Source organism: Paenibacillus apis (assembly GCF_018333295.1).
Lineage (GTDB): Bacteria > Bacillota > Bacilli > Paenibacillales > Paenibacillaceae > Fontibacillus > Fontibacillus antibioticophila.
In genome coordinates this window covers 1-48,757 of sequence record NZ_BORS01000026.1, presented here as the reverse complement: position 1 = coordinate 48,757, position 48,757 = coordinate 1, and the positions used below count along the sequence as shown (strand labels likewise).

Annotated in this window: 48 protein-coding genes and 1 riboswitch; all 48 genes read right to left on the bottom strand. The window is 51.7% G+C overall.

Annotation, left to right across the window (positions count from 1 at the left end; translation table 11 throughout):
- Window positions 1-282: 282 nt before the first annotated feature.
- Entirely contained in the window at window positions 283-1,797 is a 1,515-nt protein-coding gene (gene lysS, locus KI362_RS23985; protein ID WP_044482574.1) for a lysine--tRNA ligase, read from the bottom strand.
- A gap of 107 nt (window positions 1,798-1,904) precedes the next feature.
- Window positions 1,905-2,381: a transcription elongation factor GreA gene (greA, locus tag KI362_RS23980; protein WP_044482628.1), complete on the bottom strand. Its 477-nt coding sequence runs from the start codon at window positions 2,379-2,381 to the stop codon at window positions 1,905-1,907.
- Window positions 2,382-2,599: 218 nt separating this feature from the next.
- Window positions 2,600-3,601: a tRNA dihydrouridine synthase DusB gene (gene dusB, locus KI362_RS23975; RefSeq protein WP_301630809.1), complete on the bottom strand. Its 1,002-nt coding sequence runs from the start codon at window positions 3,599-3,601 to the stop codon at window positions 2,600-2,602.
- 43 nt (window positions 3,602-3,644) lie between these two features.
- The gene (locus KI362_RS23970; protein ID WP_044482576.1) at window positions 3,645-3,854 is read right to left on the bottom strand and encodes a helix-turn-helix domain-containing protein; all 210 of its coding nucleotides are present in this window, start codon (window positions 3,852-3,854) and stop codon (window positions 3,645-3,647) included.
- Window positions 3,806-4,351 carry a 2-amino-4-hydroxy-6-hydroxymethyldihydropteridine diphosphokinase gene (gene folK / locus KI362_RS23965; protein ID WP_301630807.1) on the bottom strand — a complete coding sequence of 182 codons (546 nt, stop codon included), beginning with the start codon at window positions 4,349-4,351 and terminating at the stop codon, window positions 3,806-3,808. The genes KI362_RS23970 and folK overlap by 49 nt, the downstream gene beginning before the upstream one ends.
- A 10-nt stretch (window positions 4,352-4,361) precedes the next feature.
- Window positions 4,362-4,724: a dihydroneopterin aldolase gene (gene folB, locus KI362_RS23960; RefSeq protein ID WP_301630806.1), complete on the bottom strand. Its 363-nt coding sequence runs from the start codon at window positions 4,722-4,724 to the stop codon at window positions 4,362-4,364.
- Between the two features lie 3 nt (window positions 4,725-4,727).
- On the bottom strand, window positions 4,728-5,582 hold the full coding sequence (folP, locus tag KI362_RS23955; RefSeq protein ID WP_301630805.1) for a dihydropteroate synthase: 855 nt from the start codon (window positions 5,580-5,582) through the stop codon (window positions 4,728-4,730).
- Window positions 5,563-6,507 carry an aminotransferase class IV gene (locus KI362_RS23950; RefSeq protein ID WP_301630804.1) on the bottom strand — a complete coding sequence of 315 codons (945 nt, stop codon included), beginning with the start codon at window positions 6,505-6,507 and terminating at the stop codon, window positions 5,563-5,565. The genes folP and KI362_RS23950 overlap by 20 nt, the downstream gene beginning before the upstream one ends.
- Complete coding sequence (gene pabA, locus KI362_RS23945; RefSeq protein ID WP_301630803.1) at window positions 6,504-7,088, bottom strand: aminodeoxychorismate/anthranilate synthase component II; 585 nt, start codon at window positions 7,086-7,088, stop codon at window positions 6,504-6,506. The genes KI362_RS23950 and pabA overlap by 4 nt, the downstream gene beginning before the upstream one ends.
- Window positions 7,085-8,656: an anthranilate synthase component I family protein gene (locus KI362_RS23940; protein ID WP_301630811.1), complete on the bottom strand. Its 1,572-nt coding sequence runs from the start codon at window positions 8,654-8,656 to the stop codon at window positions 7,085-7,087. Before KI362_RS23940 ends, pabA begins: the two co-directional genes overlap by 4 nt.
- 355 nt (window positions 8,657-9,011) lie before the next feature.
- Window positions 9,012-9,950, bottom strand: coding sequence for a cysteine synthase A (cysK, locus tag KI362_RS23935; RefSeq protein WP_301630802.1), 939 nt, complete (start codon window positions 9,948-9,950; stop codon window positions 9,012-9,014).
- Window positions 9,951-10,407: 457 nt separating this feature from the next.
- Window positions 10,408-11,298 (bottom strand): Hsp33 family molecular chaperone HslO, encoded by an 891-nt coding sequence (hslO, locus tag KI362_RS23930; protein WP_044482583.1) that lies wholly within the window; start codon window positions 11,296-11,298, stop codon window positions 10,408-10,410.
- An 87-nt stretch (window positions 11,299-11,385) separates the two neighbouring features.
- Window positions 11,386-12,150 (bottom strand): type III pantothenate kinase, encoded by a 765-nt coding sequence (locus KI362_RS23925; RefSeq protein WP_301630810.1) that lies wholly within the window; start codon window positions 12,148-12,150, stop codon window positions 11,386-11,388.
- A 5-nt stretch (window positions 12,151-12,155) separates the two neighbouring features.
- Window positions 12,156-13,022 (bottom strand): carboxylating nicotinate-nucleotide diphosphorylase, encoded by an 867-nt coding sequence (gene nadC / locus KI362_RS23920; RefSeq protein ID WP_301630801.1) that lies wholly within the window; start codon window positions 13,020-13,022, stop codon window positions 12,156-12,158.
- On the bottom strand, window positions 13,012-14,631 hold the full coding sequence (gene nadB / locus KI362_RS23915) for an L-aspartate oxidase (RefSeq protein ID WP_301630800.1): 1,620 nt from the start codon (window positions 14,629-14,631) through the stop codon (window positions 13,012-13,014). The genes nadC and nadB overlap by 11 nt, the downstream gene beginning before the upstream one ends.
- Before the next feature lie 39 nt (window positions 14,632-14,670).
- Window positions 14,671-15,609, bottom strand: coding sequence for a quinolinate synthase NadA (gene nadA / locus KI362_RS23910; RefSeq protein ID WP_301630799.1), 939 nt, complete (start codon window positions 15,607-15,609; stop codon window positions 14,671-14,673).
- Window positions 15,610-15,948: 339 nt separating this feature from the next.
- Complete coding sequence (ftsH, locus tag KI362_RS23905; protein WP_044482587.1) at window positions 15,949-18,021, bottom strand: ATP-dependent zinc metalloprotease FtsH; 2,073 nt, start codon at window positions 18,019-18,021, stop codon at window positions 15,949-15,951.
- 96 nt (window positions 18,022-18,117) lie between these two features.
- A complete protein-coding gene (hpt, locus tag KI362_RS23900) occupies window positions 18,118-18,660 on the bottom strand; it encodes a hypoxanthine phosphoribosyltransferase (RefSeq protein WP_301630797.1) in 543 nt (180 codons plus the stop codon).
- A gap of 64 nt (window positions 18,661-18,724) precedes the next feature.
- Window positions 18,725-20,164 carry a tRNA lysidine(34) synthetase TilS gene (gene tilS / locus KI362_RS23895; protein WP_301630796.1) on the bottom strand — a complete coding sequence of 480 codons (1,440 nt, stop codon included), beginning with the start codon at window positions 20,162-20,164 and terminating at the stop codon, window positions 18,725-18,727.
- An 86-nt stretch (window positions 20,165-20,250) separates the two neighbouring features.
- On the bottom strand, window positions 20,251-21,189 hold the full coding sequence (locus KI362_RS23890) for a serine/threonine protein kinase (RefSeq protein ID WP_301630795.1): 939 nt from the start codon (window positions 21,187-21,189) through the stop codon (window positions 20,251-20,253).
- The gene (locus KI362_RS23885) at window positions 21,173-21,925 is read right to left on the bottom strand and encodes a vWA domain-containing protein (RefSeq protein WP_374705711.1); all 753 of its coding nucleotides are present in this window, start codon (window positions 21,923-21,925) and stop codon (window positions 21,173-21,175) included. The genes KI362_RS23890 and KI362_RS23885 overlap by 17 nt, the downstream gene beginning before the upstream one ends.
- A 153-nt stretch (window positions 21,926-22,078) precedes the next feature.
- Window positions 22,079-23,959: an SDR family oxidoreductase gene (locus KI362_RS23880; protein ID WP_301630793.1), complete on the bottom strand. Its 1,881-nt coding sequence runs from the start codon at window positions 23,957-23,959 to the stop codon at window positions 22,079-22,081.
- 119 nt (window positions 23,960-24,078) lie between these two features.
- Window positions 24,079-24,172: riboswitch (cyclic di-GMP riboswitch) on the bottom strand.
- Window positions 24,173-24,375: 203 nt separating this feature from the next.
- Window positions 24,376-26,874 carry a stage II sporulation protein E gene (gene spoIIE, locus KI362_RS23875; RefSeq protein WP_301630792.1) on the bottom strand — a complete coding sequence of 833 codons (2,499 nt, stop codon included), beginning with the start codon at window positions 26,872-26,874 and terminating at the stop codon, window positions 24,376-24,378.
- 417 nt (window positions 26,875-27,291) lie between these two features.
- Window positions 27,292-27,774, bottom strand: coding sequence for a S1 domain-containing RNA-binding protein (locus tag KI362_RS23870; protein ID WP_044482593.1), 483 nt, complete (start codon window positions 27,772-27,774; stop codon window positions 27,292-27,294).
- Window positions 27,775-27,890: 116 nt separating this feature from the next.
- Complete coding sequence (locus KI362_RS23865) at window positions 27,891-28,235, bottom strand: FtsB family cell division protein (protein ID WP_044482594.1); 345 nt, start codon at window positions 28,233-28,235, stop codon at window positions 27,891-27,893.
- 18 nt (window positions 28,236-28,253) lie between these two features.
- Window positions 28,254-28,829 carry a spore cortex biosynthesis protein YabQ gene (gene yabQ / locus KI362_RS23860; protein WP_301630791.1) on the bottom strand — a complete coding sequence of 192 codons (576 nt, stop codon included), beginning with the start codon at window positions 28,827-28,829 and terminating at the stop codon, window positions 28,254-28,256.
- Window positions 28,826-29,107, bottom strand: a complete 282-nt coding sequence (gene yabP, locus KI362_RS23855; RefSeq protein ID WP_044482596.1) for a sporulation protein YabP — start codon at window positions 29,105-29,107, stop codon at window positions 28,826-28,828. The genes yabQ and yabP overlap by 4 nt, the downstream gene beginning before the upstream one ends.
- Window positions 29,108-29,246: 139 nt before the next feature.
- Complete coding sequence (locus tag KI362_RS23850; RefSeq protein ID WP_301630790.1) at window positions 29,247-29,528, bottom strand: RNA-binding S4 domain-containing protein; 282 nt, start codon at window positions 29,526-29,528, stop codon at window positions 29,247-29,249.
- Window positions 29,528-29,800 carry an HU family DNA-binding protein gene (locus KI362_RS23845; RefSeq protein WP_044482598.1) on the bottom strand — a complete coding sequence of 91 codons (273 nt, stop codon included), beginning with the start codon at window positions 29,798-29,800 and terminating at the stop codon, window positions 29,528-29,530. Before KI362_RS23845 ends, KI362_RS23850 begins: the two co-directional genes overlap by 1 nt.
- A gap of 162 nt (window positions 29,801-29,962) precedes the next feature.
- The gene (mazG, locus tag KI362_RS23840; protein ID WP_301630789.1) at window positions 29,963-31,480 is read right to left on the bottom strand and encodes a nucleoside triphosphate pyrophosphohydrolase; all 1,518 of its coding nucleotides are present in this window, start codon (window positions 31,478-31,480) and stop codon (window positions 29,963-29,965) included.
- Between the two features lie 96 nt (window positions 31,481-31,576).
- Entirely contained in the window at window positions 31,577-33,223 is a 1,647-nt protein-coding gene (locus tag KI362_RS23835) for a putative polysaccharide biosynthesis protein (RefSeq protein ID WP_301630788.1), read from the bottom strand.
- A gap of 161 nt (window positions 33,224-33,384) precedes the next feature.
- Window positions 33,385-33,927, bottom strand: coding sequence for a stage V sporulation protein T (gene spoVT, locus KI362_RS23830; RefSeq protein ID WP_044482600.1), 543 nt, complete (start codon window positions 33,925-33,927; stop codon window positions 33,385-33,387).
- A gap of 258 nt (window positions 33,928-34,185) precedes the next feature.
- A complete protein-coding gene (locus tag KI362_RS23825) occupies window positions 34,186-35,319 on the bottom strand; it encodes a peptidylprolyl isomerase (RefSeq protein ID WP_301630786.1) in 1,134 nt (377 codons plus the stop codon).
- Window positions 35,306-38,833 (bottom strand): transcription-repair coupling factor, encoded by a 3,528-nt coding sequence (mfd, locus tag KI362_RS23820; protein WP_301630785.1) that lies wholly within the window; start codon window positions 38,831-38,833, stop codon window positions 35,306-35,308. The genes KI362_RS23825 and mfd overlap by 14 nt, the downstream gene beginning before the upstream one ends.
- A 114-nt stretch (window positions 38,834-38,947) precedes the next feature.
- Window positions 38,948-39,178 (bottom strand): anti-sigma-F factor Fin family protein, encoded by a 231-nt coding sequence (locus tag KI362_RS23815; protein WP_044482603.1) that lies wholly within the window; start codon window positions 39,176-39,178, stop codon window positions 38,948-38,950.
- A 68-nt stretch (window positions 39,179-39,246) separates the two neighbouring features.
- Window positions 39,247-39,393 carry a hypothetical protein gene (locus KI362_RS23810; RefSeq protein WP_301630784.1) on the bottom strand — a complete coding sequence of 49 codons (147 nt, stop codon included), beginning with the start codon at window positions 39,391-39,393 and terminating at the stop codon, window positions 39,247-39,249.
- Between the two features lie 30 nt (window positions 39,394-39,423).
- Window positions 39,424-39,699, bottom strand: a complete 276-nt coding sequence (locus KI362_RS23805) for a hypothetical protein (protein WP_301630783.1) — start codon at window positions 39,697-39,699, stop codon at window positions 39,424-39,426.
- Window positions 39,700-39,742: 43 nt separating this feature from the next.
- The gene (gene pth, locus KI362_RS23800; protein WP_301630781.1) at window positions 39,743-40,303 is read right to left on the bottom strand and encodes an aminoacyl-tRNA hydrolase; all 561 of its coding nucleotides are present in this window, start codon (window positions 40,301-40,303) and stop codon (window positions 39,743-39,745) included.
- Between the two features lie 95 nt (window positions 40,304-40,398).
- Window positions 40,399-41,352, bottom strand: a complete 954-nt coding sequence (locus KI362_RS23795; protein WP_044482605.1) for a ribose-phosphate diphosphokinase — start codon at window positions 41,350-41,352, stop codon at window positions 40,399-40,401.
- A 79-nt stretch (window positions 41,353-41,431) separates the two neighbouring features.
- Window positions 41,432-42,838 carry a bifunctional UDP-N-acetylglucosamine diphosphorylase/glucosamine-1-phosphate N-acetyltransferase GlmU gene (gene glmU, locus KI362_RS23790; protein ID WP_301630780.1) on the bottom strand — a complete coding sequence of 469 codons (1,407 nt, stop codon included), beginning with the start codon at window positions 42,836-42,838 and terminating at the stop codon, window positions 41,432-41,434.
- Between the two features lie 124 nt (window positions 42,839-42,962).
- The gene (gene spoVG / locus KI362_RS23785) at window positions 42,963-43,250 is read right to left on the bottom strand and encodes a septation regulator SpoVG (RefSeq protein WP_044482607.1); all 288 of its coding nucleotides are present in this window, start codon (window positions 43,248-43,250) and stop codon (window positions 42,963-42,965) included.
- A 187-nt stretch (window positions 43,251-43,437) separates the two neighbouring features.
- Window positions 43,438-44,262 (bottom strand): pur operon repressor, encoded by an 825-nt coding sequence (gene purR, locus KI362_RS23780; protein WP_044482630.1) that lies wholly within the window; start codon window positions 44,260-44,262, stop codon window positions 43,438-43,440.
- Window positions 44,263-44,352: 90 nt separating this feature from the next.
- On the bottom strand, window positions 44,353-45,207 hold the full coding sequence (gene ispE, locus KI362_RS23775; protein WP_301630779.1) for a 4-(cytidine 5'-diphospho)-2-C-methyl-D-erythritol kinase: 855 nt from the start codon (window positions 45,205-45,207) through the stop codon (window positions 44,353-44,355).
- Between the two features lie 179 nt (window positions 45,208-45,386).
- Complete coding sequence (locus KI362_RS23770; protein ID WP_301630778.1) at window positions 45,387-45,566, bottom strand: protein sspF; 180 nt, start codon at window positions 45,564-45,566, stop codon at window positions 45,387-45,389.
- A 196-nt stretch (window positions 45,567-45,762) separates the two neighbouring features.
- Window positions 45,763-46,038, bottom strand: a complete 276-nt coding sequence (gene veg / locus KI362_RS23765) for a biofilm formation stimulator Veg (RefSeq protein ID WP_044482610.1) — start codon at window positions 46,036-46,038, stop codon at window positions 45,763-45,765.
- A gap of 145 nt (window positions 46,039-46,183) precedes the next feature.
- Window positions 46,184-47,065, bottom strand: coding sequence for a sporulation peptidase YabG (gene yabG, locus KI362_RS23760; protein ID WP_071784259.1), 882 nt, complete (start codon window positions 47,063-47,065; stop codon window positions 46,184-46,186).
- A gap of 66 nt (window positions 47,066-47,131) precedes the next feature.
- Window positions 47,132-48,019 carry a 16S rRNA (adenine(1518)-N(6)/adenine(1519)-N(6))-dimethyltransferase RsmA gene (rsmA, locus tag KI362_RS23755; RefSeq protein WP_044482612.1) on the bottom strand — a complete coding sequence of 296 codons (888 nt, stop codon included), beginning with the start codon at window positions 48,017-48,019 and terminating at the stop codon, window positions 47,132-47,134.
- The gene (gene rnmV, locus KI362_RS23750; RefSeq protein ID WP_301630776.1) at window positions 48,016-48,588 is read right to left on the bottom strand and encodes a ribonuclease M5; all 573 of its coding nucleotides are present in this window, start codon (window positions 48,586-48,588) and stop codon (window positions 48,016-48,018) included. The genes rsmA and rnmV overlap by 4 nt, the downstream gene beginning before the upstream one ends.
- Between the last annotated feature and the right edge of the window lie 169 nt (window positions 48,589-48,757).

The following is a 48,757-nucleotide window of genomic DNA, read 5'->3' as shown; positions in this document are numbered from 1 at the left end:
GAGCCTGAACATCTCAATTCTATCGGTTTGGTCTTAGTGGTCAAACCCTTGATTCCTCCACCCGCATAGCGGGTGGTTTTTTGTTTCGCACGCTTCGCGAGCTCAACTGGCTAAAGCCTAAACAAAAAAGCCGCTGATTCAGCGACTTTACATAAGTGACACGTTAGGCATGAAGCTTTTTCCACTTCATATGAACTCTCCGTTTGTGGTCTGTCTCTCCTGCAGAATGACTGAGGATTGCTGCGATCTCTTTTATATCTCTTCACAAACATCATCTAAGTCTTATTCAATTACCGTATTCCGCATATGCGGGAAGAGCAGTACATCGCGAATGGAAGGCGCGTCGGTCAACAGCATCACCAGGCGGTCGATCCCGATGCCCAGTCCGCCGGTAGGCGGCATGCCGTATTCCAGCGCACGGATGAAATCATCATCCATTTCATGCGCTTCATCATTTCCGTGCTCACGCTCCAGCAGCTGCGCTTCAAACCGCTGACGTTGATCGATCGGATCATTCAACTCGGAGAAGGCATTGGCATGCTCCCGGGCTACAATGAACAGCTCGAAGCGATCGGTGAACCGCGGATCTTCTTCATTTTTCTTGGCCAGCGGGGAAATCTCTACCGGATGACCATATACAAATGTAGGCTGGATCAACGTCTCTTCTACAAACTGTTCAAAGAAAGCATTCAGGATATGACCGAATGTCATATGCGGCTCCACGGGAACCTTATGCTCCTTCGCCAGACGATGCGCTTCTTCGTTCGACATTTGCACGCCGAAGTCCACTCCGGTTACTTCCTTCACTGCATCGACCATGGATACACGACGCCATTGCGGAGTGAGATCAACCTCGTGGCCTTGATAGTGCACGATCTTAGTTCCCAACACCTCTTGGGCAATATGGGCGATCATATTTTCCGTCAGGGCCATGATGTCCTTGTAATCGGCATAAGCTTCATATAATTCAATCATCGTGAACTCCGGATTATGACGGGTTGAAATGCCCTCGTTCCGGTATACCCGGCCAATCTCGTATACCTTCTCCAAACCGCCGACGATCAGACGCTTCAAATGAAGCTCGATTGCGATCCGCATATACAGCTGCATATCCAATGCATTGTGATGCGTAATAAACGGACGTGCGGCAGCTCCCCCGGCAATGCTGTGAAGGGTAGGCGTCTCAACTTCAAGATAGCCAAGCGAGTCCAGATAGCGGCGCATCGATTGGATAATCCGTGAGCGCTTGATGAATGTCTGCTGCACTTCCGGGTTAACGATCAAGTCAACGTAACGCTGGCGATAACGCAGCTCCACATCTTTAAGTCCATGGTACTTGTCCGGCAGCGGGTAGAGCGATTTCGTCAGAACTTCAAGGTCGGTAACCTTAATCGTCGTCTCTCCGGTCTTGGTCTTGAACACCTCGCCGGTAACTCCGATAATATCCCCCAGATCTAACGTATCAAAAGCAGCATATTTCACCTCAGGCACACTATCTTTACGGACATAAATCTGAATCTTGCCCGACAGGTCCTGAATATGGGCAAAGCTGGCCTTCCCCATCACCCGTTTTGCCATCATACGGCCGGCAACGGATACCTTGATCTGCTTCTCTTCAAGCTCGTCATGCGTCAATCCGTCATACTGCTTCAGGATATCTCCTGCCATAGCCGTCCGCTCATACTTTGTCCCGAAAGGGTCTACGCCAAGCTGACGCAGCTCGTCCAATTTCTCGCGACGCACCTTCAGCAGATCGCTGATCTGGACGACTTCCTGGTTGTTCTGTTCTTCGCTCATCTCTTGTCCCACTCCTTGCCACTAATTAGATTCTATTCAATAAAAACAGTGAAAGAAGCCTCCGCCGGGGAAGCTTCTTGGAACTCAAATTCACCGCTCAAATGAACTTATTTCTTGATATCGATGATCTTATATTGGATAACGCCCGCCGGTACATTGACATCGACCGTAGCGCCCTTCTTCTTGCCAAGAATGGCTTTGCCAACAGGGCTCTCATTGGATATCTTGTTCTGCAGCGGATCGGATTCGGCCGTCCCGACAATCGCATATTCCATCGTATCGCCGTACTCCAGATCCTTAACCGTCACAGTCGAGCCAATGCTCACCGTATCCGTGTCAATTTCATCGTTGTTGATAATCCGGGCGTTGCGAAGCATTTTCTCAAGGGTAATGATTCGGCCTTCGATGAACGCTTGCTCATTCTTGGCATCTTCATATTCTGAGTTCTCGCTAATATCGCCATATCCAATTGCTGTTTTAATCCGCTCGGCTACTTCGCGGCGTCTCACCGACTTCAGGTTCTCCAGTTCCTCTTCCAGTCTCTTCAGACCGTCCTGTGTAAGAATGACTTCTTTATCACTCATCTCAACCGATTCTCCTGTCATGGAAATAATATTCGCATCACGCATCATTGAGAATATCATATGCAATCGCATGGAGGTCAGACCATCCATGTTGTGGAAGTTATCTCCTGAGGCGAATTTATACTGAAAAATTATAGGTTAACCGGTCTTAAATGTCAATGACGCGACCCGCAAGGAATGAAAACGCTTCACGCCCTTATGCCCCGCGAACCCAGCAATCAAGCTGTTTCCACGGTTTCCAAATTTTCGTGATTCTGACCGGCTACGAAATCTTCAAGAATTCGAACCATTTCATCACGCCGGGTCTCCTCCATAATAGCATCCTTAATCCGGGCCGCACCCTTCAGCCCCTTCAAGTACCAAGCCAAATGCTTGCGCATTTCCTTGACTGCGACGTGTTCACCCTTTAGGGCAGCGAGACGATCCATATGAAGAATCGCAATGCGGATCTTCTCCTCAGCCTCCGGTTCCGGCAAAAGAACCCCTGTCTTCAGGTACTCCACCGTACGGTACAGCATCCAAGGATTGCCGAGGGCGCCGCGACCGATCATGACACCGTCACAGCCCGTCTCCTCCAGCATCCGCTTCGCGTCTTCCGGCGTGCTCACGTCCCCGTTGCCGATGACAGGAATAGAGACTGATTCCTTCGCTTGCTTGATATAGCTCCAATCGGCATATCCCGTATACTGCTGTTCCCGGGTACGGCCATGCACGCTGATCGCTTTGCCGCCTGCAGCCTCCACGGCCTTGGCATTATCCACGACAAAAATATGCTCGGCATCCCAACCGATACGCATCTTCACCGTTACCGGCTTGCTTACCGCATCGACAACTGCAGATACCATCTCGTGAATTTTGTTCGGGTCGAGCAGCCAGCGGGCTCCTGCATCGCATTTTGTCACCTTGGGAACAGGACAGCCCATATTAATATCGATAATATCGGCATTTGTCTCCTGATCGACCACCTTCGCGGCTTCAACCAATGATTCGCGGTCCCCCCCGAAAATTTGCAGACTTAGCGGCTTCTCCCGCTCATCGACGAACAGCATTTCCCGGGTCCGCTTATTGCCGTGAAGGATCGCTTTATCACTGACCATCTCTGCGCAGACAAGCCCGGTGCCAAACTCCTTGGCGATAAGCCGGAAGGCCGGATTACATACGCCTGCCATAGGAGCAAGCACGACCTGATTTTTCATTTCAATATCGCCGATCTTCAGCATGATGGTTCACTTCCTTCTCTCATGTATCTATGGATTATGGGCTCTAGCGCTCCGGAAGCTTTAATTCCTCCAGATCCAGGCCAAGAACATTCGCAATTTTATTTAAAATTTGATCTTCTATGCGGCGGTTTCCCCGCTCAATAGCTCCGAGCACAGCCAGAGAAATACCGGTCTGCTCAGCAAGCTGCTGCTGGGTAAAGCCTTTTAGTTTGCGGAATGCGCGGATGCGCTGGGCCAGCTGCATGTTTTCCAAAATTGTACGCCGTCCTTTCCGTCCAGGACGTTCAAGGCACTTTCTATTTGCTCCTTCAACTCCGGATCTTCTTCATTAACAATGTCATTCATCGGTACGAGCACGAAAGCCCGCTCCATCATCCGCGGGTGAGGCAGGGTTAAATGGTCCGTATCCATTTGTTTCCCCTTGATCCACAACAGATCGAGATCAACCGTTCGCGGTCCCCAGCGAATGGTTCGTTCCCTCCCTAGCACATGCTCGATTTGGAGCATGACCTGAAGCAAAGCCTCCGGCGCAAGCGTAGTTCGCAATGCCAGCGCCATGTTCACAAAATTAGGCTGGTCAACAGGCCCCACCGGGTCTGTCTCGTACAGCTTGGAGCAGCGGAGCACCGTAATTTCCTGATGATCATGAAGCAGGCTAATGGCCTGCATCAGCGTTGCTTCCCGATCACCCAAATTAGCCCCTAATGCAATATAAGCCTCTGAACCGTCAGAGGGAGATAGTTTGAACATACTACTCTACTCACTTTCTCGACCGCCGAAGCTGCGCCGTCACACCCTCAAAATGAATATCGAACGGCGGATGCGGCTTCGTAACAGCGACCGTCAAAGCATCTACCCTAGTATAAGTGTCCAGAACCGTCGATGCAATACATTCGGCAAGCGCCTCAATTAATTTAAAGCTTTTTTTCTCGACAATTTCTTTTACCGTCATGTGGATCTCGGCATAATTTACCGTTTTGGACAGGTCATCCTGCTTTCCCGCTTCCTCCAGATCCAGCTCCAGCTCCAGATCCACGTAAAATCGCTGTCCCAGCTTGCGCTCCTCATCGAACACACCGTGGTATCCGTAATATTCCATACGGCGAATGATCATTCTATCCATGATTTACAGTACGGCCCCTTTCTTTTTATATAAAATAGTGTCGCACATCCGTACGGTCTGCTTTATCTCCTTCACATCGTGCACCCGCATGATCTGGCAGCCCTGGGCAATTCCCAGTGCGACGGTCGCTGCGGTACCATGCACAACCTCATCCGGTCCCAGCTCGAGCGCGGTACGGATAAATCGCTTGCGGGAGGTCCCCAGCAATAAGGGATAGCCCATCTCGGCAAGCAGGTCCAGCGAACCCATGACCTCAAGATTCTCATGATAGTCCTTGGCAAATCCAATCCCCGGATCCAGAATAATCATTTCATCCGTGACTCCAGCCTGCTTCGCAATCGAGATGCTCTCCCGCAGATCAGCCTCGATATCTTGAATTAGATGGCGGTAATCGCGGTTATCCCGGTTATGCATCAAAATGACAGGGCAACGATATGCCGCGGCAACGCTGGCCATCTCCGGCTCTCGCTTGAATCCCCATACGTCATTTAGAATATGGGCGCCCGCCTTGAGCGACTCTTCGGCTACCCGTGCTTTATACGTATCAATCGAGATCGGGATATGCGGAATCTCGCGGTGAAGCGCCTCAATGACAGGAATGACCCGCTCCAGCTCCTCCTGCTCTCCAACCGGGTCATGTCCAGGACGGGTGGATTCCCCGCCAAGGTCGATAATATCCGCTCCGTCCGCAACCAGTTGACGCGCATGAGCCACGGCCCGATCAGGCGAATTATATTTTCCCCCATCCGAGAACGAATCCGGGGTTACATTCAAAATGCCCATAACCAGCGTGCGTTCCCCCAGTGTCAAGGTGGTCTCTCCACATACATAGCTTCTCTTATAAATCCGAGTCTGCATTTGCTCCTACCTTCTTTCTATATAAATCCAACAGGTCTCGGGTGAATGGCCCAATCTTTCCTGATCCGACCTGCACGCAGGCAGGGTAGGCTGCCTCCTTCTCACCCTCCTCCGAATGTCGGCGAATAAGGCGTGTGACAGGAATCAGCTCCTGAATTGAGTTGGTCACGAACACCTCGTCGGCACGAAGCAGGGTGCCCCAACTGTAGCGGCCTTCCCTCGCGGACAGGCCAAGTCCTGCCGCCAGCTCAAGCACGACGGCCCGTGTGATTCCAGGAAGAATCCCCGTCTCAATCTCAGGCGTATATAAGACTCCTTCGTGGATAAAGAACAGGTTGCTTGTAATGCCTTCCGACAGCACCCCGTCCTCTGTCAGCATCACGCCTTCTGACGGAAGCCTGGAGCCGCCATTATCGGGAAGACGTTCATATTCGGATAATTCTCTTCGGGCTCTTACATTATTCATAAAATGGAGTGATTTCAGCCGGACCTTCGTCTCCGGTGTGTTGCGGCGAGTCTGCAGCAGCCAGAGCTGCTTTCCCTCTGTATAGAGCGTCGGCGCAACTGGAGGCAGCGACTTGACGTACAGAATAACGGTTGGCTGTTCATAATCCTCCGCGGTAAGACCAAGCGGCCCCTCGCCCGCCGATACCGTGAGGCGAAAATACCCGTCGCGAAGGCCATTCAAAGCCAGCAATCCCGCGATTTCCGAGCGCAGGATCGCGATATCCGGCTGATATGAAATCCCCAGCTGCAGGCAGCCTTCTCTAAGCCGTTCAAGATGACGCTCCAGTAAACTGGGATGGCCTTCATAGGTTCGGAACGTCTCAAACAGCCCGATTCCGTACATGAAGCCGTGATCCATAACGGACACCACGGCTTCAGAGGATCGGACCGGAACACCGTTCAGTCCGATATAGTTCATAGACTCGCCTCCGCCTTGCGGCGGCTCAGGAAATTACGCAGCATTTGATGCCCATGATCCGTAATAATCGACTCCGGATGAAATTGCACGCCTTCTACAGTATATTGCTTGTGGCGCAGCCCCATGATTTCACCCTCCGCTGTCTCGGCGGTAATCTCCAGACAGTCGGGCAGCGTCTCCCGCTCTACGATCAAGGAGTGGTATCTCGTCGCGGTGAACGGGGAAGGCAGCCCGGCAAATACCGATTCTCCCTGATGGTGAATCGGCGAGGTCTTCCCATGCATCAGCCGCTCGGCACGGATTACCTTGCCGCCAAAGGCCTGGCCAATGGCCTGATGCCCCAGACAGACACCGAAGATCGGAATCTCGCCCTTGAAGCGTTCGATGACCTCCAGGGTAATTCCGGCTTCGTTCGGTGTGCACGGCCCAGGCGAGATCAAGATATGATCCGGACTCAACGCCGTGATCCCCTCCAGATCGATCTCATCGTTGCGGCGAACGACCACTTCCTCGCCCAGCTCGCCTAAATACTGCACCAGATTGTAGGTAAATGAATCGTAATTATCGATGACCAGAATCATGTGCTCCATCTCCTGTTCTCCGCCTCGAAGGCGTATCGTGCGCTATGCCGGATCGCTATGGCAATCGCTTTGGCTTTATTTTGACTCTCCCGGTATTCCCGATAAGGATCGGAATCTATCACGATTCCCGCCCCGGCCTGGATATAACCGACTCCATCCTGTGTAACCAGCGTTCGTATGATAATATTTAATTCCATATTGCCTTGATAGTCAATCCAACCCATGGCTCCAGTGTATGGACCGCGGGTCACCGGCTCCAGCTCCTCAATAATCTCCATCGTACGCACCTTGGGTGCTCCCGTTATCGTTCCGCCCGGGAAAACGGCTGCAATCGCCTCGAAGGCCGTTAACGGTTCTGCCAGAGCTCCCTCTACCTCGGATACAAGGTGCATAACATGAGAATATCGTTCCACCGTCAGCAGCTCGGAAACTTTAACAGAGCCGTACGTTGCCACTCTGCCAAGATCATTACGCAGCAGATCGACAAGCATAATGTGCTCGGCCCGTTCCTTCTCGCTGCTAAGCAGCTCCGCCTCCATCGCGACATCTTCATCCGCGGTCAGCCCGCGGCGGCGAGTCCCTGCAATCGGACGGGTGCTGAGGCGTCCGGTCTCCAGCTTGACCAGCAGCTCTGGCGAAGCAGAGACCAGCTGGAATTCGGGCAAGCGGATCAATCCCATATACGGCGAGGGATTGATCAGACGCAAGCTTTCATAGATCGTTTCGGGCTTAGCAGCTAGAGGAAAAGCATGTCTCAGAGAGAGATTCACCTGAAATACATCCCCTGCGGCGATATATTCCTGAACCTGCCGAACCGCGCCTTCAAACGCCGATTGGCTCATCGATGTCTTAGACTCGGCAAACAGTTCATCAAGCGACGGTGTCTGCTCCTCCTGGATCGCTGGGAATGGCTCCGCCTGCTGGAATGCCCGCCACGCTTCAAGCATTTCTGCAGCCCTCGCCCGGGCCGTATCGTAAAGGGCGGCTACATCATCAGAAGTTCTGATCTTGTCTTGATCCTCCAATGATTCTTCAACCGAGATATCCTTGTGAATTACCGCATAGACTGTCGATTCGGCTTCATCCCAGATCCATAATTCCTCGAAGCGCATCCACACATAATCGTCCAGCCCAAGCTCATCCTGAGCCAGCGCAGGCAACCGCTCCAACGATCTCGCAATATCATACCCCAGGAAGCCGACGGCACCGCCGCCCAGCTTGGGGAGAGCGGGATGGGACGGCGATTTATAGGGAGCCAGCCAGTCCTTGATCAGCTCCAGCGGCTTGCCGATTAGCTTCCTGCCGGCTCCCGTAGTCAGATCCTTCACTTCTGCATGACTGCCCTTTCCACGAATCACGGATACCGGATTTAAACCCAGGAACGTATATCTGCCCCCTTTACCGCTCTCCAGCACAAAAGAATAGGCATTCGCCTGTTCCCAGGCTGATTTCCATGCCTTCGGAAGACCTTCCGGCGACTTCATGCTGATCACACATGGGAGCAGTCTCCACTTTCCCTCCGACTGCCAAGCCTCCCAGTTCTCCTTTGAGATTAACGTCTCCACCATCACCCTGCCTCTGACCTCCAGCTCCGCACTTGGTTGCTTATTGTTTGCTAGTATACTAAACCTTGTCCATTTTGAAAATACAAAGGCCCCCGCAGCCGTATAAGAGACAGCGCGGGGGCAGCTTAGCTTCGTGATCAAGAGATGTCTTTTTGAACAACCTCTTAAAATGCAAGTTCAAAAAGTCAGCTTTTTAGCACCGAGAAGGTTGCGAGAACCCGAAGAAGGAGGAACGGAATGTAGGCAGACCCTACATGAGTACCGGACTTCAAGGGTGAACGCAAGATTCGATGTCGAATCAACCTCCTGTAACACTTCGTGATCAAAAGATGTCTTTTTGAACAACCTCTATAGTGAATTAAGCTTCAAAGTTGTAAAGCGGGGTGCTCAGGTAACGTTCGCCGTTACTTGGAACAATAGCAACGACACGCTTGCCCTTGCCAAGCTCCTTCGCAACCTTCAATGCGGCGAATACGGCTGCACCGGAGGAGATGCCGGACAGAATTCCTTCTTCCTTCGCAAGCTGACGAGCTTGTTCAAAGGCCGCTTCATTCTCAACATGAATAATTTCATTATATACGTCTTGATTCAGAATCTCAGGAATGAAGTTCGCGCCGATCCCTTGGATCTTATGCGGGCCTGGCTTACCGCCTGCCAGAATTGGCGAGCCTGCAGGTTCAACCGCATACACCTTAACGTTCGGGAAACGGTTCTTGAGCACTTCGCCTGCACCGGTGATTGTGCCGCCTGTACCGATCCCTGCCACAAAGGCATCAAGCTCTCCGCCCAAGGATTCGATGGCTTCTACGATTTCAGGTCCAGTTGTCTCACGGTGAATCTTCACGTTAGCCTGGTTTCTGAATTGATCAGCGAGGAAATAATCCGGATTCGCAGCCAGAATCTCTTCCGCCTTCTTCACCGCGCCGTTCATCCCTTCCGCCCCTGGTGTCAGCACCAATTCGGCACCGTAAGCGCGAAGCAGATTACGACGCTCCAAGCTCATAGTCTCAGGCATAATAATGACAGCCTTATATCCCTTTGCCGCAGCTACCATGGCAAGTCCAATCCCTGTATTACCGCTCGTTGCTTCTACAATCGTACCGCCCGGCTTCAATCTCCCGGCCTTCTCCGCTTCCTCAACGATGCTGAATGCGATCCGGTCCTTGACGCTGGAGCCCGGGTTCTGATATTCGAGCTTCACGTAGATCTCAGCGCTATCCTCAGGAACAATCCGATTCAGCTTGACGAGCGGGGTGTCCCCGATCAGTTCAGTTACATTGTTAACGACCTTTGCCATGGTAATGCCCTCCTTATAATAATAAACAATATCATTAGAATCCGCAGTTCTGGATGCTTGCATACGCAGTTGTTTTATATCCGAGTATTTAAGTAGGTTTTACTATTTATATATTAACAACCCCGATCGGAGTTGTCAATAATAGCCGAAAAAAATACTTTGCCCGCACTCCTTTCGGCAAGCAAAGTAAGAATGACTTTTTGAACTATATAAATTGAACTACTGAATTTTACGTTCTGAGGGCAACATGTGAAGTGTTCTTACGATCGCTGTTGTTCGCGGATTTCTCTAATTGAACTAAGATATTATACGGTAGAAATCCTCTCACAAAGGCGAACGCTTACGAGCATATGCTCCCGAAGCAGCTTTCTTGCAGAAAGCTTTCACTTCAGCACACTTCACACTTATGCCCTTTCTACGTAACTTTTATAGTTCAACTTATATAACTGTAAAACTTTTATTTGGAGGTCTGCTCGATCAACGCATCCAGATCCGCTCGATTAAATGCGTATGCCTCGTTGCAGAAATCGCATATAACTTCGGTCTGCTCATCCTCATCCCGAAGCTGAATCAGTTCATCCCGGCCAAGGCTGATCAAGGTACGTTCTACCCGGTCCCGAGAGCAATGGCAGGAGAAGACGATATCCAGCTCATCCAGCACCCGCACATCGGGAAGCAGCCACTTCAGCATTTCCTCCGGCTCCAATCCTTGATCCAGCAGTACCGTTACGGGCGGCATTTGTCCCACGGCCCGTTCGATCATATCAATGTCGGCATCGCTAAGGCCCGGCAAAAGCTGAATGATGAAGCCTCCGGCCACAATAACGGAATTGTCCGTATCTACAAGCACTCCAAGTCCCACTGCCGACGGCGTCTGCTCGGACGCAGCAAAGTAATAGGTGAAGTCCTCGCCCAGTTCACCGGAAATAATCGGTACATTGCCATGATAAGGCTCCTTCAGGCCCAAATCCTTGGTCACATTGATGAAGCCATCCGTTCCTACTGCACCAGCGACATCCAGCTTGCCCTGACTGTTCGCGGGCAAATGGACATGCGGATTGCTCACGTATCCGCGCACTTCTCCCTTAGCATTGGCGTCCGCTACGATCTGGCCGACCGGACCGCCGCCCTTGACCTGCACCGACAGTCTCTCTTCTCCCTTGAGCATAGCGCCCATCATGGCTGCAGCCGTCACCGTACGCCCTAAAGCAGCGGTAGTAGTCGGATACGTGTCATGACGTCTGCGAAGCTCTTCCACCAGCTGTGTCGTCCGCACCGCAAAGGCGCGCACTTTTCCGTCCAGTGCGGTTCCGCGTACCAGACGGTCCTTTCCATTCTGTGTCTCCAACCGAATAAAGCCTCCCTTTTAAGCGCGTGTTCTTCCTCTTTAAATGATCTGATCCAGGCTAGCGTCGTTTCAAACCATTACATCCGCTTATTGATTACGTTCATAGATTAACCGAAGGCCCTCCAGCGTAAGCCAGGGATCGACCTCCTGAATGCTTTTGGACTCACTTGCGATCAGTTCGGCCAGCCCTCCGGTAGCAATCACCTTAGGCTGGGTATTCATCTCGCGGGCAATCCGTTCGACAATGCCATCCACCTGTCCTGCATAGCCAAAAATAATCCCCGATTGCATCGCATGAACGGTGTTGCGTCCAATAACCTTCTTCGGCTTCTCCAGCTCAATCCTGGGAAGCTTCGACGCCCGCTGGTACAGCGCCTCCGTCGAGATCCCGATGCCGGGCACGATAGCGCCTCCCAGATAATTACCCGCATCATCCACACAGTCAAACGTCGTCGCCGTTCCGAAATCAACCACGACCAAGGGCCCGCCATATTTCTCAATGGCAGCCACCGCATTCACAATCCGGTCTGCGCCTACCTCACGGGGATTCTCATAACGCAGGTTCAAGCCGGTGCGAATGCCCGGTCCGACGACCAGCGGCTTCTGATGTAAATATTTTTCACATAGCTCTTCCAAGACATGCATCAAAGGAGGAACCACCGAGGATAGGATGACCCCCTCTATCTGCTCGGGATCGATCTTCGACATCGCGAACAGATTATGAATCAATACCCCATACTCATCCACCGTCGCCTGACGGTTCGTGCCGATCCGGAAATGATGCAGCAGCTCGCGCTGACGATAGATCCCCAGCACAATATTGGTATTGCCAACATCAACTACAAGAAACATCGTACTCATCCTTCTTTCTTCTCACCCAGATCCAGACTGATATCCAGGCTGTCAAAGGAATATGTGAGCCGTCCCACCGAGATCACATCCACTCCGCTCTCCGCGATCTCTCTGACGGTAGCCAGCGATACATTGCCGGAAGCCTCCGTCTTCACGTGAGGGGCCTTCGTCTTGATCAGGCGGACCGCCTCCTTCATCAGTTCAGGCGGCATGTTATCCAGCATAATAATATCTGCTCCTGCTGACAATGCCTCCTCCACCTGCTCCAGGCTCTCCGTCTCTACTTCAATCGTCATCGTATGCGGAATATGGGCTCTAGCCCGGCTTACAGCCTGACGAATTCCCCCCGCACCTTTAATATGATTATCCTTGATCATCACGGCATCATAAAGCCCGAAGCGATGATTCGCACCCCCGCCGGTACGAACAGCATATTTCTCCAGCATGCGGTGTCCGGGCGTCGTCTTGCGGGTATCGACCAGACGGACCGGAATTCCTTCCAGGGCATCTACAAAGGTCCGGGTTCTTGTCGCGATGCCGGACAAACGTTGAAGCAGGTTTAGCGCCAGCCGCTCCCCCGTCAGAATGCTATGGGTGCTGCCTTCCACCTCAGCCAGGATGCTTCCCTTCTCTACACGTTCGCCATCCGTGACCTTCGGTGCAAAGACCAGAAGGGGGTCGACAATTTCGAAGACGAGCTGGGCAACAGGCATTCCGGCAATAATGCCGGACTCCTTGGCATGGATAATTCCCTTGGAGCTGTGTCCGTGGGGAATCGTAACACCCGTTGTGACATCGCCTGATCCCACATCCTCCCGCAGCCATCCCCGAATTGATTCTACGAGTTCTTCATTATATCCATTAAACATCATCACTGGTTTCCTCCAAGATTCCTTTTTCCCGGTGACGGATCATGTGCTTGCGCCACCTTGCATCATCACGGTCCGGGAAGTCCTCCCGGTAATGGCCGCCCCTGCTCTCCTCGCGGGTCAACGCAGATTCAGCCAGTAGCAGTGCGCTGGTCAGCATATTCGCAAATTCCAACTGCTCGCGGCTAGTCAGTGTGGACTCAAAAAGCAGCAACTGCCGCTTCAGCTCTTCAATTCCCTTGAGCAACCCTTCTCCTGTGCGCCGGAGTCCCACCTGTCGTACCATGACCTTTTGCAGTTTAAGCCGCCGTTCTACAATCGGCTGCAGGGTCGCAGCCGGACGCGGGTCCCGGCAAGCAATCCCTTGGCCAGTCTTGGCTGACGAAGACAGCCTGGAGATCTGCTCCACAATCCGCCCGCCAAATACAATGGCTTCAGATAGCGAATTGCTGGCCAGACGATTCGCTCCATGCACCCCGGTGGAAGATACTTCTCCGCAAGCGAACAGACGATGAATATTCGTCTCGCCATAAGGCCCCGTACGCACGCCTCCCATCATATAATGCGCAGCCGGAGCGACAGGAATCCAATCGGTCGTCAAATCCAGGCCATATGTAAGGCATGTCTCATAAATCGTCGGAAAACGATGCTTAATCATTTCCGGAGCTTCATGCGAAATATCCAGGTACACTACGCTCGACTTGGTCAATTCCATCTCCGCTACGATCGCCCGGGCGACAATATCGCGAGGCGCCAGCTCCAGCAGCTCGTGATAGCGCTCCATAAAGCGCTCGCCATGAATATTGCGGAGCACCGCTCCTTCGCCGCGCACCGCCTCCGAGATCAGGAAGCGCGGAGCGCCGGGATAGCATAGCGAGGTCGGATGGAATTGTATAAATTCCATATCCCGGATTTCGGCCCCTGCCCGATAAGCCATTGCGATGCCGTCCGCCGTAGCGACCTCCGGATTCGTCGTGTAGCGATAGAGCTGTCCGGCGCCTCCGCTGCAGAGAATAGTTGCCTTTTTCCCCCGCAAAAAAACGCGCTGTCCGTCCGGCTGCTGTACTAAAGCACCCAGACATTCCTCACCCTCTGTAATCAGATCGATCACATAATGATCTTCCCACAGCTCCACATTTGGAGAATGGATCACCTGCTCCGATAATGCCCGCACGATCTCATAGCCGGTCGCATCCCCATTGGCATGAAGTATTCTGCGGTGGCTATGGGCGCCTTCCTTCGTCAGAGCGATCTCCCCATTCTCCAGATCAAAGGCCGTTCCCAGCTTCATCAATTCCCTGACCCGGTCCGGGCCCTCCTGAACAAGAATATCCACGGCCTGTGAAGAGCATAGTCCTGCTCCCGCCAGCAGAGTATCCTCACGGTGGGATTGAGGCGAATCCTCTTCAGAGAATACTGCCGCAATCCCTCCCTGCGCATATCTCGTATTACTCTCCAGCAGGGATCGCTTCGTGATCATTGTGACCTGATGCTCTTCGGCCGCACGTATTGCAGTATAAAGACCGGCAATTCCAGAGCCGATGACAATCACATCCGTATCCAGAACCGGTAGCTCGTTCAAATCAAAATTCACTAAATATCGCGGTATCATGACTTTTGTCGCCTGCCCTTGAACAGAGAGTAGCGCATGCTACTTAACTTGTAACATGCGCTCTAGTGAGAGTCTCGCCTTGTCGGCAACGGCGGTCGGCACGTAAATTTCCGGCTGCATCGTCTCCAGGCATTTAACCAGTTTTTTCAGATTATTGACCTTCATATTGGGGCAAACCAGAAATTTGGTGGCAAAATGGAAGGCTTTATCCGGGCTGTCCTTACGCAGCTGATACCCTGTTCCATCCTCGGTTCCTACGATGAACTCCTTCGCAGGCGAATTCTTGCAGTAATCGAGAATAGCTGTCGTACTGCCCACGTAATCCCCCATCGCTACAACCTCTGGGCGGCATTCCGGATGCACGACAAATTCGGCGCTCGGATATTTGGCCTTCATCTCCACAACATCCTTCACCGTCAGCATATCATGAGTGTTGCAGTATCCTTCCCAGATAATCAGCTTCTTATCGGTATGCTGCTGAACATAGTGTCCCAGGTTTTTATCCGGAACCCAAATAATCTCCTCAGCATCAACTGAATTGATCACCTTGACCGCATTGGATGAAGTACAGCAAATATCCGTCTCGGCTTTGATCTCGGCCGATGAGTTAATATAAGTAACAACCTTGGCATTCGGATACTGAGCCTTCAGCTTCCGAAGACCATCCACATTGACCATGTCGGCCATCGGGCAGCCTGCACGCTCATCAGGGATTAATACCGTCTTATTAGGAGCTAGAATTTTGGCACTCTCTCCCATAAAGTGAACCCCGCAGAAGACGATCGTCTCTGCATCCGTAGAGGCTGCCTTCTGGGCAAGCAAAAAAGAGTCGCCGCGAAAATCGGCTACCTCCTGAATCTCATCACGTTGATAATAGTGAGCAAGTATAATAGCATTCCGTTCCTTCTTAAGTTGAACCAGCTTCTCCTTCAGCTCACGGTTCATCTCCGCTTTCCGTTCAAGTGCAAGAGCTTCCACCTGATACCCTCCCCTATGTGCGCCCGCGATTGATCGCGATTCTCTCTCTTGTCCGCAGTCCATAATATTGTGCAAAAAAGCGCATGCCCGAATGAACGTCATCCAGGACACATTGTGTTAACAACTAATTTACACAAGGGATCAAGCGCTGTCAATCAATCTGAGCCCATAAATATATGCAATTTGAACTAAATAAGTTGAACTCATGATTGTACGTATGGGGGCAACGTAATTTCTTTTTGTTCAACTGATTATAGTTGTGCTTAGAATTTTAGGCGCAAAATAACCCGGGTGCAGTTCGCACCCGGGTCTAATTACTAAGCTTGCCTCTAACTCAGATTAACGATCCTTCGGATCCTCTTCATCCGGCGGCAATTGTGGAGCATGAGCATCCGGATCCTGTGTGGTATCGTTCGCCGAGCTTCCAGGCACTTCATTCGGAATATCTCCGCCAGGAATGGCAGGAGCTGCATCCTCTGATTTGCCTTGAATGCGGACACGCACATCGCCGATGTTATCTACGATTGGCTGTCCTGACTCAGACGAACCTCCGCTGCCTTGGCCTGAATCCGCATCCGACAGCTTGCCTGTTTCGATCAGTTGCTTGATTTGGTCCAGCTCCAGCGTCTCAACCTCGAGCAGGGTCTCAGCAATCAGGCGAACCTCATCCGCATGCTCCGTAAGGAGCTGCTTACAACGCTCATACGACTCGCTGATGAAGCGCTGCATTTCTTGATCAATCTCATAAGCGATTTGATCGCTGTAATTCTGCTCGTGTCCAATATCACGGCCCAGGAATACCTGTCCTTGCGTTGTGCCGAACTGCATCGGTCCGAGCTTCTCACTCATCCCGTATTCGACAATCATGCTGCGGACAATACTGGTTGCTTGCTGGAAGTCGCTGTAAGCGCCCGTACCGATTTCGCCGATGAATAATTCTTCGGCGACCCGGCCGCCGAGCAAGCCTGTCACTTTATCCAGCAGTTCCTGCTTGGTTACCAGCATGCGGTCTTCCTTCGGAAGCATAATGACATATCCGCCTGCCCGCCCGCGCGGGATAATGGTCACCTTGTGAACCATATCGGCATGCTCCAGGAAGTAGCCGACAATCGTATGACCTGCTTCGTGGAAAGCAACAATCCGTTTCTCACGATCGCTGATCACCCGGCTGCGCTTCTCGGTACCGACGATGACACGGTCAATCGCCTCATCGACCTCGCGCATGGAGATATCCTTCCGGTTGCGCCGTGCTGCGAGGAGCGCTGCTTCATTCAGCAGGTTCTCAAGATCAGCGCCGGTGAAGCCGGTCGTGCGTTTCGCAATGACATCCAGGCGCACATCCTTGGTCAGCGGCTTATTGCGCGCGTGAACCTTAAGGACGGCCTCCCGACCCTTCACATCCGGACGGTCAACCGTAATCTGACGGTCAAAGCGTCCCGGACGAAGCAAGGCCGGATCCAGAATATCGGCACGGTTCGTCGCCGCAACGATAATGATTCCTTCGTTACCCCCGAATCCATCCATCTCAACAAGCAATTGGTTCAAGGTTTGCTCGCGTTCATCATGCCCGCCGCCGAGTCCGGCGCCACGCTGACGGCCTACGGCATCAATTTCATCAATAAAGATAATACATGGCGCGTTCTTCTTCGCATTTTCGAACAAGTCACGTACCCGTGACGCACCGACACCGACGAACATTTCCACGAAGTCGGAACCGGAAATACTGAAGAACGGAACACCCGCTTCCCCGGCTACCGCACGGGCGAGCAAGGTCTTACCTGTCCCCGGAGGACCTACCAACAGAACCCCTTTTGGAATGCGTGCGCCGACGGCGGAGAATTTGCGAGGGTCTTTGAGGAATTCAACGACCTCTACAAGCTCTTGCTTCTCTTCATCAGCACCGGCGACATCCTCGAAGGTCACCTTTTTCTTCTCTTCATTATAGAGACGTGCACGGCTCTTGCCAAAGTTCATTACCTTGCCGCCGCCGCCCTGAGCCTGATTGAACAGGAAGAAGAACAGAATGAACATAATGGCGAGCGGAATAATGGAAGTCAGGAAGGTCAGCCAGATGCTTTCGCCCTGCATTTTCTTCCAAGTCAACTCAAACCCATTCTGCTCACTAAGGTCTGTAATCTCCTTCAGCACATTGTCATCGGCAGGAATGTAGGCGGAGAAGTTGGTTGTCTTGTCATCCCCAACCTTCTCTTTATAATTACCGGTCACCAGATAAGCGTAACCGTCAAATTTGCCGGTCATTTCCTTAATATTGTCCGCCTTGAGCTGCTGTCTCAGTTCGCTATAACTAGGGGTGACGGTTGTCTCATTTCCACTGTTGAGGAATTGGACGATGCCCACCACGACTAAGAATAGTATCAAATAAAAACCAGAATTCCGGATGAACCGACTCATCCCCTACCTCCTCTCAAAAACCTTAAGTAATTTTAACACAGCCGCTCATGCCATTTCAAAAAACTTAGGCAGCCTAGCTTCGCACACCCGAATTTCTTACTGGTGAGTGTATACTTCGGGCTTCAGAACCCCGACAAACGGGAGGTTGCGGTACTTCTCAGCATAATCGAGACCATACCCGACAATAAAGGCATCCGGCATGATAAATCCGGCCAGATCGGCCTCCAGATCAACGGTACGGCCGCTCGGTTTATCGAACAAGGTGACGATCTTGACCGAGTTGACCTTCCGGCGTTCCAGAACATCAACCAGGTAGCTCAGGGTCAGTCCGCTATCAATAATGTCTTCCACAATTAGAATGTCTCTTCCCTCTACGGAATTATCCAGGTCCTTGATAATCTTGACCTCGCCCGAAGAACGGGTAGATGCTCCATAGCTTGATACGGCCATAAAATCAATTTCGATCGGAACCGTGATCTCCTTGATCAGATCAGCCATGAAAATAAACGCGCCCTTCAGGATACAAATCACCAGCGGGTTTCGGTCTGCATATTCTTCACTCAGCTGGCGCCCAAGCTCTACGACCTTATCCTGAATCTGTTCGCGGGTAATCAGTACTTCCATAATGTCGTTCTGCAAAGTAAATAAACCTCCTACGTTATACTATGAATGCAAATCCTGGGGTAATCTCCAGGCGAATGAATTAATCCCGTTCCATTCTCATTCGGAGAAGGGAGGACGTACGCTCGTTCACCACTGCAACCGATGAGCGGCGAACCCCGGGAATCCATACAATCCGTCCTGCAGCATCTGCAATCATTGGAATTCGGGAACGAAGAGAGGGAGGAACTTTCTCATCGATAAAGATATCCTTCACTTTCTTGCTTCCATTCATCCCGAATACCTTCATGCTGTCTCCTGCAAGCCGGGAGCGAACCGTCAGCGGGTACTCCAGGCCATCCGCATCGAATACTGCCTCATCTTTGCCTTCCGGCAGCATCTCCGACAGACTGGCTCCAGCCTCATGCCGGGTAAAATGTACGATATGCCCCGTGTCCATGACAGACACTTCCGCCGGAAAACATTCCACAACATATGTATAATGAGGAATTGCACTTTCCGCTCGGGCAGATACAAAACGGATGAGATCATATTCGCGAATGCAGCGGACACCGCCGCCCAAATCCAGAGTCCAGGTTGTGGGCTGACTTTGAACGGTCCCTTTCCGAATCGCTTCAATTCTGGCAAAATCGCCGTCATCCGTGCCCAAAGGCAGATAATTTAATATTAGTTTAATCAACCTCCGTTGTAAAGCAAGATGTAGGCCTGCCACATCCTGTGCCCGAACCATCGTTTCTTCCTTTCCGCAGCTCACGATTTGCCGGTAAATCCGCTCAGCCTCCGATTGAAGATAATCATCTTCCTCTGCCATAATCTCGGACAAACGATTTAAGGAATGGGATAACTGCTCATTATATTGCCCTAAAAAAGGGAGTACATCCATCCGAATTTCGTTCCTCATATACTTGGGCAGCAGGTTCGAGCTGTCGATCACATACGGAATTTTGGCCTGGTCGCAGGCTTGCACCAGGGTGTTTTTGTTCATACGAAGCAGAGGCCGGATCAGTTCCACTTTTTTTTCTTTCCGCTTCATTCTCATTCCGCTGATCCCTGAGGGACCACTGCCCCGCAGCAGACGCATTATAACGGTCTCGGCCTGGTCATCCCCGTGATGGGCCAGAGCAATGGCCTGCGCGCGGTACTTATCGGCAACCTGATGTAGGAACGCATACCGCTTCTCCCGGGCAGCCTCCTGGCCGCCCTTGCCTGATTCCTTCATGTAGGCAGGAACGTCAAAAACGCCGAGCTCGAACGGAATGTTCAGCTCCTCAGCCAATCTCCGTACAAACTCGGCCTCTTCATCAGATTCCTGACCCCGAAAGCCATGATTCACATGAGCACACACCAAAGATAACTTCATATCCGGATCATGCGAAATTTCATTTAATATATGCAGCAGGATTGTGGAATCCGGTCCACCGGATACGGCGGTGATAATCACATCGCCCGGAGACCATAGCTTATGCTCAAGCCCGATTTGGCGAACCTCGCGGACCAGCCGATATAGCGCTGGGTGAGTCAAGCTGTTCGCCCCCTTTTTTTAATACTTCGTGATCAAAAGATGACTTTTTGAACAACCTTTAATAGTATCTGTTCTTTATATGCCGTCTAAAATCTAAGGCTTAGGTAAATCGCACAGCCAAGCAAGGTGAGGGACAGCGCAAACGCTCCGATCATCCAGCCCGGCGTCTTGGCGCTTACTCTTCGTGCGATGTATGGACCGGTTACGAGCTTCTTCCATGCCTGGCAGGCATGCAGCGTATCGCGGAAATCACCGCGCAGGGCAAGCTCAAGCCAGGAGCGGAAGGGGCTGAGCGCCTCATCCGATTGGACGATCAGCAGCAGATCGTTTCTGCTCCGCGTCTGAGGCAGCTGCTGAGCCGCACGCTTCAGTGGTCCCTCCGCCAGCAGATGAATGCATACGACGGCAAATGAAAACCAGTCATAAGATGGTTCCGCCGTACGGCTCCCCGCATTCCAGAACCCACGGTCATACCATTCCGTATATTGTTTAATGCTTTTTCCGACCGCACTGACGCCCCCATAGTCGATCAACTCCACCTCACCGGATGGAGATACCATCACATTCTCCGGCTTCAGATCCCCGAAGGCCCAGCCCGCCTCATGAAGTGTGCGAAGCTGCTGCAGGAGATGAAGCCCGGCAACATGAAGCCACTGTCCGCCTTTGTGCGCAAGGAACGTACGCAGAGCCTCGCCCTTGACATAACGCATCACATAGAAGGGGATCTCCCTCCCATGGTGAGTGTAGTCATCCACTTCTACTAAATATGGAGCGTTCCGATTCTCCCCGAGCCCGCGGAGGCGCGTGCGTTGAACCGCCTTCAATACATTGATCTCCGACTGCAGATCCAGTGTATCAAAGCCCAGCTTCATCGCATAGAGGCGTGCGCTTCCCGTGTGTTTGACCAAATAGACGATCCCATTTGCGCCTTGGCCCAACAGCCGTTGAACCACATATTTGCCGCCCTTCCAGCGCCCGGTAACCACTGTCCCTTGCGCCAGATTCCATTTAGACGACGTAGTCACCGAGCATCCCTTCTCCTCTGTCTGGCTCCTTCAGCCAGTTACTGGAACCATGTCCTTCCAGTGTACCATACCGAAAGAATTCCATCACCTTGAGAATGGCAGGCCCTGTCGGAGTTGCTCCCCGCATCGTTAGCTTCTGGAAGATCGAGCGCGCTCCTGTGAGCTCCGTGGTCCAGTCCATATCCATAACCGCTTCTTCCCCGCTGTGCGCCCCAGGAAAATGAAACACCGCAATCCGGCTCGTTCCCTGCCTCGCCCCGAGGCTAAGCATCATATCCCGGATCGCCTCCTCGACGGCTGCGAGCTTTGGTCTCATGCTTGCACTGGCATCAATAAGCAGCACCACCTCAAGCGCACTGGTCTCACTAAGCTCGTCAATGACCTCCACCACCTGGGAACGAGTGTCCGGAGGCAGGTCCTCAACGGCTGTGTCCGTCTGTCCCAGAATCTGTCTTAGCTCCTTATTAACCGCATGCTGAATGGTCTGAACCACCGTCTTCCGCGTCATCATCTGCATGGTCTGAGCCAGCTGCCGAGTGCCGGACATTCGGCTCATTCCGCCTCCGGCTCGAGCGATCTCCTCAATCTCCACACTTCCAAGCTCACCGATCGTTCCATAATCGACAATGCCTACTACGTTCACCGTAATCCCCTCTTGCCTGGCCAGCGCAGCCGCCATCACCGGGCTCTCTCCGACATTGGAACAACCATCCGTAATCAGCATAATTTGCTTCATTGCAATCCCCGCCTTCATTTGAAATGACTCTATAATTCTCTTTTCTATCATTTCCATTTCGTAGACATTTCAAACGGGTCGAAGCAAACAGTAGGACAATTAAAACGATCCATGAACTGTAAGAAGACGTTGCCTCAGCGTAAGCTGATAAAGTTAACTTTTGTACAATTTGCTTACAGGGAAGTACCCTGCATCCACGCCATACTTGATCATGAGTCTTAGGTAATTCGCATTTGGCACAGGGCATTCTACCTTGCTCTCTTCCAGAAACTCCTGCGTATGTATACAGCTGTACCGGAAAGGCTCACGGCGAAGCTCCTCCCATTCAAAGTGCAGTAAATCTCCGCCCCATTGATGAGAGCTGTCTACCTGACTGCACTCTAGCAGCCAGCTCTCGTAATCGGAATCAGACAGCACCTCAATAGGATATCCGCAGCTTCTCAAGCTTTCTACGAGTTCTATCATCGATATCTGAACCGGATTACACAGGTGAAACAGATGGCCCGCCGTGTCCCGCCGCATAGCCAAAGCAGTAATGGCCCGAGCCGCATAGCTTACCGGAGTCAGATCCAACAGATGATCAAGCTCCGGGGCCTTGCCCTGTACAATAATCATTCGCAGCATTCTGTACAGGAGGCTGTTATTCACGTTTTGCGGAAATGCGCCCGTCTCGGCATCCCCCGATAAGTGGCCGAGCCGATAAATCGTAACAGCGATTTCCTCCTGCTCGCAAGCTTCAATTAACATGCGCTCTGCCCGAAGCTGGCTGTCATAATAAGGATGGTCCAGCTTTGTGCTCTTGGTCTGGCCCGCTTCATGCATACCTGTAGTCAATTCTCGTTCCGCCAACCCTTCGGGCACACCCATCGAGGACAGGTAGTGAACCCGGACATTTCTTCCGCGAGCCCAGGATAGCAGATGCTCTGTGCTAGTAACATTCACCCGGTTGTAATACTCGGGATCATCCGCATAGCACTCCTGAATGCCGCAAATGATCATGGAATCGATCCGCATCGACACACGCTCCGTCAGACAGCTGTTCAAGCCCAGCTGCGGCCGTTCCAAATCTCCCTTGACGGCAATCACTCTCCCGAGCAGCTCCGATATGATATCTGCGCCGAAAAACTGCATCATAACCCTTGCAATTCTTGCATACGGATCATCGTCTTCTTCAGATCGGACAAGGCAATAAATCTTGGCCTGGGTAGTTCTGAGCAACTCACGCAATACCGAAGCGCCCAGATAACCCGTTGCCCCGGTCAGCAGGATATATTTCTGTTTGCAGCTTGCCGCTCTTTTGCGCATCACCGGACTGCCGAATTCAGCGGGGTTCTCTGTCAGCCCGATCATTTGAGCTTCCGAGTTTCTGACCCGCTGAACCTGCCCCTTACATTCCATCTCTTCTTCGATGACTAACGGGATCGCTCCAATAGTTACCCTGGAATCATACATTGCGGCCTTGACAATACATCCGAAAAAGGAAGCAAATCTGTGGATGGTGCTCGGCTTGAAGAGCTGCTTCCGATAAGAAACCTGCAGCGTCCACTCTCCTCCATTCAGGGGCTCCACATCCCAGTTCAGACAACTGGACTGGCAGGTGTGGTCCCTGCCGAAGATCGTATGGACCAATCCGGTGCAGCCAACCGCTTCTTCAATTTCCTCCAGTGGAAGGGCCGCAAAATCTAGCGCCTCTTGCTTATTAAGCAGCGACTGGTACAATTCCATGAAGCTCATCGAGGCATCGCACCGGATTCGCAGAGGAAGGACATAACCCTTCTCATGCTTTACACCGACAATCCGCCATGCTTTGCCGCTCATTCGGTACAAAAATATATAGTAACAAGCGAGCATCCAGAGTCTGCTGTCAAACGTCTTTAATTCTCTGGAAAGATATGTTTGATCGAGTTCAAGCGGATATTGGATTTGCTGCATATCCCTTCTGGAATCATCTCGAGGGTAATCCGTGTACAAATCCAGCCCGGACATCGGGGGTTGCAAATCATACAGCCAATAATCCCGAATGATCCGATCCATCAATAAGATACCCACTTCAACTTCACTCCTGTTTCTTTGTAGAATTGATCTGTGAATAGACAAAAAAAAGCAACCTATTAAAATGCACAGACTGCTGCACTATAGGTTACCAAAGAAATATGGGCAACTGGCTGACATTTCCTCTACAGATTGGAGGAAGTAGTCCCTATAGCTTTGCGTCACTACCTTTCGATAGTTTTGCCGAATAGAGGTTGTTCAAAAAGGTGCTGAAAAGCCGGTTTTTTTGAACTCGCACTAATAAATATGCAATTATATGAGTAATTTTACTTTCCTTCAAATTAACAAAATTAATTTTAACATGTTTATGTCATGAAATCTATGAAATTTTCCCTATTTTAGCTACATATTTCCTGTGCCATTCGACCTATCACCTTGCAATACCCTCAACCATGTACCTAACTTACAGTTCTTGGACGCTCCAGACGGGTAACACCCGGAATATGCAACGTGGACCATTGCGGTAAATAATGATCAATTCGAGCTACCGCTACCGTCATATCATCCTGAATCACATTACTCTGATAACGGATCACAGCCTCCAACAAGCAATCGGCAATCTCTTGGGGATCCTCCGATTGAATCTCCTGAATGAGGCGCTTGATCCACAGCTCTTTATTCACGGCGTATCCGGGAGCATCATAGATGCCGTCCGTCATCATCACCAGCGTATCGCCGGGATACAGCTGTACGGTTACCAAGTCAATCTCGATTTCCTGTACAATCCCTATCGGCAGATTGCTGGCCATGACCGGAATGACCTCCTGCCCTCGTTTAATAAAGCTGGGAGACGAGCCTATTTTCAGAAAAGTAGTCCGGGCCGAGTATTCGTCAATCAGCGCCATATCGACCGTAGCATAGATTTCATCCGGGGAACGAAGCATCAGAACCGAATTAACGGACTTGATCGCGAGTGTCTCGTCCATTCCAGACTGGAGCAACTGCTCAAGAATGCTCAAGGCCGTGCTGCTCTCCTGTCTGGCCCGCTCGCCATTTCCCATCCCGTCACTGAGCGCTACCGCGTAAGTTCCGTTGCCCAGTTCAACCGTACTGACGCTATCGCCGGACAGCAGATCTCCACCCTTCGCCGTACCCGCTACACCGGTCGTGATCTCATAGGATTTGGCTGATCCAAACGTTACGGTGGCTAGACCCTCCCTGCCTCCATGCATCGTCTCGCCTATGACAGCAATGTGCTCCTCCAAAATATCCGAAAGCAAGGGGGCGATCATTTTGCGGCATTCATCGAATCCCCGGGTATAGGCATGGACAATCTCGATTTCAACATTTCCGTGATCCAGATTCACGATATCGATGCTATGAATGGAAAGCCCCATCTTCTCCAGCGCCTCCCGAATCTGCTCCTCTTGCTTGTACATCGCTTGCCCTTCGCGTTGAATCTCCTTGGCCAGATCCTCCATGACCTGCGATACTCCTGATAATTGCTCCGCGACAAGCAAACGGCTATCGTATATTTGCCGTTTCCAGTGCATATCATGTTCATACAAGCTGTATTCACGCTTCATGACACCGAGCACCTGCTCGCTCTTGGTGCACAATCGGTTCCATCTGGCAGGCAGCTGCTCTTTGGTAATGCCGGGGTTTTCCTCCACCGCCGACATCATCTCCGTCATAAGCTTATAAGTTTGATAGAAATTCCCGTCCCAGCAGGTTTTTCTACGGAAGCAGGTGGAACAAGCACCCTCGGTAACCGCCGTCATAAAATGGTCGACCTCTTCGCTGCGCTTGGCGATCTCACCCGAGCTGGCCATCTGGCCGAAGCTGCGCGACAGCTGCTTGAAGACCTCTGAAAATTGAGTAACCCGGCCGGCCGTAACCTCCCGCATCCGCTTGGCATACTCATGCTGGCTTTTCGTATGATCCTGGGTTCCGGGAATGTACTTGGCGATAGAACTGATCACACTCTTCGGTGTCACCATAAAGAACAGCACCGCGACACAGGTCTCCCAGGTCGAGGCCATCACTTCATCAGGCCCGTTCAGATAGATCGACAGAATCGAGGAGCCTAACAGCATCCCCAGACCGACAGCCCACTTCCTGCCCTCGCGCAGCATTCCCGCAAGCATTCCGGAGAAAGCCAAAAGACTCATTTGATAGAGTGCTGCGGTATCAGCCAGACTTAAAATCAAGCCGGTAATAACCCCTACTGAAGCCCCCAGCGTTGCTCCGCCCACCATGGCGAACAACAGAATCAAATAACGAGTCAGCATATGCTCAAGGGAGAGTCCGGATATTTCCCACCCGACCGATCCGGTCATCACTGACGCCAACAAGATCACGAGGCAAATGATCTCCTCCGTTCGCAGCTGGTGATTGCGCTTTCGATACGTAAAGACCGGAATGGCCTGAATGAAGACCAAGGCGAGTACAAAGCTGAGTACCGAATCCATCACTGTAATCATCAGGGCATACCATGATAACGAAGGGCCGATTACCGCCTCAAACAGAAGCACAAGAAAGGCGCTTGTAAATACCATCATCGGAGCATAAGATACCTCGGCCCTTTCAAAGGACTCCATGCCGCGATGAATTAAGTAAAATACAAGCAGCTCCGCCGCAATCACGGTAGCGTGATGACCGGAGACAGCCATAGCGCCGACCGTCATAACTGCTCCCGTCATTACAGCGATATCGCGCCGCATAAACATCATGACTGCAAAAAAAGCAATAGCAAAGGGAGACAGCTCGTCCAGGATCGTCGCCTTGCCGAGCAGGAAGCTCATCAAGAGGAACAAGCCGTTCCATTTGTTTGCAGCAAACAGCCGGCTGAGCTTGTTTATAACCGGGATCTGCCTCCACTTGTTCCAGTAAAACGCTCCTGCCTGCTCTTTCGCCTTCTTCAACCCGGGGAACGGGATGACATTCCATTTGTCCATCTCCTGGCACCGCCTTTTACGTTTTTAAAGGTTGTTCAAAAAATCATCTTTGAACATGCACTTTTAGTAAGGTATGTCCCATTATAGGAGCGGTCAGGCGGAAAGTTTGTCATTTGCCGGAGTACAAGCCTTAGAAATTTCCGACAAATTGAGAGCGGGCTACGAAACATCGCGAACCCATGCCTCTCATACAGCTGCACGATACGAAGCGTGCTTATGTTCGTAATAACACTTGGATAGGAAAGCCCGTTTGCTTGTCATATTCCTTGTGGATTACCATGGATTGCGTTGGAACCTGTCGGCTCCGGCAAGAAGACGACAAAATAAGTTTTTATGTGAAAATTATAGCTTGTTGATGTCGCGAAGCACGCAAAAAACCGCAGGCATAACTGCCTGCGGTAGTTCTTTATCATGAATTTACATGCGTTTGGCTCCGCGTCCTCCGCGTTTGCCTTCCGTGTTCTTCTTCAACGACGAGATACGTTCCTCGCTGTCCTTAAGGAAACGGGAAACTTTATCTTCAAAAGAAGCTTTGTTCGCTTGCGGCTTGAAAGGACGTCCTCCGCGATCCCGGTTAAATCCTCCACCCGGACGGTCACCATCACGGCCACCACCACTTGGACGGTCGCTGCGCGGCGCACGAGGCGGTCTAGCCTCTACCGGCTTATCAACGGCTTGCTTAATGGAAAGTCCGATCTTGCCGTCCTTGTCGACATTGATTACCTTCACCGTAACCATATCGCCAATCTTCAGATGATCATTGACATCCTTTACGTAATTGTCAGCGATCTCTGAAATATGAACGAGACCCGTGACACCTCCTGACAGATCCACAAATGCTCCGAAATGCGTGATGCCTGTCACTTTTCCCTCTAACTTGGTGCCCACTTCTATTGACATAAAATAAAATGATCCTCCCTTAAAAATATACAGCAAGGCCACGAAATCATGACTGCGGTGATTTGATTATACATAATGACTGAAACAAGGTCAACAGCCGTATATCCCGCTTGGAGTCAATCATTTCCCCCATTTTGTCCGGAGATTCGCACCGGAATTTCACCAGGTTTATAAAGTCCATATTTCTTCATTGCTATCTGGCCGATATATTCGGGGTCCTTGAGCCGGTTAAGCTCATATTTTAATTGAACAAGCACTTGTTCATTTTCTGATTTTACCGTCATCCGTTCCGCTAATTGACTGGCTTTGACGCCAATCTCGCCGGATTGATCCATATAAGTATAGCCTGCCCAACCGATAAAGAGCGCCATAAAGGTCATCCACAAACGGATACGTCGACGAGCGCCGGCTGACTTAACGGGAGCTTGTTTCTTGGAATTGACTGTCGTGTTCTCCCTCACCGGGCCCACCTCCTTTATTCACTCTTGATCCTTGCCACGCCATTGTCTCCATAATTTTACCACATATTCCCTTGACATGCGAAGCCTGTCCGGTATATGCAGCGCATTTAAGATAGGACGGAAAGCCCAGGCAAGCAGTTTCCAAATTGGGAACAGCGTAACTCTTCCCAGAAAAATGATTAGAATCCAGAGAAATCCGAGCAAGAGTCTAAAACCCTTCCAAAGCCACTTGATCGGAACAACGAGGATCAAATAAATCAGTCTGACACTAAATCTATATATCCTCTGGACTATACGAATTAAATTTACCACAAAACGCTCGGTCAAAACACTCAGAAACAAAAAATGAATCCATACTCCTAGAAATAGTCCTAAAAACACATAAAAACGGAGCTCTCCGTGATTCACATGGTACAGCATCCGGAACACAAACAGCGCGGAGGCCATCCAATAAAACAAATCGAGCAGATGTACACTCCAGCGAGGAAAGCGAAGCTGACCCGATACTACGCGGTAGCTGTCAAAGGCAATCCCCATGAGCGTTCCGGAAGCCAGCATCCATACCAGGGTCAACCATTGTGTCTGCAGGTTCATCGGAAGAGCTTGCCAAGGAAGCCCTTGCCTGACGGATTAGCGCCCGGCTCCAGATAGGACAAGGAGTTAACCTGACCTTCGATGCTGACAAGGCCTTGCTCCAGATTCAGATTCTTGATATGTAAATTATGACCGCGAATCGTTAAATGCCCCAGCTCCGTTTGAAGCAAAAATTCCTCGCTGTCAAAGCTCTCCACGTTCAGGACTCCCGAGATTTCCAGCAGCTTCCTGTTCAGTAAATGCAGCTCCTGACGTTTTCCCTTTCCCTGTTCGACCATGGCATGTACCCCTCCTTCTTAACACTAGCTTATGGGAGGGACTTCTTCTTTAGAACCGCCGCTGAACCTGTTCTGCCGGATTCCGGATAAAAAAAAGAGCATGTCCCAAATCATTGGAACATGCTCTCATGCCGCCCGCCTAATTCCAGTCGAAGCCGGAATCCTTGGAGATCGGCTCTTCCTTGACCAAGGTATACATGGTTGCAGCCTCGTCCTTGCGAGTGGTCTCTGCCAGACGCTCGACGCGTACCGTAACCAGCTTTTGGCCGAATTGAACGGTAATCTCATCGCCAACCTTAACAGCAGAACTCGGTTTGGATTCACGCCCGTTGACGAGGACTCTTCCTTGCTCGGAGACATCCTTCGCTACGGTACGCCGCTTAATTAACCGGGACACCTTCAGGAATTTATCAAGACGCATTATTTTACAGCTTCTTTAAGCTTGTTGCCCGCTTTGAAAGCAGGTACGTTCGAAGCAGGAATCTCGATTGTTTTACCTGTTTGCGGGTTGCGGCCTGTACGACCGGAACGTTTGCGAGTTTCGAAAGTTCCGAAACCGATCAGTTGAACCTTGTCGCCACCTGCAAGTGCATCGGTGATTTCGCCGAGAACACCGTTCAATACGGTCTCAACGTCTTTTTTAGTCAAACCGCTTTTGCTGGAAATGTTGTTGATCAGATCTGTTTTGTTCATTAATAATGCCTCCCAATAATTAAAGAAATAGATGGATACTTACGGCCTAGCCCCTGTGGCTCATAGCCGTATGGATATCTTTGTATGATTATTCTGTCTTGAAACAGAAAATCCTGCCCGAAGGGCAACTTTTTTTTGAAATTTCCAAAAAAAAGCCGTTTTTTAGCGATTTTTGTATTCCTTGGCGGCTCTTTCAAGCTCCTTCGCCTGGTCCCACAAGATGTCCATTTCCTTCAACGTAGCGTCTTCCGGGCGCTTGCCTGCCCCCCGAAGCTGTTCTTCCACATAGCTGAAGCGTCTGACAAATTTCGCATTCGTCATGGACAAGGCTTCCTCCGGATCAGCTCCAATCCGGCGGGCTGCATTGACTACGGAGAATAGAAGGTCGCCCAGCTCCAGCGTCTGTTCCTGGGCATCCAATCCGGTTTCAACGGCGGCCCTGAATTCGGAGATTTCCTCCTCGATCTTGGCCCAGATCCCGTCCATCGAATCCCAATCGAAGCCCACCTTGGCTGCCTTCTTCTGAAGCTTGTACGCCTTCATCAACGCAGGAAGGTCGCGCGGCACTCCGCTTAGCACAGATAATTGCTCCGGATCAATCCCCTTCCGGCGCTTCTCTTCCGCCTTCATGGCCTCCCAGTTGCCCAATGCGGCTTCAGCATCCTTGGCACTCTTATCCCCGAATACATGAGGATGACGGTACAGCAGCTTCTCATTCAAGGTCTGGATCACGTCATAAGCGGTGAACATCCCGCTTTCTTCCTCCATCTGCGCATGAAGCATGACTTGAAGCAGCAAGTCACCGAGTTCCTCCCGCATATGATCGGGATCATCCTCGTCAATGGTCTCCAGAACCTCATAAGCCTCTTCGATAAGATTCTTGCGAAGGGATTGATGCGTCTGCTCCCGGTCCCAAGGACAGCCGCCCGGACTGCGGAGAATCGCCACGATCTCGTGCAGACGCTCGAAGCTGCGAATGCGCAGCTGGTCGTCGCTGCTGGCAGGCACATAGACGAGTGAGAGATTGCCATAGCCTTCGACCCGGTCCAGCTCATATAACGGAACATGCAGCACCTGTTCGGCTCCCTGGACGCCAAGAGCATGCCCCACAATAATCGGGTAGTCATCCGGATAGCTCTCCATCAGACTCAGCTTGACATCAGAAGCGGTAAATACGTCATAGACCTGACCGATCAACGTATGCCTCCGGGAATCCACATCTGCTCCTGTGAGAGAGGAGGCATCCAGCAATTGAAAGCCTTCAATCGGATCGAAGCCGAGTGCTGTGAAGGCCGCATCCAGGAAGCTTTCCCCGCCGATGATCTCAAGAGGAATTCCGGCCTCCGGGCAGCGCTCCTTTAGCAATTTGACCGTCGCCTCGGCTACCATCGGATGTCCCGGCACAGCGTATAGAATCTCCCGGCCGTCCGGTGCTGATCCAGCGAGCGATATCAAGCGCCGGGTTATCTCCTCATAGACCGAAGGGAAGTCATCACTGGCTTCGTAGACATCGTCGAAGGATGTGAAGGCCACACCCGTCTCCTCCAGCCACTGGACGACAGGATGATCCTTCGTGCGTACATATCTCTCCTCCGCGTCCTGCAGCCTCTTCAGGCTTCCCAGCGTCAGCTTGTCCGGATCACCTGAGCCCAGTCCGACAACGGTAATTACAGCTCCCACTATCTCATCACACTCCATCATTGTGCAGCTTGTTATGCTGTCCATTATTTACTATACCATCAGAAGGGCTTCAGAATAAAATTTACAGCCCCGGCGCTAGCGAAGCAGCCGCAGCTTCCGAAGCGTCTGGACCAGCTTCGGGCCATACCGCGGCAGGGCGCCCAGCTCTGCCGCAGTGATCAGGCGCGCCCGCACCGCGGCGGCCGCAAACACGGCTGCGCCGAGCAGCACGCCGAGCAGGCTCTCCGCCAGGGCCGCCAGACGGCCCGGCGGGAGCGAGGCTGCGGCGGCAAGGCGCAGCAGCAGCACGGCGGCCATCATCGCCAGGATGGCCGCCGCAGGGCGCACCAGCACGTCCGCCAGACGCGGACGAAGCCCGGTGCGCCGGAGCAGCAGCGCGAGGTTCAGCGCTGCTGCACAGCCGTAGGCGGCGATGCCTGCGATCGCCGCCCCGGTCATGCCGTGCTGCGGGACGAGCAGCACGTTCAGCGCCGCCTTGAGCACCGCGGCGGCGAGCAGGTGAACGGCCGGTGCGCGCACCTGGCCGAGGCCCTGGAGGAGCGCGGCCGTAATGGCGGCCAGCGCGCCGGGAGCGGCGCTCCAGGCGACCCAGGCGAAGGTCGCGCTTCCGATGCTGTCCTTGTACAGCATCATATTGATCGGCTCGGCCAGCACGGCAAGGCCGGCTGACGCAGCTAAGCCGATCAGCCAGAACCAGCGGAGCGCCAGACCGGTGTGCCGGGTGATCCCTTCCTGGTCACCCTTGGCATTCAGCTCCGCCATCACTGGAATGTACAGCATCGACAACGAGGTGGCCAGCATGGTCACCAGCTGCACCAGCGGAATGCCCCGATTATAAACCCCAACGGCGGTCATTACTTTAAGCTCATCCCCATGAAAGGCCAGCAGACGAGGCAGCGTGAACGTATCGACCAGACTGATTAACGGGACCGCCAATGCAGCTAGACAAATGGGAATGCCATAGCGCAGCATCTCCCTTAGCAGGCTCCTGTCGGTGCCACTGCGGGCAGGACTCACGTCCTCTCGTCTACGACCAGCCTTGCGGTAATCCCGCCAATACAGCAGCATGATAAATAACCCCGCAGCCCCGCCAAAGGCCGAGCCGGCCAGTGCACTGCCGGCCACCACGGACTCGGCAGCCCCTTGGGCAGTGAAATAGAGCAGCAGGCCCACCATCACCGCAACGCGGACCACTTGCTCTGTTACCTGTGATACTGCCGTGGGCAACATATTTTTCTGCCCTTGAAAAAAACCTCTCAGCGCAGCGCTTAACGGCACAAAGAGCAGTGCCGGGGCTGCTCCCCGCAATGCGGGAATAAGCTGGCTGCTCCCGATCCATTCCGCCAGCAGCGGAGCCCCCAGATACATCAGCGTCCCCCCTGCGGCTCCGAAGCCGAGCATAGCCCGTGATGCCGTGCTCAGCACCCTCATTTCCCCGGCCTCATCCCCTTCCGCCCGTCGTTCTGCTACGAATTTGGATACGACCGTGGGAATCCCGGCAGCAGCAAGCGTAATCATCAGGGTATAAAAGGGATATACGGTATTATAAATGCCAAAGACACCGTCCCCGCCGATATTTTGCAGCGGAATCTTCTGGAGGGTGCCGATCAGCTTGCTAACGATCACCGCGATGCTTAATGCTGCTGCTCCCTTAAGCAGACTGGCTGAAGAATTTGACTGTTTGCGCTTCATGAACTCGTACCTACTTCTCGGTTTCGACATTACCGTTCAGATCCCATTATATGACGAAACCTTCTTTCTTCGCCATAAAGCCCCCTTGGTCGTCTCCACGCACATAGCAAAAAACACACCCCTGCTCAGGACGCTTGTCCTGAGAATTCAGGGAATGTGTTCCATCTGTCTGTAGACTCCTAGCCTGCGTGCTACTGCTCCATCTGCTTGGCAAGAAACCCAGCCGCCGTCTCCGCCATTTTTGATTCCAAATCCGACATTTTGATTGAATCATCCTTATTCATCAGAACCACTGTACCGATTGGATCCCCGCCTGAGATGATCGGAGCGATAACAAACGAGGAGAGGGTCTCCGAATGATCACGGTTAATCTCATAAGTCCCCGTATTCGTCTCGATAATAATTCTGCGGTGCTCCATACTATTCTCCAGCAGAGAGCTGATCGGCTTGTCCAAATATTCCTTCTTGGAAGCGCCTGCCACGGCGATCAGTGTATCCCGGTCAGAGATCAGTGTCGTATGCCCGGTACTCTCATACAACGATTCCGCATACTCCTTGGCAAAGTCGCCCAGCTCTCCGATCGGCGAATATTTCTTCAAGATTACTTCTCCATCACGATCCACGAAGATTTCCAACGGATCTCCTTCACGAATCCGCAGTGTGCGACGGATCTCCTTCGGAATGACTACCCGGCCTAAATCATCAATACGGCGTACAATTCCAGTAGCTTTCATTTTACATGTTGCCCCGCTTTCTTAAGATGTATTGAACTACTGTTCGGTTTTGGATCACTTATTTTTAAATACGGATATTGGCTGCTCAGGAGAGATTCGGCTGTTGTGATTCTGACCATAGTATTCATCCCTTTCCAACCGCTTATGCATAATAAATTTCCGGATATCCCTCCTTCCTTTCAAGACCCGGCAGACAGAAAGGCAGCGCGAGAATTCTCGCGCTGCCGGGCTTGTCCTGTGCCTAAGCAAGGAAAAGGCTTATTTGCTGTTGTTCGTACCTGTATCCGTTCCTTCTGTGCCCGCATTGCCGCCGTCTGTACCTGTGTTAGTGTCGGTACCTGTATTGGTATCGGTGCCTGCATTGCCGTCAGATTCCGTACCGCTGTCGGTGCCTTCTTCAGTCGTCTCTACTTTTGGCAGATCAATGCTCTTGATGACCTTCTCCTCCAGCTCACCGCTCATAAATTCATCAAGCTTCTGGGAAGCGATCGACATCTTGATCAGGTCCTTGTCATCTTGAGTCAGATCATCCAAGGTCTTCTCCGTACGAGCCTCCACACGCATGATGTGGTAGCCGTAAGTGGTCTCTACCGGCTCACTGATCGTGTTCAAAGGAAGCGTAGCCGCCTTCTCCTTGAATTCAGTTACCCAGTTACTGATTGGCGTATCGGCATACAGGCCGCCATTATTGATATTGGTCTCGCCATCGGAGGAGTACTCCTTCACGAGCGTCGCAAAATCTTCACCCGCATCCAGCTTTCCTTTTACCTCATTCGCAAGCTTAAGTGCATCCTCTTGGCTGCGTTCTTTGCCTTCCTTATCGGTAAATCCGATCAGGATATGGCGTACGGAAGCCGTAATATAGTCTTCCTTGGTAGCTTCGAATTCAGTGGCTACATCCTCATCCGTCACTTTAGCCTGCTCGCTTTGCATAACGGTATAGATCTTGATCATATAGTTCTTGAATTCTTCTTCAGTTAGCTTTTGAGCGTCCAGCATGCTCTTGAACTGGTCAGCTCCCATCGATTCCTTCATGGCTGAGAATTGCTCTTCCGCTTTCTTCTTGCCGGTTTCCTTCGCCGTATCGTCAGCCTTTCCTTCCAAATATTCATAAGTAATTACTTGCTTCACCAAATAATCACGGAAATCATCCAGTTGCAAGAACTGTTCCATTTGCGGCTGAAGCGCAAGTACAATTCGCTGCTCCAGATCGAATTCATTTTCAGTAATTTCGCCGCCTTCATAAGTTGCAATAACCTTGCTGGTATCGCCCTTGCCGCTATTGGCCGTGTTGTCCTCTTTCTTGCCGCAGCCCGCGAGTGCAGACACAGTCAGCACTGCAGCCATAACTATAAGCAGCGTCTTCCAAGAACGCCCTTTACCTTGAAACATTTTGTAGTTCCCCTTTCGCTTTGAACGAGTCCTTCAGGGCACCCAGGAACTGCTCCAGCAGGCCCATCATTTCTTTTTCGTCCATTCCCTTGGTTTGAATGCGGATCACGATATTTGATCCTTGGTTAAATTGTACACGTCTTCCGAATAGATTTCCAACTTCCATGAATTTGGCGGGGATTATGATCTTCTCTCTGCCTTCATAGAACTTCAGTACAACCTCCTCGCCGCGGAGAGTGACGGATTCAATACCGTACCGTTTGCCGTAGAGCTTCACCCGTGCCACAGACATCAGATTCTGAACGGCCTCCGGCAGCTCCCCGAAACGGTCAAGCAGCTCGTCCTCCAGCTCCGCAACCTCCTCGAAGGTAGCCGCTGAGGCTGTCTTTTTATAAATCTCAATCTTCTGAATACTATCATAAATGTAATCGGAAGGTAAATACGCATCAATTCCCAGATCAATAGCGGTATTCCAGGAGACTTCATCCTCCTGCTGCTCGCCGAGCATCGTAATCTTCCGCTTCTGAATCTCTTCCGCCAGCATTTGCGAATACAGATCAAAGCCGACGGAGGCGATGAAACCGTGCTGCTCCGCACCAAGCAGGTTGCCTGCACCGCGAATCGAGAGGTCGCGCATCGCGATCTTGAACCCGGAGCCAAGCTCAGTGAACTCCTTGATCGATTGAAGCCGCTTCTCGGCCACTTCGGTCAAGGATTTATCCCGTTGATACGTAAAGTAAGCATAAGCGATCCGGTTCGAGCGCCCGACACGTCCCCGCAGCTGATACAGCTGGGATAACCCCATCTTATCCGCATCATGAACAATCAGAGTATTTACATTCGGGATATCGACCCCTGTCTCAATAATGCTCGTGCTGACAAGCACATCATATTCCCCGTCCAGGAAATCAAGAATGGTCTTCTCCAGCTCCTGCTCGGACATTTGCCCGTGGCCGATCCCGACTCTTGCATCCGGCACCAGCATCGAAATCTGTGCAGCCATCTCCTGGATGCCTTGCACTCGGTTGTACAAATAGTAAATTTGGCCGCCCCGGGCCATTTCACGCTCAATGGATTCGCGCACCAGTGCCTGACTGTGCTCCACCACATAGGTCTGTACCGGGAAACGGTTCTCCGGCGGGGTCTCAATGACCGACAAATCCCGTACTCCGAGCATCGACATATGCAGGGTCCGCGGAATCGGTGTGGCTGTCAGGGTAAGCACGTCCACATTGGTCTTAAGCTTCTTGAGCTTCTCCTTATGCGTCACTCCAAAACGCTGCTCCTCATCGACAATCAGCAGTCCCAAATCCTTGAACACAAGGTCCTGGGATAAAATACGATGCGTTCCGATGACGATATCAACGGTTCCTTGACGGATGCCCTTGATCGTCTCGTTCTGCTCCTTCCGGCTGCGGAAGCGGCTCAGGGACTGAATATTGATCGGATACTCGCCGAACCGTTCACGGAAGGTCTCATAGTGCTGCTGAGCCAAAATCGTCGTCGGCACGAGTACGGCAACCTGCTTGCCTTCGATCGCTGCCTTGAAGGCCGCGCGAATCGCTACCTCGGTCTTCCCGTAACCTACATCACCACACAGCAGACGATCCATCGGACGGGACTGCTCCATATCCTTCTTGATCTCCTCGATGGCGCGCAATTGGTCCGGAGTTTCTTCATACGGGAACATGCCCTCGAACTCCTGCTGCTCCGGACTATCCTTCTCAAAGGCATAGCCAGGAGAGGCTTGCCGCTCTGCATACAGCTTAATGAGATCATCGGCTATATCCTGAACGGAGGAACGGACCTTATTCTTAACCCGGGTCCATTCATTTCCGCCAAGCTTGTAAATCTTAGGCTCCTTGTCTTCGGAGGCTACATACTTCTGGATCATATCAATCTGCTCGATCGGAACGGAGAGCTTATCTCCGCCGGCGTACATGATATGCATGTAGTCCTTATGAATGCCGCCGACCTCAAGCGTACCGATCCCCAGATACTTCCCGATTCCGTGGTTTTGGTGAACCACATAATCGCCGACCTTCAGCTCGGAATAGCTCTTGATCCGCTGCGCATTGTCCATGCTCTTTCCGGCCTTGCGCACCTTGCGCTGCTTCTGCGAGAACATTTCGCCTTCCGTAATGACAACCAGATGCACGGAAGGAAGCTCAAAGCCGGACTGCAGATTCCCTTGGAGCAGGGTAGGCTCCTCGATCCCGTAATCCTCCAGGACCCGGCGCATCCGATCCATCCGCTCCTCCCCGTTGGCCAGCATAATGACCTGGGACCCGCTCTTCTTCCATCGCTCCATCTCTGCCTTCAATACATTCATCTGACCATGGAAATCTTGCATGGTCCGGCTGACAAAGTTCAGAATGTTCTGTGGCTGGGTATGGGGAACCTGACGCAGGAACAGCGACAGGAACAGGGTCTGGAACGGACGGTGATACAGTACGCGGTCCCCGCTGAGCGCAAGCGGCAGCTCCGGCAGGCTCTTGCCGTTCTGAAGCAGATGCAGATTCCACTCGGATTCATCCCGCTCCAGTTGTCTGGCTGTCTCCAGCAGACGAGCCGGTTCGTCCAGAATCAATAACGTATCCTCTGGCATGTAATCATACAGTATTTTGTTCTCGGGGTAGATCAAGGATATATATTTATAGATTTCAGGGAAATATACATGTTCCCTCATCAGTTCAAGCTCACGGGAAATTTCATCCCGGAGCTTGTTCTTGGCCTGACGGTCCGTCATCTTCTCCAGTTGCATCTCCAGGCGGGCCTCAGCCATCTGCGCAGCCTTCTCCAGCCGCTCCTTGGAGGCGATCAACTCCTTGCAGGGAGGAACGCTTACCTGCTTAACCTGCTCGATGGAGCGTTGGTCAGCCGGGTCAAAGGTACGGATCGAGTCGATCTCATCATCAAACAATTCGACACGATAGGCAAGTGAAGAGGTTAACGGATAGAAGTCGATAATTCCGCCGCGCACGCTCATCTCGCCCCGTGATTCTACACGTTCCACCCGCTCATAGCCAAGCTTGACCATGCGGCTGAGGAAGGAGTCCAGCTCCAGAATGCCCCCCAGCTCGATGGACAGGCCGGCTTCGGCGATCTCCTCCGGAACCGGAATGAAGCGGCGCACACCAGAATAAGGCACCACCACAATGCCCCGGAATGAACGGGAGGAGCATTGCAGCAGAACCTCAATTCGCTGAGCCAGCGTCTCGGGACTCGAGACCGCCGCCTCTGCAGCAACCAGCTCATTGGCCGGGTATAGCAGGACCTGACCGGGTGATAGCGCTTCCTGTAGATCTTCAGCGATTTTCTGTGCGGCAAACATATTATGGGTCACGATGAGCAGGGGCCGATTACTCTCCTGATGCAGGGCTGCCAGCGCCACTTGCCGGGATGAACCCGACAAACCGGAGATTAGCTGTTCCTTCATCCCTGCACCTACTCCCGCCACCATCGATGCAAAGTCCGTGTCGCGGGAAAATGCTTGTATTAGTGCTTGTAACAAATGAGGCACCTCTCTAATAACTATTATTTTCAACGATCCATGTCATTACAGCGAGTACAGCGAACCAAAAAGGAGCCTCAGCAACCGTGCCAAGGCTCTGTATCTGTTATCCATTTACTGCAGAAGATTCGAGAGAAGCGTCAATTCCGGGTTGTTGTCCAGCGCTTCCTTGCAATAATCACATGTAATTCGGACTGTTGTATCGCCGTTCGAATTATACGCTATTATATCTCTGCGCTCATCAGGGGTCAAGAATTGGAACCCCAGCTGGGACTCAGATACCTGGTCTGAATCTATTCTACCAATAAATGTACGGCAATGCCTGCAAACATAGTTTATAGCCATATCTATATGCCTCCCGAAGGTCGATTATACCCTTCAGTATGCCCAGTTAAGCCTGTATCAAGTCTCGTTCAGTAAAAAGTTGAGCTCAATAGTTTAATTATGCCTACTTTCTTGAGCCCCCACGCACTCACAATTTTAATGCCTTTTGTCACTAAAATCGCCACATGAACTCCCATATCCGCAATTTTAATGCCTTTTGTCACTAAAATCGCCACATGGACCCCCACGCCTGCAATTTTAATGCCTTATGTCACTAAAATCGTCGCATGGACTCCCATATCCGCAATTTTAATGCCTTTTGTCACTAAAATCGCCACATAGACCCCCACGCCTGCAATTTTAATGCCTTTTGTCACTAAAATCATCACATGAACTCCCATATCCGCAATTTTAATGCATTTTGTCACTAAAATCGCCACATGGACTCCCATATCTGCAATTTTAATGCCTTTTGTCACTAAAATCGCCACATGGACCCCCACGCCTGCAATTTTAATGCCTTTTGTCACTAAAATCGCCACATGGACTCCGCGCCTGCAATTTTAATGCCTTATGTCACTTGTCCTAACCGTTGAACCTGGCCATCGTCTGTTCAAACGTATGATCCAGACTGTATTCCAGCGCATCGCACGCTGCTTCAATAGACTGGGTTAGCAGCGGCACTTCCTTCTTGCTAAAGCCGGACAAGACGTAGTCCACAACCGCGAACCCCGGCTCTGGACGGGAAATTCCCATACGGATTCGGTTAAAGCTCTGGGTTCCGGTATGCTGGATGATGGACTTGATGCCGTTATGTCCCCCTGCGCTCCCTTGATAGCGAAGGCGGTTGCGCCCTACCTCCGTGTCCAGATCATCATAGACGACGATCATGTCCTCAAGCGGCACTTTATAATAATCCATAAAGGCACGAACGGCTTCACCGGACAGGTTCATATAGGTCATCGGCTTGATCAGCGCTACCTTGCCTCCCGGCAGCATGCCTTCCCCGATCAACGCCTTGCATTTGCTCTGCTTGATGGCGATGCCATGGCGTTTGGCCAATTCATCCAGCGCCATGAAGCCGACATTATGTCTTGTCTTCTCATACTTGGTCCCGGGATTGCCAAGACCTACGATCCACTTCATTGCAGTACCTCCACGTCTCGTATCTTCATACGCCGATAGGGGTTGCGCCTCGTTCGAGGGCGCAACCCCTGATGTAATCTCAATAACTGATGTGCTTATTCGATCTCGAACAGCTTGCTGATGGACAGCTCCTCATGGACGCGAATGATCGCCTCGCCCATAAGCGGAGCAACAGATAAAATCTTCAGCTTGCTGGTCGGATTCGGATGGGTAATCGGAATGGTGTCCGTTACGATAACTTCCTTCAGCGGCGAATTCTCAAGGCGCTCCATCGCCGGTCCCGACAGCACCGGATGGGTACAGCATGCGTATACCTCTTCCACCCCGCCTTCCTTCAAGGCATTGGCGCCGAGAATAATAGTGCCCGCCGTATCGATGATATCATCAATCAGAATCGCCGTCTTGCCCTCGATGTTACCGATAATGTTCATCACTTCGCTGACATTCGGCTCCGGACGGCGCTTATCGATAATAGCCAGAGGTGCATTCAAGAAATCCGCCAGCTTCCGCGCACGAACAACACCGCCATGGTCCGGAGATACGACAACCGGATTCTGGATGTGCTTGGAACGGAAATATTGAGCCAGAATCGGAACGCCGAGCATATGATCGACAGGAATATCGAAGAAGCCCTGAATCTGCATGGCGTGCAGATCCATCGTAATCACACGGTGGGCTCCCGCCTTCTCGATCAAATTCGCTACGAGCTTGGCCGTAATCGGATCGCGCGAACGAGCTTTGCGGTCCTGACGGGCATAACCATAGTACGGAATAACAACGTTGATGCTCTTAGCCGAAGCCCGTTTCAGAGCATCTACCATGACAAGCAGTTCCATCAAATTATCGTTGACCGGTGCACAGGTCGATTGAACGATATACACATGGCAACCGCGGACACTTTCAGACAGCTTGACTTGAATCTCGCCATCGCTGAAGCTTGTCGTCTCCGAATCTCCCATCGGAATGCCGATGTAATCTGCTATTTGATGGGCCAGCTTGGGATTAGAGTTACAAGTGAATATCTTCAGTTTAGAATCACAATAAGTCATAAATTTAATTACCCTCCGTGCTAGTAGATAGTTAGTTATCCCGTCAAAAAATAAAAGTTTGCTATGAATACACCATCCGTTAGTCTTGCTGCTTCTTCGCTTGTGCCTTCGCCTTGGCTCTAGCACGTATCTTATCGGCATAGCCCGGCTTGTTCTCCTGCCGGATCCGGGCAACTGCCAGATCATTATCTCCAACCGAGTGGGTAATTGTCGAGCCTGCCACTACAAAGGCTCCGTCACCGATCTTGACCGGAGCAATCAAATTGACATTGCTGCCAATGAACGCATCGTCTCCGATTTCGGTTACGGATTTATTATACCCATCGTAATTAACCGTTATTGCACCACAGCCGATATTTACGTTCCTGCCAACCTTGGCATCGCCGATATAACTAAGATGGGATACCTTGGCTCCGTCATCCAGCGTGGCGTTCTTGATCTCTACGAAATCTCCTACCTTCACATGCTCGCCAAGCTTGGTGCCCGGACGCAAATAAGCGAATGGTCCTACCGTCGTTTCTTTACCGACTTCCGCCTGCGTAAGGACCGACCGTGTTACCTTCGCGCCATGATGAATCACACTGTCTTCAATTTCCGCAGCGGGACCGATGATGCAATCTTCTCCGATTACAGTCTGTCCCTTCAGGATCGTGCCTGGATAAATGACCGTATCTGCTCCTATGACCACATCCGCTCCAATATAGGTAGAGGATGGATCAATTAGCGTAACTCCGCCGAGCATATGTTTCCGGTTGATCCGTTCACGCATCAGACTCTCCGCTTCAGCCAATGCCAGCCGATCATTGACACCGATCGACTCCGAATGATCCGAGGTTTGATAGCCTTCCACTTTCTCTCCAGCCTGAACCAGGATTCCGATCACATCGGTTAAGTAGTATTCCTGCTGAGCATTGCTGTTTGTTACCTGCTCCAGCGCCGCAAATAACTTCGCATTATCAAAGCAATAAGTACCCGTGTTGATCTCCTGTACCGCATCCTCATCAGGGGTGCAGTCCTTCTGCTCGACAATCCGCAGAACAGAGCCGCCGACTGTGTCACGAATAATCCGTCCATAGCCCTGCGGCCGATCCATTGATGCCGTCAGAATCGTCGCCGCAGCCCCTTGGCGGGTATGCAGCTCGATCATAGCCTGCAGCGTATCCTCTTTCACAAGCGGAGTGTCGCCGCAAATCACAATGGTCGTTCCCTCTTCCTGGCTGAGCAAGGCGCCGGCTTGCTTCACGGCATGTCCGGTTCCCAGCTGCTGCTCTTGCAACACGTATTCGGCACTCGTTCCCAGATAAGACTTGACCGCATCGGCGCCGTGGCCAACAACCACGATTCTGCGCTCACATTCGATTTTCTTCACCGTATCAAGCACATGCCCGACCATCGGTTTGCCGCTTACGGGATGCAGAACTTTGTAGAGCTTCGACTTCATTCGCTTCCCTTGACCTGCGGCAAGAATAATCGCAAATCTTTTCAAGGCCCTGGCCTCCTTCTCTTGAACTCATTACTGAATATATCTCATTTAGGGCAAAAAGAAAAGAGAGCCATGGTCACATGGCTCCCTTTTCTCGAACCCCAATTAGTGAATCAAAACTAATGACTTAAGCTCCCTCTTCAATAGCAACCTCTTCTTGTTCGGCAGCTCGCTCGTACTCAGCCAGGACCGCAGCTTGGATCTTCTCACGTGTTCCTGAAGAGATCGGATGCGCAATGTCCCGGAATTCCCCGTCTGGAGTACGCTTGCTTGGCATAGCCACGAACATCCCATTATTTCCATCAATTACACGAATGTCATGAACAACAAACTCGTTATCGATGGTAATGGATGCGATCGCTTTCATCCTGCCTTCAGAGCTGACTCGGCGGAGTCTTACATCCGTAATTTGCATATGTGTTCACCACCTTTTTCCATCAGAGACTTGGTGTAATATTCCACATAGCAAACGGAAATCCTTTTTTTTTTGCGAACAAAATAGCCTGATTTCAAGGTTTTTTTTGAAAAAAAGAGCTTTTCGACACGTTTCGTCTTAATTTCCAGTCGTTTTACAGAGAATCGACATTGAGCTCCCTATTTTTCTAGGAAAAATAATTCCCCGGCGCTACCGAAATTTCCTTTTCCTTCGCATCTACTGCGGTCAGTGTAGCCAGCGAGATATAATCCTGCAGCAACCGCTGCCCGGATTCTACTTCCCCCGATTCTACCAGAACGCCGACTCCGGCAACAGTAGCGTTGAACTCCGCTAACAGATCTACCATTCCCTGGATCGTGCCCCCTGCCTTCATGAAGTCATCAACGATTAACACCTTTGACTTCTCCTTCAGAGCTCTCCGGGACAAAGTCATCGTATGCAGACTCTTATGAGAACCGGATACATAGTTAATGCTTACGGCCGAGCCTTCCGTCACCTGATGGTCACGGCGCACCAGTACGACGGGCAGGTTCAGCTCCGCTCCTGTAGCATAAGCCAGCGGGATCCCCTTCGTCTCCACGGTCATGACGCAATCAATGTCCTTGCCTGCAAATGCAGTGGCAAACAATTTCCCCGCCTCCTGCATAAAGCCCGGCAAGCCTAGCAAATCAGACATATACAAATAACCGCCAGGCAGAATCCGCTCCGGCTCCGACAACTTCACACACAGACGATTCACAAAATCAAGCGCCTGCTCCTTGCCCATCTTCGGGATATATCTTACGCCTCCCGCAGCCCCGGCCAGCGTCTGCAGCTCGCCGGTGCCTTCCTCTTCGAATACTTCCTTTATGATCCCGAGATCCTCGCTGATTGAAGACTTAGCCGCGCCATAGCGCTGGGCGAAGGTGGTTAGCGGGATGAGTTGATGCGGTCGTGCCAATAAATACTGGGTCATTTCCACCAACCGTGCGCTTCTCTTAAATTTTTTCACGAAGAACCCCTCGCTAAATCCGAATATTATATTGTAAATATAACATTTTTGTACGTTTTTTATCAAGTTTTTTCCTGTCGTTTCCAAGCTTTATGTCAATAAGCGAACCGCGTACACCTCTTTGCAGAAGCCGCGAAGGCCATTATAGATTCTCGGAACCTTCGATTCCTTCGATACCAGCCCGAATACGGTCGGACCGCTTCCGGACATCAGAACGCCATCGGCCCCGAGCCGGATCATCGTGTTCTTTAAATGAGCGACATCCGGATACAGCTCCAATGTCACGTCCTCCAGCACATTTCCAAGCTCTCTGCACACTCCGTCAAAAGAACCCTGCTCAATCGCCGCTCTCATCCGTGCTGCCGAGGGATGCGAGACAAGCTCATCGGCTCTCAGCCGTCCGTACACATCCGCCGTCGATACATTGATCGGCAGCTTCGCCAGGATGACCCAGCATTGCGGGGGCGCGCTCAAGGGGGTCAGCTTCTCTCCTCTGCCGGTAGCAAGGGCAGTTCCTCCGGTTATGCAGAAGGGCACGTCCGAGCCTAGCTCTTCGCCAAGCTTTTTCAGCTCTTCCTGCGAGATCCCGAGGTTCCATAACCGGTTCAGTCCGCGAAGAGCTGCGGCGGCATCACTGCTTCCGCCTGCCAAGCCTGCGGCAACAGGGATTTTCTTATCCAGATGAATATGAACGCCGCTTCTGACATCGTAACGATCCTTAAGTAATCTGGCTGCCTGAAAAGCCAAGTTCTTCTCATCCAGTGGGATATAGCCGGCCTGGCTAGAGATAATGATTGTATCTCCGGGGAGAGCACTCATTTCCAAACGATCGGACAAATCTACCATGGACATGATCATCTCAACCTCATGGTAGCCGTCCGGGCGTTTATGTAAAACGTCCAGCATTAAATTGATTTTAGCTGGCGCCTTTTCGTATATTTTCATTCCGCCCGCCCCTTCCTTCACCATGTCAGACTTAGCTTATTATAAAAAAAAGTGCGCGCTAAGTCTATGCACAGAAGACATTCTCTTTCTCTCAACCAAAAATGCCAGCGTGCAGAGGTGGTGAATAGCAGACAAAAAAACGAGGGCAGGCCCCTCATCTGGAAGCCCGCCGGATTGTTCTATTGCTGCTTGGATGCGGCACGCTCCGCCAGCTCTATAGCCCGCTTGACCATATTGCCGGCATCCTTCGCCCGTATCCCGCCCCAGCCTTCCTGCTGGACCGTGTCGTAGAACCCAAGATCCTTCGCCAACTCTACCTTCAGAGCCTCAGACATGATACTGCGTCTTCTGCGCGACATGTACACTCCTCCTTGGTTATAGGAATCAGGGAACACATCTGTAGTGTGCTCCCGCTCTCGGGATTCATGCCAAGTGAAATCTTCCATGCGTCCGGATCAAAATACAATGATGTCCGCGATAAATGAACACCATGAAAATAAAAAACCGGCTCAAGTGAAATTTTCACTGAGCCGGTTTTGTCATCCAACAAGATGTTTAAGGTTTCGAATACGATAGCCTCATCCCATTGTCACTGTCACCGATCATGACTTCAACGGATTCGGTAAGGATATCGGCGTAACTATAGGATACACGCTTGGTTGATTGCTGCTCTTCATCCAGCTTAACGATGAAGACCGAAGGATAGGTCTCCTCCAGCACTCCGGTGCGTTCTACGGTCTTACGGCGACCACCGTTTGCACGCAGCATAATCTTCTGTCCCACGTGAGCGTCAAGACTATGTTTTATTTCTGACAGCGCATTTTTAGCCATTGCCTGTGACCACCTTCCTTCTTTGTCCATTATACAAGAAAGGTGGGGGTTTTGTCAAATCAAAATAAATAATTATATCAGCATGAAAAAACGGTTGTCAACGGTTTTTTTTCTGTATGCAGGGTTAAGCTATAAATTTGTGAAATTACATCGACGGAATGACCTTTAGCCCCGATAAATCCTTCAATTTGGGCAGGCCAATCCGATAGCACCCTCGCGTCTCGATGCCTCCGACTCCTTGCGTTCCGCTGACCGTATGGTTCAAGACATCCGTAATATGAATCGTGTCCCGAATCGAGGTTAAGGACGCCTTGGCAGCGATGTAGACCGGATCCAGCGCGTGGATCAGCACGCGGGAAGGAGAGGACGCGAAATTGGCTCCAGCCTGGAGCAACGCCTCAAAATGCGACTGACAAGCTCCTGCGACGATGGTTAAGGCATCGAAGTTCCGCTCATATTGTCTGGCTGTCTGAATGGCCTCCACAAAGTGCTTGGAATTCTTATAGCTGGATAAGCTATATAAATCTGCTGTTGGTCGATTCTTTAACACTCCATCATGCCCGGTAAGCACCACAATATCCGGCTGGATGCTTGGCAGCAGACGATACAGGGCATTGGCCATGCCGGATTCGTTGATATAATATCCGTGGGCCGGTACATGGAGCTTCTCATACAGGCTCATGCTTTTTTTCAAATAGCGCTCATCACCGTCCAGATGCAGAACCGTACCCGGAACCTCGAAGTAAGAGGGCTCTCCGCTCACGTACCATTCCCGGCTCACTTCGGATTGATTCCGCTCAGCTAGCTGCTTCCGGTTCTGATGCAGCCGCTCCAGGGATTCCGTCGCCTTGATCCTGGCTTTCTCTTCCCCTGCTGCGGCTTGATGTACTCGGGTCAAATCGCTCAGCGGCGCATCCGCCAAAAGCCGAAATTCCGTCCCTTTGATAATGGCCTGCTCCCGCACGATCTTTTCTATCCGGAAAGTGATATCTCCACCATAGGATTTGCGGACGACCAAGTCTCCCATACTCGTCAAATCAATCACCTCTTTCCCATCGTATGGGCAAATGAGGTGATTGGTTACATGAAATGATTAAACGGTTAGTCCTGCAGCATACAGGACGTCACTGAGCACGGCGAACTCCTGCAGGCTGAGCGTCTCTGCGCGTCGGGACGGCTCGACCCCGGCCTCAGCCAATAAGGCCTCAAGGCGCTCCCGCCCTTCGCCGGAGAAGAAGCGGCTTTTCAGATTGTTCGCAATCGTCTTTCTCCGCTGCGTGAACGAGGCCTGTACCACCTCGAAAAAGAAGGCCTCGTCCTTCACTTGCACCGGAGGCGTCTGACGCACCTTCAGGCGAATTACAGCCGATTCAACATTCGGCTGCGGGATAAACACACTAGGCGGCACCGTACAGACGAGCTGCGGCTCGCTATAATACTGTACGGCAATGCTCAGGCTGCCGTAATCCTTGCCGCCCGGCGATGCGGCCATACGCTCGGCAACCTCCTTTTGGATCATAACTACGATATTCTCCAGGGGCAGTCCCGCCTCTAGCAGATTCATCATGATCGGTGTAGTCACATAATACGGAAGGTTAGCCACAACGCTAACCGACTGGCAATCACCGAACTGCTCGGCGAACAGCTGCTGCAAATCCAGCTTAAGCACATCGCCATGGATCACCGTGACATGCCCGTAGGGCTCCATAACCTCTTCCAGAATCGGCAGCAAGCGCTGGTCGATCTCTACAGCAGTTACCTTGCCTGCAGCCTGGGCAAGCTTCTCCGTCAAGGCCCCAATCCCCGGACCGATCTCAAGCGCGCCCTTGGTCTCGTCCAGACCCGCAGCATCAACAATTTTGGCGAGTATATTCTGATCAATCAAGAAGTTCTGACCCAGACTCTTCTTGAATTGAAATCCATGCCGCTGGATGATCTCCTTCGTCCGTCGCGGCGTTGATACGTCCTCTCTATTTGTCACAGGCGGTCTCCCCATTCCTTCTCCAAATTGTTCAAGGCAGCGGCAAATTCCTCCCGGCTAATTCGAAATACGGAGAGCCGCTTAAAGAGCTGCTTGCCGTTGCAATAGCCGATTCCCAGCATCTCACCGATATAGCGGCGGCGGGCCGCCGCCTCGGGGTGTACGATCAGCCCTGCTTCAATCAGATCACTCCAGGTAATCCCGGACTCTTCATCCACGGCCTTCGCTCCGGGAGCCATCTCGGTCCGGACATGGGCCAAGGCATGGCGAATCGCCTCCGGAGAGGCGTTCTCCACGCCGATATCGCCCCGCTTCGTTGCGTCCGCCTCTGTCAGAAAGGCATGCTTGCATCCGGGCACCCGGCGGGCGACGATTTTGCGTATACGCTCCCCTGCATGGTCCGGATCGGTAAAAATAATAACTCCTCGGCGCTCCATCGCCAGAGCTATTTTTCTCAATGTCATCTCGTTGATCGCCGATCCGCCGGTCTCAATCGTATCCGCCTCAACAGCCCGCTTGATGGCAACCGTATCGTCTCTCCCCTCGACGACAATGACCTCCTTGATCATCCTGGTCCATTTCCTTTCCGTCAAATCATCTAAAGTCTTAACAATCAGGACCACCCGTCCAACGGGTGGTTTGCTCTTGGGGTATAACCCCCTGTTGCCAAACTGCGCCTAAAGACGCTAGCCTGACAGCAAATCTGTTCAGGCTCAGTGTTATTTGTCTCTTTCACTT

Excerpts from the sequence above, each read along its gene's own strand:
- lysS (WP_044482574.1), bottom strand. The coding sequence starts at position 1,797 with ATGAGCGAAGAACAGAACAACCAGGAAGTCGTCCAGATCAGCGATCTG.
- greA (WP_044482628.1), bottom strand. The coding sequence starts at position 2,381 with ATGAGTGATAAAGAAGTCATTCTTACACAGGACGGTCTGAAGAGACTG.
- dusB (WP_301630809.1), bottom strand. The coding sequence starts at position 3,601 with ATGCTGAAGATCGGCGATATTGAAATGAAAAATCAGGTCGTGCTTGCT.
- folK (WP_301630807.1), bottom strand. The coding sequence starts at position 4,351 with ATGTTCAAACTATCTCCCTCTGACGGTTCAGAGGCTTATATTGCATTA.
- folB (WP_301630806.1), bottom strand. The coding sequence starts at position 4,724 with ATGGATAGAATGATCATTCGCCGTATGGAATATTACGGATACCACGGT.
- folP (WP_301630805.1), bottom strand. The coding sequence starts at position 5,582 with ATGCAGACTCGGATTTATAAGAGAAGCTATGTATGTGGAGAGACCACC.
- KI362_RS23950 (WP_301630804.1), bottom strand. The coding sequence starts at position 6,507 with ATGAACTATATCGGACTGAACGGTGTTCCGGTCCGATCCTCTGAAGCC.
- pabA (WP_301630803.1), bottom strand. The coding sequence starts at position 7,088 with ATGATTCTGGTCATCGATAATTACGATTCATTTACCTACAATCTGGTG.
- KI362_RS23940 (WP_301630811.1), bottom strand. The coding sequence starts at position 8,656 with ATGGTGGAGACGTTAATCTCAAAGGAGAACTGGGAGGCTTGGCAGTCG.
- cysK (WP_301630802.1), bottom strand. The coding sequence starts at position 9,950 with ATGGCAAAGGTCGTTAACAATGTAACTGAACTGATCGGGGACACCCCG.
- KI362_RS23925 (WP_301630810.1), bottom strand. The coding sequence starts at position 12,150 with ATGTTTCTTGTAGTTGATGTTGGCAATACCAATATTGTGCTGGGGATC.
- nadC (WP_301630801.1), bottom strand. The coding sequence starts at position 13,022 with ATGATGTTTAATGGATATAATGAAGAACTCGTAGAATCAATTCGGGGA.
- nadB (WP_301630800.1), bottom strand. The coding sequence starts at position 14,631 with ATGATACCGCGATATTTAGTGAATTTTGATTTGAACGAGCTACCGGTT.
- ftsH (WP_044482587.1), bottom strand. The coding sequence starts at position 18,021 with ATGAGTCGGTTCATCCGGAATTCTGGTTTTTATTTGATACTATTCTTA.
- KI362_RS23885 (WP_374705711.1), bottom strand. The coding sequence starts at position 21,925 with ATGAAGCAAATTATGCTGATTACGGATGGTTGTTCCAATGTCGGAGAG.
- KI362_RS23880 (WP_301630793.1), bottom strand. The coding sequence starts at position 23,959 with ATGGATCGGATCATTCGGGATTATTGGCTGTATGATTTGCAACCCCCG.
- spoIIE (WP_301630792.1), bottom strand. The coding sequence starts at position 26,874 with ATGGACAAATGGAATGTCATCCCGTTCCCCGGGTTGAAGAAGGCGAAA.
- KI362_RS23870 (WP_044482593.1), bottom strand. The coding sequence starts at position 27,774 with ATGTCAATAGAAGTGGGCACCAAGTTAGAGGGAAAAGTGACAGGCATC.
- yabQ (WP_301630791.1), bottom strand. The coding sequence starts at position 28,829 with ATGAACCTGCAGACACAATGGTTGACCCTGGTATGGATGCTGGCTTCC.
- yabP (WP_044482596.1), bottom strand. The coding sequence starts at position 29,107 with ATGGTCGAACAGGGAAAGGGAAAACGTCAGGAGCTGCATTTACTGAAC.
- KI362_RS23850 (WP_301630790.1), bottom strand. The coding sequence starts at position 29,528 with ATGCGTCTTGATAAATTCCTGAAGGTGTCCCGGTTAATTAAGCGGCGT.
- KI362_RS23845 (WP_044482598.1), bottom strand. The coding sequence starts at position 29,800 with ATGAACAAAACAGATCTGATCAACAACATTTCCAGCAAAAGCGGTTTG.
- KI362_RS23835 (WP_301630788.1), bottom strand. The coding sequence starts at position 33,223 with ATGTCGAAACCGAGAAGTAGGTACGAGTTCATGAAGCGCAAACAGTCA.
- spoVT (WP_044482600.1), bottom strand. The coding sequence starts at position 33,927 with ATGAAAGCTACTGGAATTGTACGCCGTATTGATGATTTAGGCCGGGTA.
- KI362_RS23825 (WP_301630786.1), bottom strand. The coding sequence starts at position 35,319 with ATGTTTCAAGGTAAAGGGCGTTCTTGGAAGACGCTGCTTATAGTTATG.
- KI362_RS23815 (WP_044482603.1), bottom strand. The coding sequence starts at position 39,178 with ATGGCTATAAACTATGTTTGCAGGCATTGCCGTACATTTATTGGTAGA.
- pth (WP_301630781.1), bottom strand. The coding sequence starts at position 40,303 with ATGAAGTGGATCGTAGGTCTTGGCAATCCCGGGACCAAGTATGAGAAG.
- KI362_RS23795 (WP_044482605.1), bottom strand. The coding sequence starts at position 41,352 with ATGACTTATTGTGATTCTAAACTGAAGATATTCACTTGTAACTCTAAT.
- spoVG (WP_044482607.1), bottom strand. The coding sequence starts at position 43,250 with ATGCAAATTACGGATGTAAGACTCCGCCGAGTCAGCTCTGAAGGCAGG.
- ispE (WP_301630779.1), bottom strand. The coding sequence starts at position 45,207 with ATGAAAATATACGAAAAGGCGCCAGCTAAAATCAATTTAATGCTGGAC.
- KI362_RS23770 (WP_301630778.1), bottom strand. The coding sequence starts at position 45,566 with ATGTCGCGCAGAAGACGCAGTATCATGTCTGAGGCTCTGAAGGTAGAG.
- veg (WP_044482610.1), bottom strand. The coding sequence starts at position 46,038 with ATGGCTAAAAATGCGCTGTCAGAAATAAAACATAGTCTTGACGCTCAC.
- yabG (WP_071784259.1), bottom strand. The coding sequence starts at position 47,065 with ATGGGAGACTTGGTCGTCCGCAAATCCTATGGTGGAGATATCACTTTC.
- rnmV (WP_301630776.1), bottom strand. The coding sequence starts at position 48,588 with ATGATCAAGGAGGTCATTGTCGTCGAGGGGAGAGACGATACGGTTGCC.